We start from the raw sequence: 57,671 nt of genomic DNA, 5'->3' as shown, positions 1-57,671 counted from the left end.
TTGCCAGCAATCCCCTTTCCACCCAAGACGATGTGGCCGCCAGCCTGGTGGCGGACCATGGCATTTCGGTGTTTGCCCTCAAAGGAGAAGATGTGGCCACCTACCGCCGCCATGTCCAGATTGCCCTAGATCACCGCCCCAACCTGATTATCGACGATGGCGGAGATGTGACGGCGGAGCTGGTGCAGCACCGTCAGGAGCAACTGTCGGAGCTCATCGGCACCACGGAAGAGACCACCACTGGCCTGGTGCGCCTTAGGGCCATGCTCAAGGCGGGGGTGCTCAGCTTCCCGGTGATGACCGTCAACGACGCCGAGACCAAACACCTGTTCGACAACCGCTACGGCACCGGCCAATCCACCCTGGACGGGATCCTGCGCTGCACCAACATTCTTTTGGCCGGGAAGACGGTGGTGGTGGCTGGCTACGGCTGGTGCGCCAAGGGAGTGGCCATGCGGGCCCGCGGCATGGGATCCCAGGTGATTGTCACGGAAGTCAACCCGGTGCGGGCTCTGGAGGCGGTGATGGACGGCTTCCGGGTGATGCCGATGGAAGAAGCCGCTGCTCTGGGGGACATCTTCATCACCGTCACCGGCAACAAGCACGTGATTCGCGGCGAGCACTTCGACCGCATGAAGGATGGGGCGATGGTCTGCAACGCCGGCCACTTTGACATTGAAATCGACCTGGTGGCGCTGCAGGAGCGGTCGGTCTCCCGACAGACGGTGCGCCCCTTTGTGGAAGAATACCGTCTGCAGTCGGGCAAGTCAGTGGTGGTGCTGGGGGAAGGCCGCCTGATTAACTTGGCTGCTGCCGAAGGGCACCCCGCCAGCGTTATGGACATGAGCTTTGCCAACCAGGCCCTGGCCTGCGAATACCTGGTGAAAAACCGGGGCCGCTTGGCCCCAGGGCTTCACCCCATTCCTCTCGAGGTGGACGAGGCCATCGCCCGCCTCAAGCTCAAGGCCATGGGGATCCAAATCGACAGCCTCACTCCAGAGCAGATCGAGTACGGCAACACCTGGACTGCCGGGACTTGAGGGTGGGTGCTGGCGCTACGAACCTGAGATACATCCTAAAACCTGTCGCACCTGGGCCAACTCGTCAGCAGGGAGGCGAGCTTTCAACTCCTTCTCCCAGCGATCCAGCCAGTTGCACAGTACCTCCGGCAGACAAACCTTTTGGTTATAGAGCTCACACACTACCCAAAGGCTGCCGTGGACGACAACGCCGCTCTCCGCGCAAGCTCTGCGCAACCGGCCATCGTTGGAGAGGAGCGTAGAGCTGCTGGTACGGCAGTAGTGAAGACACAATGCGTCAGCTATCGACAACCCACTTTTCTTCAGAACCATTGCCTCTGGAAGCCACGTTTCCTGCACCTGGACAACCTGCACGCCCAAAGCAAGAACCTGGGACTTGCAAGGGTCATCGACTTCTGCCAGTACCACGTCAAGCACCTCCAGACTTGCCAACCTCGCTAAGGATTCCAGCCCCCCAACCTTGGCGAAGTCAATGAGGATGTTGGCGTCAGAAAGCAAGGTCATTAGGGGCTGCTAAAGAGCACTTGCGCCGTTCGACCACCAAAACGAAGCTCGCTTGCGGATATACTCCATTGAAACCCCCAGCACTTCTGCAGCTCGGGAAGCGCTCACAACCTCAAGGGAGAGAGCCTGAAACACCAGCCGCTCAAGGCGGGATTTGGGCAGTTGGCTCTGGTCGTTCTGCCAAGCCGGGTTGTAAAACTCGCGCCGTAGCTCAAGCGGCTCTTTGTCTTTTCCGTATTTCTTGTTCAGTACACCGATCTGTTGGCCACATTGCTTGCGAGAAATGATACCAATTTGAGCGGCTCGCACCAGGACAGTTCGCATGCTGACGCTATATCTGAGCTTGAGGTCAAGCAGCATGGCCTCAGGAACCCAGCGGTGGCGGAATGCCTGAAGTTCTCGCTCAAGGACGTCACGCGGCAGCAGCACTGCCCCGGCCAAATGGTTGGCGAGTTTCTCCCTAGTGCTCCGCACCGCTGTCACGAACAGCTTGCCATCCACAGCCTTTTCTGGGTGCGCGAAGTCCTGGCGATGGCAGATGAGGTGAGCCAACTCGTGTAGAGCGGTGAAAAACTGCCGTTCAACAGGGTGATTGTCGTTGACGACGATAACTGCTCCAAGCGACTCGGTGTAAGCTGAGAGCCCACTGACACGGGCTGGTAGGGGGGTCAGGAGGATCTTCAAACCGCGCTCCTCAAGTCGGGCAATGACATCTCCCAGAGGAGCATGTTCTACCCCTAGAAAGTCTCGCACGTCCCCAGCGTAGCGCTCCACTGCATGCGGATCATAGGTCTCCACCGGCATTTGGGGCGGTGACACAGCAACCTCACCAATCTCCTCCTCGATCTCGGCATAGGCTAGGGCTCGCTTAAGCACCAGAGCTTTGAGCGCGGGGGTGAGAACTTTTGGGTCATCTGCTCTAAATAACAGAGTCGGTTCCGTCTGCGCTGGCGGGATGGATCCCTTGGACTTGGCCTGACCATCACAGTCGGGCGGTGGGGGACAAGCGGCATTTTGTTCGAAGAAGACCTCAAGCGGCACCCCCAGCGCACGGGCAACAGCAGCCAACTGACCAATGGAGGGCATGCACTCCCCTTTCTCACAGGCCGCAATGGCCTGCAGGGGCAGCCCAACTTTGTTAGCCAGATCGGCCTGGCTTAAGCCCTTGTATTCGCGGAGTAACTGGATGTAACCAACGTTGATCATAGGCAGCACGATGTGCTCCACTGTAGTAACCCAAAGGCAGTCGGTGTTCATCGGCAGGCTTTCAGGGTGTTTATGGTCATTTCGACTCAAACTAGGCCGCTGTACCCACACCTAAAATGTTGACTGCACGGGGCCAGAAGGCTTTTCAAGGACTCCGTCCCGCTGGCGCGATCAATGGCCCAGGGGTCTCACCTTAACCTGAGAATCACTATGTTGATTTCGACTCCGACAGGCTAGCCAAAGGCCCACCAATCTGCTCAGGCAATCCGGAGAAGAGAGCCCATTGTTGCTCCATTGAGAACCTCAAAAGCCTCTAAACGACCACGCAGGAGTGCTTAATCACCACTGAGGCCAGGATGGGAGTCGTGGCCCCGGTGCACCTGGGCCCAGACACGGGTGGGCAGGCCCCAGATGTAGATAAAGCCTTCGGCGGCGCGGTGGTCGAATTGATCCCCTTCCCCGTAGGTGGCCAGCTCTGGGTTGTAAAGAGAGTAGGGAGAGCGACGGCCCACACAGACCGCCTGGCCCTTGTGCAACCGCATCCGCACGACACCGGTGACGCTTTTCTGGGTGGCGCGGATAAAGGCGTCCAGAGCCTCCCGCAGCGGCGAGTACCAAAGGCCGTTGTAGATCAACTGGCTGTAGGTGGTCTCGATGCCGTACTTGTAATGGATGACATCGCGGGTGAGGGTGAGGCTTTCCAGCTCGCGGTGGGCTTGGATCAAGACCATTAGAGCAGGGCACTCGTAGATCTCCCGCGACTTGATCCCCACCAGGCGGTTTTCAATCATGTCGATGCGGCCCACCCCATGCAGGCCAGCTAAGGAGTTGAGCTGCTCGAAGAGGGCTTTGGGACTGAGGCGCTGCCCATCCACCCCGACAGGGATCCCTTGCTCGAACTCAATCTCCACGTAGGCGGGCTCGTCGGGTGTCTGGGAAATAGGCCGGGTGAGGGCATACACTTCCTCCGGCGGCTCCCGGTCGGCATCTTCTAGGATGCCGGCTTCAGCGCTGCGGCCCAAAATGTTGAGGTCGATGCTGTAGGGGCTGGACTTCTGCACGGGCATGGGGATCCCGTAGCGCTCCCCATAGGCAATGGTCTCCTCGCGGGTCATCCCCCACTCGCGGGCAGGGGCCAACACTTTGAGCTGGGGATTTAAAGCAGCAATAGCCAGATCAAAGCGCACCTGGTCGTTGCCTTTGCCGGTGCAGCCGTGGGCCACCGCATCGGCGCCCACCTCTTCCGCCACTTCCACCAGCAGCTTGGCAATCAGGGGTCGGGCCAGGGCCGTGGAAAGGGGGTAGCGCTGCTCGTAGAGGGCATTGGCTTGAATGGCCGGGAAGGCATAGTCGGTAATGAGGGCCTGGACAGCCTCCCGCACCAGAGATTGCTCTGCCCCCGCCCTGAGGGCTTTGGCCTGAATGGCCTCCAGCTCCGCCCCCTGCCCCAAGTCGACTGCCAGGGCCACCACCGATTCCACCCCCCACTCGTGCTTGAGATAGGGAATGCAGACGGAAGTATCCACCCCGCCTGAATAGGCCAATACCACCTTCTTTGCCCGTCCCATGGGATCCCGCCGTTGCCGTTAAAAAGTTGCTAGCCCATTATGCCCTGTGGCAGGGATCCTGGCTGGCCTCAATGTCGGTTTCCTCAGCTATTCTCAAGGGGATTTCTCCTGCCGGGGAAAGGCCGGGGGTGTGAGTGAGCATGGCTGGCAAAAAGACGGCTGCGGCGTGCCGGGGATCTGAGCCCAAGCGAACTGTGGGGCTGGGAATCCTGTCGCTGCTGAGCTTTGTGGCCGGGATGGGGTTTGCCGCCCTCTCCCAGCCAGAGGTGGGATCCCCTGTTGCCGTCTCCGAGCCGGAGGTGCCCCGTTTTACCGCCCACGGTTGGCCCTTGTTGGATCCCTTGCCGCAGCCGGACGAGATTTGGGAGTGCGAGCTGGTGGTGGTGGGGGGATCCTTGGGGGGTGTGGCGGCAGCGGGCCACGCCATGCGAGGGGGGGTGCAGACCTGTCTCATCGAGCTCACCCCTTGGCTGGGGGGGCAGATCACCTCCCAGGGGGTATCGGCCATTGATGAATCGCTGCCAATGCGGCAACGGGGCAATTTTTCCCGCCACTGGCTACGGTTCAAAGCCCTCATTGAGAGCCAGCCGGTGGATCTTCCTGCTTGGACAGGGATCCCTCCGGGAACCCGCGTGGCCGAGATCAACAGTTGCTGGGTGGGAGGGCTGTGTTTTCCGCCTCAGGCGGGGCTGCAGGCGGTGGAAACCTGGCTGCAACAGGCAGCCCAAAATGCCCCCAACAGTCGCTGGGCTACCCAAACGGCTTTCAAGGGGGCCACCTTCAGCGCCGATGGATCCCGGATTGAAAGCATTTATGCTGTGCAGCGGCAGCCGCGGGATCCCAACTTTGTGCCGCCGGGACGGCTGTGGCGGGAGCTGGTGAGCTGGTATGGCTGGCAGGAGACGGAGGTGTTCGCCAAGCGAGTGCTGCGTCTACAAGCGCCGCCGGGCCGCCCATTCTTCGTGATCGATGCCACCGATACCGGCGAGCTGGTGGGCTGGGCCGGGATCCCCTATCGGCTGGGTTCGGAAGGGCACGATGTGACCGGCGAGCCCAATGCTGCCCCCGCCAGCAACCCGGAGTGTACTCAAGCCTTTACCTTTCCCTTCGTGCTGGCCATCCACGACGATGGCGGGCGCTCCCGCGCCGAGCTGGTCCAGCTGCAGCCGGGCTATTCCCGCGCCGAACACCGCCGCGAGTTCGACATGGAGGGTTTCCCCACCTTCAGCGGCCAGAGCTTTTTCAATTACCGCCGCATCGTCAGCAAGGGCCGCCGGGATCCCTTCTACAGCACGCCTGTTCCAGGCGACCTGACGCTGGTGAACTGGAACCGCGGCAACGACTGGGGGATCATGAACCCGCCCCTGATCCTGACGGAAGAGCGGCTAGTGGCCTCAGGGCAGCGCCACAACTGGCTGGGGGGCCTGGATGTCTCGGCCATCAAAGATGGAGAAAACCACGCCCTGCTGTTTGCCGAGTGGCTGATGGAAACTCAATCCCGCTCTGGCTATCCCCTCTCCTTGGTGTTTGCCGAAGAGTCCTTGCTGGGCACTCGCTCTGGCCTTAGCCTCTACCCCTACATCCGCGAAGGTCGGCGCATCCTGGGGCGAGCTGCCTACGGCCAAGCAGAGTTCCTGATGTTGGAGCAGGATATTCGCGTCGGCACCACTGGGGGACGGGACTTCAGCCCCACCGTGGTGGGAGTTACCCACTACGCCATCGATATCCACGGCTGTCGCTACCGCAACTGGGAGCCCTCTCTTTCGGCCAGCTCCGCGCCAGTCAACGAGTTTTCCGTCCGTCCCATTCTCATTCCCTTGGAAGCCCTGATCCCGCAGAAGGTGGATAACCTGCTCATCGGCGGCAAAGGGATCGCCGTCAGCCACATTGTCAACGCCGCCACCCGCGTGCATTACGGTGAATGGACCATCGGCTCGGCAGCAGGCCTGACCGTGGCTTGGCTGCGCAGTCAAGCTCCCGGCCTGATCCCAGCTCAGATCGTACCGCAAGGCAAAATAGCCGATTTACAGCGCTACCTGATCTCCCATGGGCAAAGACTGCAATGGTGAACCCAGAGGACACCGTCTCAGCGCGAACGACAGATCCCCACCCAATCGACCCAATTTTTCCGATATCGGGGCTCTAGCCCTCAGAGGGAAGTGAATCGGGATCCCTGCCTGCGCGGGCATCTTCGCTACTTTTGCCATAGCGCTGCTGCCGCCACCACACCAACAGGGGGCTGGCGATAAAAATGCTGGAATACACCCCCAAAGTAAAGCCAATGAGCAGGGCAATGGCAAACCCCTTCAAGGTAGCTCCCCCGAAAATGGCGATGGCAACTAGGGGCAGCATCGTCGTCAGGGTGGTGTTCAGGGAGCGGGCAAAGGTCTGGTTCAGAGATAGGTTTACCACCTCGGCCAGGCTGACCTTGCGGCTCACCAGACGCAGATTCTCGCGGATGCGGTCGTAGATGACCACGGTGTCGTTGACGGAAAAGCCGATGATGGTCAGCAGCGCCACCACAAACAGGCTGTCCGCCTCCATACCCACCGTCAGGCCCAAAAGGGCAAATAGCCCTATCGTCAACACTACATCGTGCAGCAGCGCCACAATGGCAAACACCGCGTAATCCCACTGAAAGCGCAGGGCCAGGTACAGCACGATGAGCCCGAAAGAGATGAGCACCGCCACGATGCCGGAACGCAAGAGCAAACGCCCCACCGTCGGGCCAACCGTCTCGACCAGATTGCGCTGGAAGGGGGCAACCTCCTGCCGCAGGGTGGCTTCCACGGCCAAGCGCTCCGTCTCCGACAAAGGGGGCATGCGGATCAGGGCTTCCTGGCCCGTTTGGGTGTCCAGCTGGATGATGCTGGTGCCCAGGTTGTGTTCCTGCAGCGCCCGTCGCAGCTCCTCGGTGGTGACAGGCCGCTCAAAGCTCAGATCCAGCAAGGTGCCGCCGGAAAAATCCAACCCCAGCCGCAGGGGAGTTCCCAGAGAAGCCAGGGAAAAGGCCATGCTGACCAGCCCCACCAGCAGCACCGCCAAGGACAAGCTGAACCACAGCTTGCTCCGTCCAACAATGTCGAAGCGATAGTCGAGCAACCGAGAGGCGGGATCTACGGGGGATAGCTCTTGAGCCGTCATGATTGAGCTGTCTCCATCCGAACGCCGTAAAACTCAGGTTTGCGCAAGCTGGGGATCCCCATTGCCGCCAAGAGCAGGCTACGGGTGCAGGTGATGGCCGTAAAGAAGCTCACCAGAATGCCAATGCCCAGGGTTACCGCAAACCCTTTCACCAGTCCCATCCCTAGCCAGAAAAGCACGCCACAGACCAAAAGGGTAGTCACATTGCTGTCCAGGATGCTGCTGAAGGCGCGGTTAAACCCTTCCGAAATGGACTTGTAGATGGATTTGCCGGCCCGCAACTCTTCTTTGATGCGCTCGAAGATCAGCACATTGGCATCCACCGCCATGCCGATGCTGAGGATAAAGCCGGCGATCCCCGGCAGAGTCATGGTTACCCCCAGCAGTTGGAACAGAGCAAAGGTGCAGAGGGCGTAGATAAGCAGAGCAATGTCCGCAATCAGCCCTGGCAGGCGATAGTAGGCCACCATAAAGAGGAAAACCAGCACCAGGCCCCCGATCCCGGCATAGAGGCTGCGGCGCACGCTCACTTCCCCCAAAGTGGCCCCGACAGTGCGATTTTCAATCACCTGAATGGGAACCGGCAGCGCTCCTGCCCTGAGCTTGACCGCCAAGTCAGTGGCGGTTTCCACCGTAAAATTGCCCGTGATCACCGCCGTCCCGCCGGTGATGCCGGTGCGGGCAAACTCCGGCCCCACGATCGGGGCACTGATCAACACGTCGTCCAGAAAAATGCCCAATGGACGTTCTGTTCCGGCCAGATCTCGGGTGAGCTGAGTAAATTTTTCTGCCCCCTCCGGCTTGAACTCCAGCAGCACCTCCCAACTCTGGGATCCGCGGCGAGGGGCTTGGGGATAGGCATTGCGCAGCAGATCCCCGGTGAGGCCGACCCGCTCAAACAGAGTATCCGGATCCTCCCCCGCTGTTATCTCTCCCCGCTCGTTGCGGGGCAGCGCGCCGACGGGAACCAAGCCCTTGCGAAACTCCAGTTGGGCTGTATCTCCAAGGAGAGCAATGGCCCGATCCGGATCCGCCACCCCCGGCAACTGCACGAACAGGCGGTCTTGGCCGCTGATCTGCACCAGAGGCTCAGCCACCCCCAGCCCGTTGATCCGCTGCTGGATGACGGCCTCTACCCCCTGCATCACTTCGGGGGTGATTTCAGGCACCTCCTCGGTGGGCACAGCTTGTAGCGTGAGCTGGGTTCCTCCCTTGAGGTCAAGGCCAAGGCGAACCTCCCGGCTGAAGCCCAAGTAAACGAGGGCAACCACCACGGCCAAGATGAAGATCAGCCCTCGCAAAAAGGAGAGCCGACTGAGCCACGACGCTGAGGATCTAGCCATACTGCTGAGAAGGTGAGGAACACGGTCGCACTCGATCTGAGGCTCTTAGGATTTTGGCACTTTCTGAACCTTCTGATCCTATCGCAGACGGGATCCCAGCGGAAAACGGCAGAGCCCGTGGCTCTGCCCCGACAAAATAGCCCCTGGGATCCACCGCCAAGGCAACCCCCAGCTTGATGAAGATAGGCACCGGGTTATTTTTGGGCAGAGCGGATGAGGTTCAAAGCCGTTAGCCTTGAAGTTGAAAAGATTACTCTGGTTAAAGACTGCCCTCGCTGGTTTGCGCCAGCCCTGGGTTAGGCTATTGCCATTCCGGGGGAGCAAGAAACACCGCTGCTCTGCCCCAAAGTCCGCGAGTTGAGTGAAGGAAGGTTGAGGTGAAGGGGAGACTGACCTGCCATTTCCCTGTGCTGCTACTGGCCCTGCCTCTGTGGGGATCCCCGACCTGGGCCGGAGAGTATTTCACCGAGGAAGTGACCAGCCCTAGCCTGGAGATCGTTCACGGCTGGCGGCAGGAGGTGTACGGCATTGGGGTTACCATCACCAACACCAGCCTCGGCTCCTTTCGGGTGCCCTTGGAAATTGATATGGAGGATCGGACTAGCTGTGAGCGGGCCGACTTGGTGCTGACCAACAATCGCATCATGCCGATGGGATCCTTCCAAGATTGCATTCTCAACATCTTTCCCTACCTGGATAAGTTCATCAACCAAGAAGTCGCCAGCATCCGAGTCACCCTAAAAGGGCCAGCTCCCCTCCTGGAAATTCCGGTAGAGGAGTCGGATCGACTGATTTTGGCCCAGGTGGCCAACCAATCGCGGGAAGCCTTTGTTTTCTTTCAGCAGGAGTTGGCCCGTGTTTTGGAGCTGCTGAGGCAGTCGGATCCCAAGCAAAGCGAGACGGCCCCACAGCCTGGCACCTCAGTTCCGACCGCCACCCCAGCCGAGTCTGCCGCTAGCCCAGGAGATTTTGTAATCGTGGGATCCATTCGGGAAGAACGAGTGGGGGCCGGTAGCCGCCTAAGCGTGGAAGCGATCAACCGCAGCACCCGCACGGTTCTCAACGCCCGTGCTCGTTTCACCTTCTATCGGGGAGAAGAAGTTGTCGATACGCGAGTGGCAGCATTTGAGCCCAGCGACGTGCCCCCCGGACAAAGGGCCTCCGCCAGTGTGCTGAAAACCGAGGCCAATTGGGATCGCGTCACGGTGACCTTCCAGTGGCAGTAGGGTTACTTCAGGGAGCCAAAGCGTTGCCGCGAATCAGGCTGCCCAGGGTTTTGACCGTGATCTTGAACTGCACCCAAGGGCTCATGGGCACTACCGTCTTGTAGAGGTAGCTGTCAAAGGTCATCCTCTGCACGTCCCGGTCGGCGCACATCTCCACAAAGGCTTCGCGGGTGGCATTGGAACGGTAGAACACCCGCTGCAGGATGTCCAAGACCTTGTAGGTCAGGCCGTACTGGCGATCCCAGCGCTTGAGATACAGTTTTAGATCCTCCTCTGTGGGAATGCGCTTGCCGCCGTTGGAGGTCTCGACAAGGGTCTCGGCACACATGCGGCCTGACTTGGCGGCAAAATAGATCCCTTCGCCGCTGGATTTGGTTACGTATCCCGCCGCATCTCCCACCAAAGCAGCACGGCCCACCACGCGGCGCGGGCGGGGATGCTCTGGGATCGGATGGGCTTCCACCTTGATCACCTGGCCGCCGCGGATACGCTCGGCAGCACGGGCGCGGATCCCAGCTTGCAACTTTTGGATGTGGGCTTGGTTCACCTTCATGGTGCCGGTGCCCACAGCCACATGGTTGGACTTGGGAAACACCCAGGCATAGAAGTCTGGAGAAACATCGTCCCCCACATACATCTCTGCCCGCTCTTCGTAGTAGGCCATTTTGTCGTCTGGGAGCCGGATGCGCTCCTGAAAGGCCAGCGCATAGTTGTAGTCGCCAGCACCAATGGCTTCTGCCACCTTGGAGTGGAACCCATCCGCCCCGATCACCACATCCACAGCCAAAGAACGCGGCACCCCTTGCCTCGATCCGTCAGAGAAATCGTTGTAGTGCAGGATGTAGGGATCCCGGCCATTCTGGGGGATTTCCAGATGCATTACCTTGCCGTTGATCAGCTCCGCCCCTTTTTGGTGGGCACGATTGCGCAAGAAGGCATCCAAGATCTCGCGGCGGCACATGCCGATGTACTCGTTTTCTTTTTCGAGGGCGATATCCACCTCATAGTTGGAAGGGGAGATCATCTTCATCTTGCGCACTTTGCGGTCGATGATCCCCTCGGGGAGGTCGAACTCGGAGACCATACAGAGGGGAATGGCGCCCCCGCAGGGCTTGGCGTTGTCCAGCTTCCGCTCAAACAAAAAGGTCTCGATTCCAGCTTGGGCCAGAACTTCGGCAGCAGAGGCTCCGGCTGGGCCGCCCCCCACAACAGCAACTCTCAGACTCAAGGTGCTCTCCTCGATGCAAGTGCAACTGGCTTATCAGACAGCAGGCATCCTACCACAGCTCCTCAGAAGCATTGCGGACCTTGACGAAGTGTTGCAGAGTGGAGGGCTCGCGCTCGCTGTGTTTCTACAAAAGGCCCCGCCGCATTTGATCCCAGAGGTTGAGATAGGACTCGGCTTCGGCTGAGCTCAAGGGGCGCCAGATTTCCGAGCGTTGCCAAGTGGAGATTTGCAAGTCGGCTCTGCGTTGCAGGCGGGGGGCAAGTTGAGCCAGATCCAGCGGCAAAACCGAAGGGATCCCGCTCAGATTGACCAAGCGGGGGGCAAATTCAGGATTCAAGACAAAATCAAGCCAGTCAGCCAACAGGGATCCGGAATCGGTCTGGGTTGATTCTGGGTGGGCATTGTCTTCGACGTGAGGTCGCACCCAGGCATCCCACCAGATGGCGGATCCGGAGGCCGGGATCACCACTGCCAGCTCAGGGTAGTTGGCTTGGGTGGCGTAGAGATCCTGCGACCAGCCCACGGCCACCCAGCTATCGGCCAAGCGCAAGATGGGCAGGTAGTCGGAAGAGGTGTAAGTTAAAACCTGGCGATGCAGGGATCCCAGCTCTTGACGTAATTCCACATCCTCAGGGTTGAGGGGATCGTTGTAGGAGCGGCCCATTTTCTTTAGGGTTAGCCCAATCACCTCCCGCGGATGATCCGGCAGAGTCAGTTTGCCGGCCAGCTCAGGCCGCCACAGATCCGCCCAGTCCCGGATGGGCTCCCTCACCCGATCCCGGCGGTAGGCAATGGCCGTTACCCCCCAGCGCCAGGGCACACCCCAAATCTGCCCCTCCCGGAGTGCCGCAGCTTGCCAACGGGGATCCAGATTCTGCCATCGTTCTCCCAACAGGCTTGCCGGCAGAGGAGCCAGCCAACCGGCAGCTATGGCCCGATCCAAAGCGTCGGCCCCCAACAAACTCAAAGCCGCCACCGGCAGCCGCCGCCGGAACCATCCCCCCGGATCCCACCAGGCTGCATCAGCCGGCTGGACGCTTTGCTGCAGATAGGCCAACAACTGATCCCGACTATCCAACAGTTGCAGCCGAAAGCGGGCCTGGGTGCGGCGGCGAAACTCGTTGAGCAAACTGGCGGGGATCCCTTGCTTAAGCGCCACGATAAGAGGCAAGTGCGCATCCGGACCCCCACATCCTGCTGCCACCAGCCCCAGCAGGATCCCCTGTAGAAGCTCACGTCGGCTCAGCCGTATCTCGCCCACGACAGTACCGCTCCACCAGAATGAGAGCCACCAGATCATCGTAAGCCTTGGCGGGCACCCGCATCCCCTTGGGCAACAGCCGCTGCCATCCCTGCGGTGGGTAAAAATCCCAGTAGCGCTGACGGGCTTCTTGGGAGCTGTGCCGCTCGTCCACCAGGACAATCTGCTGCGGGGGGAGAATGGATTCCAGTTGAGACTTCCAGGCTTGGGCCGTCGTCTGATTGCCCAGGATTACCTGCTCCGCCTGAAACTGTTGCCGGAGAGTTTGCAGTCTAGATAGCGCTGCCGAAGAAGGGATCACCTCCCGGTGTAAAACCTTCAGCTCCGTTTGCGTAAACACCTGCACCACAGCAATGCCGCATTTGTCGCGCCCTGGGTCGAAACCGATCAGCACTCGTTGGCCCTTCAGCCTTGCCGAATGGAGTGGATCCGTCATCCCTCAGGACGCCCCGCCTGCTGAGCCCCAGAAGAGCCGGGTTGACCAGAAGCTTCCGCCATCAGAAAACTCACCCGCAATGGCCCCGCTGTGTAGATGTCGGTGTCGGCAACTAGCTTCACATCCAGAGGGGTGGTGCTCTGGCGGAGATGCTGCACAACTTCCAGAAACTTGACCTGGGAGAACTCCCCCACAGTGCCGGTGATGGGATCCGAGAGAAGCCCCTCCTCTTGCGAGCGCTGATTGGCCTGGTTCAGCAGCCCCAGCAGTTGCTGTTGGATCTGATTTTCGCTCAAACCCGGTTGAATCACCCCGTGGGCCAGCACGGATCCCTTGGCGAAAATCCGCTGGTTGGGGTAAATCTGCACGAGCACAGGCACAGGCTCCCCCTTGAGCCGGTTGGTAACAGAGAGAATGCGCACCGCCCAGCTACCGGGCTCTTGCAACTTCTCCAAGGCTTGATCGGCATCCTCCCGGCGGATCAAGATCGCGTTTTCCAGAGGGGGCATGGGCTGGGATCCAAGGGCAAGGGCTCGCTGTTCCGCCTGAGCCAAAAGTTGCTCAAACTGCTGCCGAATCGCCTCTGGCTTTGCCCCCCTTGGAGCCTCCACAACCCCCGTTGCCAAGACTTCCCCCGCCAAGATGGCCAGTTCCCCCCGCCGCAGCCGCACCGCCAATTGGTTGAGCTGCTCGATCTCCTGCTCAAGCTGGTTTTTCTGGTTCTCCAGTTGGGTTAAGGCCGCCTGCACCACATCCAGGGAGCGCTCCAGCTGATCCCGATCCAGTTGCAGGGCTTGTTTTTGCGACTCCAGGGTGGCGATCACCTGGCGGGCCGACTCCACCTCTGCCTTCACCGCCTCCAACTCGGCATGGGCTCGATCCAGACTGGGCTGCACCTTGGCCAGTTGCTCGTTGGCTGCCGCCAGCTTGGCCTCCGCCTCCTGCCGCTCCTGCAGCGCCACCGCCAGCTGATCGCGCACTTCGCTCAGGCGGGTTTGGGCTGCCGACTGCTGGCTGCGAAATTGGTCGAGATCCATCTTGAGGTGATCCCGCTCAACCCTGAGAGCGGCATTTTCCGCTTCCAAGAGGGCTTTTTGGCGGTTGAGGGCCCGCAGCTCTTGCTCCGCCTGGGCAATTTGGTTGGTGTAGCTGAACAGAGCCTCCGACAGGGAGCGGTTGAGGAGCAGCAGTGTGCCCAAAGTCAGGGCGGAGATGCTCACGCCGGTCACCACGGCCACCAGAATGGCGGTATGGCGGGGGCGCAGGTTAAACCAGGTAAGGCGCTTTTTGCCAATGCGGTAGCCCACCCGATCCCCAACAACGGCAATCAGGCCACTGACAACCAACATGTAGAGGATCAGCAGTACGCCTTGCATATTCCCGGATCCCTGCCATGGAAATCTTAGCAAGGTTGCCCTGAGGATTTTGGGAGTTGTTGGGGAGGTGGGAAATAGGAATTCAGCTTACTCGCGCAGGAGCCCCGCGCTGTACCCGCAGGGTCAGCGTCGGGAGGAATGCGTCTTGATGAAGTATGGTAGAGCTATGACCCAAGTCCTGACCCTTTCCTGCAAGCTCAGGGTAGCAGAAGCTCAAGCGGCAAAACTCTCTGCTACCCTTTCTGCTTTCACAGAAGCCTTGAACTGGGTCAATGCCAACACCCCAGCAAAGGTAGTCAATGCCATCAAGCTCCAATCCCTTTGCTACTACGAACTTAGGTCGCGATTTGGCTTGTCCAGTAACTTGGCTCAGCAGGTATGCCGCAGAGTCGCAGGTAGTCGCAAAGGAGCACAACGGAAAAATAGACCCGTCAAGGAGTTCAAGAAACCGTTTGTTACTTACGATGCCCGCATCTTTTCCTTCAGAGAGAAAGATTGGACAGTGTCCATCACTACCGTTGATGGCAGGGAACGGTTTGAGTTAGCCATCGGCAACTATCAACGCAGGAAGTTAGCAGGGACAAAACCCAAAGCAGCGACTCTGGTTCAGCGTCGTGGTGGTGGGTTCTATCTGCAAATTTGCCTAGAGACAGAAACACCTGTTACCAAACCGCAAGAGCGAGTAATAGGCGTGGATTTGGGGAGAACAGACATTGCCCATACATCGGAGGGAGAGAACTGGCATGGACAGCAGTTGAGCAAAATACGAGAGCATTATTCCAAGCTGAGAGCGGTACTCCAGCAAAAAGCCAGTAAGGGCAGCCGCAGTTCCCGGCGCAGGTGCAGAGAGCTGCTGCAACGGCTGTCTGGCAAGGAGAGGCGCTTTCAAACGTGGGTCAATCATCGCATCTCCAAAGCTATTGTGGCTAGGGCAAAAGCAACGAACAGCGCTATTGCTTTAGAGGACTTGACAGGGATTCGGGAAAGGGTCAATCAACAGCCGCGCAGTCAGACAGAGCGTAGGCGTGCAAATAGTTGGGCGTTCTACCAACTGCGCACCTTTATTGGCTACAAAGCTCTGCAAGCAGGAGTTAGGGTGGTGTTGGTGAATCCCCGCTACAGTAGTCAAACTTGCCACCGGTGTTTGCGCATTCATCCCGACCCTGAACAGTCCTACCGCAGTGGGAAGCAGTTTAAGTGTGGGCACTGTGGATGGGAAGGGGATGCGGACTTGAATGGTGCGAATGTGATTGCGCTTTTGGGGGCTGCTGTAAACCAGCCTAGAGGTTAAGCCTACGGCTCGCTTCGCGAACGGGTTTGTTTTGTTCTCTGGCAGAGCATAACAGGCTCAGGGCTACTGAAAGCCCGCACTCTTTCGCTTTAGCGGCGCCGAGCGCTTTGCGTCAGCATGAGTGGTGCGGGTAGTTTACACTTGCTCGGCGAGGAGCATCGAGAGCAGGCAAGGCATCAACTCCAAACCTGGGCAAACCGCCCCGGCGATAGAGCAGGGATCCATTCATCCGCCTGTCCATAGGCTTGTTGGGCGAAGCGACGGGCCAAAGCGGGCACGATGGGCAGGGGGTTGCTGAAGCCGGAAAACAGTTGCAAGCCTTCCCAACCGGGCAGGGATCCGACCAGAGGCTGGTGATCGGCGCTAAAGGCCACCAAGCAGTGATACCACCGTCCGGGCAGGTGGGCCAACTTGGGCAGGTAGCGACCAGCCTGTTCCCGGATCTGGGCTTCGCTGGCGGCTGCATCCACCTCGGCATGGGGATCTGTCAATACCCGGCTGATCTGGCCCATGCGAATGCTGCCATCCACAAATTGCAGGATCCCGGCATCCAAAATCGGCGGGCCAAGCTCGTGCCCCGGCTCGTCCCAGAGGGGATCCCGATCGGGATGGGCGGCTTGCCGCTCCAGTTCCAAGCGTTGCACAGGCGCGCTCATCACCAGCGCTCTCAATTGCAAATCCGAGGGCTCCAGCTCCAGGGATTCGGCATGGGTGAAGTAGATGGGCACCCGGATCCCCGCTTGGCGCAACAAAGCCCGCGTCCAGCCGCCGGCACACACCACCACCTGGCCTGCTCCATAGCAGTTGGCTCCAGCCTCTACGCCCGTGATACGCGCTTCCTGCCGCCGCAGGGCCGTTGCTGTTGTGATCAAGAGGGATCCCCCCAATCGTTGAAAGGCTGTTTGAAAGGCCAGCGCCGTCAACAAGGGGTTGATGTGGCCATGCCGAGCCCAGAGGACTACTTCCAGAGCGGCCGGATCCAGCAGCGGCTCCAGCTCGCAGGCTGCCGCCACCGAAATCCGCCGGGGTGGGATGCGACAGTCGGCCAGATCCGCCTCGACAGCCTCCACATCACAGCCGGGGGCAATGGGCATGAGCAGATCCAGCTCGCGAAATTGAATATCTGCCTCCAGCTCTTCTGACAGGGTGCGGTAGCGTTGGATCCCTTCTTCCCCCAAAGCTTTGAGCATCGGCGTTTTGCCCGCCCAATGGGCCAAGCCCCCGTAGCTGTAGCGGGTTGCCCCCTTCAGCACCGCTTCCTTCTCCACGAGGAGAACGGATCCCCCCTGGCGGGCCAGCTCATAGCTCAGAGCTGCCCCGGTAATCCCGCCACCGATCACGATCCAGTCGTAGTTGGCCATCGCTTCCCTCGTTGCCCTGAACCTCATCTTGCGGCAAAGTGGCTCCGTTCAGGGTAGCAAGCGCAGCAGAACCTAAGCCTGCACCGGTGGCCGATACTGGCTGAAGAGGAACTCGCAAAGGGCTTCTTTGAGTCCAGATTGAGAGTCTCCTCGGGTTCAGAGTCTGCCAAAGTCCATTTGTGTTCATCGTAGCCAATTGCATAGCAAGGATGAGGGTATGAACGAACTACTTCAAACCATCAACCGCAGTCTCCTGGAGATGGTGGGGCGAGGCATTGAGCTGTTGCCGGGCTTTTTGATCGCCGCAGTCATCCTCTGGGCTACCCGCTATGGCGTTCGAGCCGTGCGGCGTCTGGTAGGATCCGCAGCCAATCGGTGGATCCCCAGCCCTTCCCTGCAAATGCTGCTGGTGCAGATCGGCCAAGTGGGCGCCTGGGTGGTCGGGATCCTCGCGGCCAGCGTGGTGGCTTTCCCGGATCTGCGCTTGGGTGACCTCATCGGGCTACTGGGGTTAGGGTCGGTAGCCATTGGTTTTGCTTTTCAAGACATTTTCAAGAACTTCTTGGCGGGTGTGCTGCTGCTTTTGAACGAGCCTTTTCAACTCAACGACCAAATTATCGTCGGAGAATTCGAAGGCACCGTTGAAGAAATCAGCATTCGCTCCACCCAGATTCGCACCTATCAGGGGGAGCGCGTGGTCATTCCCAATGCTATTGTGTTTACCAGCCCGATCACGGTCTTGACCGATCGCCCCTTCCGCCGTACCGATCTGGAAATTGGCCTCGACTACAATACACCTCTGCCCAAAGCTCTGGAGGTGCTGCGGGAAGCCATGCAGGGGGTCGAGGGGGTGCTGGCGGATCCCCCCTTTGAGTTGGACATTGTGGGGTTCGGAGACAGTTCCATTGATTTTGTGGTGCGCTACTGGACTCGGCCCCGCAAGCCGGAGGTGCGGCGCGTCCGCACTCAGGTGATGATGGCTCTCAAACAGGCCTGCGACCGAGCCGGATTGGTCATCCCCTACCCGATTCGCACCGTTTACGTGTTCGACCAGCACGATTTTCAGGATCACATCCCTAATCCCAAGGTCGCCTAGGGATCCCTACCAGCGGGCCAGCAGCATCTGAAATCGGCTCTCCCCCAGCAGAATTGCCTTGGGATCGGGATAAGTCTCGCCAAACCAAGCTCGCAAGCGGGCAATGGCCGCCTGGAAGATCTCCTCTGGGATCGGCCAGGAGCTGCTGTAGCAGCGCTGAGCGTACAGATCAAACAAAGCTTGGGCAGCGATGGCCGTCTGCCACTCTGCCGCTGTCCTCTGTTCCACATGAGCCCCTTGAGACTGCAACAACGCTTCCACCTGCTCGGCATCGGCTCCAACCTGTTGGGATTCAAATCCCAGCTCTGCCAGAATGCCTGTCCACCGGGCCTCGAACGAGTGGCGGGCGCTCATCACCCGCTCTCCATAGCCGTAGAGGTAGACCCCACCTGGCTTGAGCACGCGACGGATCTCGCCAATCGCCTGCTGCCACTCGCGGATCAAGTGCAACACATGCACCGTGATCACCGCATCAAAACACTGCTCCCTAAAAGGCAGGTTGGTGGCATCGGCCATCTGCAAATGAACCTGTGGCGGCATTTGGCCCAGACTTTGTTGAATTTTGTGCCGCAAGACGGCCAGCATGCGCTCGGAAATGTCGATGCCGGAATAGGAATAGCCGCGACGGATCAGCGGCAAGGCAATGCGTCCTGTCCCAATGCCCACCTCGAGAAAGTGGGTCTCAGGGGTGGCTTCCACCGCGGCCAAGATTGCATCGGCGATCGCTTCATCTACGCCGGGAGGAAAGCTGCGGGTGGCATCGTAAAAATCGGCGGCCCGATCAAAACAGACGCCGTGGGATCCCACCATCGCTGCACACTTCCCCAACGGGCAAACCCAGACAGACATAGTATCAACAGAAATAGGCAGGGATCGCCGGGATCTCTGCCCATCTCAAGCCCGAAATTGGATCTCTTCTCGGCTTTCCTCAAGCCTCTTCAAGACTCCTGCGCCAGGCGAGCGTAAAACAAGCCTTGAACGCGAACAGTGTGGGGTTCCATCGCCCCTTGCTCGGTGCTGGAAGGCTGAATGCTAACAAAGGATCCCGCCATTTCGCCAGTGCTGGGATCCACGCGAGCAATCCGCAGGGACATTTTCCCCTGGGAAACCTCGTCCACCTTGCGGTTGGTGGCAAAATCATCTTTGGCAGCCTGTAGACCTACCGCAGTGTCGTAGCCGGTGTTGGATCCCCGCCCGCGCGGGTCGAGGAAGGTGCTGCTGTGATAGCCGGGCACCAAGAACTCCCCTTCAAAATCCGTCGAAGGGTCAATGGCAGATCCCCGCGCAGTGGCGACCAAGTCCTTCACGCTAAACAGAAACGGCACCAGCTCGCGGCGAGGCATTTGGCCGGTGGTCGGCTGAAAGGTGATCCCATCCACCACTTTGAGCTCCAGCACGCCGTCTTTGGGAGTCACCTCAGCTTTAATCGGCCCCAGAGTGGCCGCTGAGATCATGATGTTTTTGGCCTTGATGAACTCTTTCTCGCCGTTCCGCTTTTCCTCTTCCACCTCAATTTGCACTGGCTGGAAGCAGACATCCGTCAGCTTCAGGGATCCCCCCCTAGGCACTTCGATACGGCCCCGGGCGTTGTCCGAGACCGAAGGGCAAATGGCGGCCTTGCCGGTGTTGCGGATCTGGTCATAGGTCAGCGGCGCCTTGGCAGCCTTAGCCGGAACAGCAAAGACGCTCAAACAAAGCGCCAACAGGGTGGCGAGTAGTGGACGGTACCGCATAATCAACCTCGAAAAACCTTTTTTGAATCTGAACGCTGCTGGGGGAAATAAGCCCGAATGCCCCCATTGTACGCAATCGTGATCCCCCTCAGAGGAAGTGCCTCAAAATTAGCCACCCACCAACAGGGATCCCAGCCAGCGTTCCCGAATCTGGGTGACCAGCTCGCGGATAGGCTGTTGGTTGACACGGTAGCTGATGGGATGGGCAATCAGGCGAGCTGTACTCTCGAATAGGCAGTCTCGCTCGACCAGGCCGTTTTCCCTCAGGGTGCGCCCTGTGGCTACCAAGTCGACGATGGCATCGGCCATGCCGGTGAGGGGGGCCAACTCCACCGAACCATAGAGAGAGATAAGCTCCACCGGCAAATCCAGGCGGTCAAAATACTCCCGGGCGCAGCCGACAAACTTAGAAGCCACGCGGGCATGAGCAGGCAACTGAGCTGCCGAGTGGTAGGGGCTATCTTGGGGAAGGGCCACCGACATGCGACAGTGGCCAAATTGGAGATCCAACAGGTGGGCCACCCGCGCTTCGGTGCCGGCATAGCGCTCCCGCAAGACGTCGTAGCCGACAATGCCCAACTGCGCCTGCCCGTACTCCACGTACACCGGCACATCGTGAGTGCGCACCAGCAGCGCTTCGTAGCGTTGTCCGTTCAGCCGGGTGGGGGATTCAATCCGCAGCAGGCGATTGCCGGGATCCAAAAAACGACTAAAATCGATCCCCACCTGCTGCAGACATTGAATGGCCTCAGGCAGCAGGGCCCCCTTGGCCAGAGCAATCGTGATGGGTGGGCTGTCGGGACGGCCATCCAGCATTTTTTCAGCATCTACATCTACATCTGACCTTGATCTGATCTTGGGCCGGAAGTAATTGGTATGAACAAACACAAGAATCTCGGGATCCCCGCCTGCCGAGTGGACTCCTGGTAGAGACGGGTTAGAACGAGGGGCCTAGGGGGAAACATCAGCGAGAATGCCCAGAGACAGGCCGGCAGCAAGCGGGCTCTCCCAGAAAAGCAAGCCCCCTTGATTGTAAGGGATCGGAATCCCGGCAGCGATTCCCCAGCCTCTTGAAAGCCCCACCGGTTCTCCAGAATGCCTGGGATGTTGACATACTCCCCTGCCTAAAGGCAGGGGATCCTTGACGCTTCACAGACCGATGCCAGCAAGCTGGTCTTACTAGGACTCCGTCCCGCTGGCGCGAACAGTCTCCACCTCCGTTTTAGAGTCGGGCGCTCGCCTTGGCGGCGCGGAGCGCTTTGCCCCATCCCGACTTGCTCGATATTTTCAGAAGCCACCTCATCCCGGTCATGGACTGCTCCACAACCATCGCAGACCACCACCCGAGTGGCAAAGACCGCAACAGCGTTTCCAGCTTGCAAGCGCACTTGGTGTTTGTCACCCAATACAAACGCAGGATACTAAGGTTTGGACTTAATTGCGGCAGCATTTAAGAGCGTTGCCCAATCGATGGATTTTGGGATTTTAGAGTTTAACGGTGGAGCAGACCATGTTCATCTTTTGATTTTCTACCCACCTAAGTGGTCTTTTTCCAGATGGTTAACGCCCTCAAGGGAGTCTCCAGCCGCAGGTACGGGCAGGCTAAGTTTCCCAAGCCCTACGGCAAAACCGCCTTGTGGAGTCCTAGCTACTTTGCATCAGGTGTGGGTGGTGCTCCCCTGCAAGTCTTAGTTGCCTACATTCAGAACCAAGAAGAGCCGCCCTGTCGCGTCAGCGGGCCCTAGGCCTTAAGGGCGGGGTTTTAGACCCAGTTTTCTGATAAAAGACTGTTAACACAAACGCTCTCAGTGCAGGGCCATTGTCAGCAGCCCCTGCTGCCCCAGCAACACCTCCCGCAACAGGGTAACCAGGCCCACCCAAACCACAGGGGCCATGTCCACACCTCCCAGAGGCGGGATCAGGCGGCGGGTCGGGCGTAACAGAAACTCCGTCAGGCCGACCACCAGCGAGTAGGGCAACCGAGAAGTATCCAGTTGCGGATACCACGACAGAAAGATGCGCAGCACAAACAGGAGGGTGTAGAGCGCCAACAGCGGGCCAAGCACCCAAGAGGTGAGAATTGGCAGCATAGGTTACTCAAAGAACAGGTTTACTGGTGGCAGTTCTCTCCATTCTGCTCTAATTGGGAGGGTCTGCTGGAGTCCAGAGATACCTCGGGGAATGCAGGCGCTCGGCCCAAGTCAAACCCCAACTTTTTTAAACTTTAACCCTCTTCCCGAAAATGGCCTTACCGGCGGGGCAGCAACAGTTAAAGACTAGCGTCATAATGGACGTATCTTGCTGGACTGCAGGCAGGGATCCCATGCAAGGAAAACTACAAGAGATCGATATCCGCAGCATCCTTCAGCTCATCGAGCTGGGCCAGCGCACCGGTGAGCTTTTTGTAGAGGCCAGCCCCTCTGTCTACTGGTTTGTCTTCTTCCTGAATGGGCGGATTATCTACGCCTCTGAAACGGAAGGGAACATTGCCCGCCTCAGAGACTATCTGCACCGCTTCAAGCTGGAAGCCGCCCTGGAGGAAATTCAAATTCCCCACAAAGCCGCGGTCAACGCCCCCGAATACAACCGCCTCTGGTCTTTGCTGGAAAGCCACAAGCTCAACCCCAACCAGGGCAAGCAAATCCTGCTGGGCATGGTGCGGGAAGTCCTCTTCGACCTGCTCAGCCTCCACCAGGGTTCCTTCATTTTTGAGGCCGGATCCCCCCTGGCCCCCCAGTTGACCACCTTCCCCGTCACCCCCCTGCTCACCGAGATCGTAGCCCAAGTGCAGGAGTGGAAAAAACTGCACCCCTACATCCAAGCTCCCAACCAAGCTCCCACCATCGTCAACCCCCTGCCGCTCCAGCAAAACCTGCCCGCCCCCGTCTTCAAAGCCCTGAGCGAGTGGTCAGACGGCAAAACCAGCATTCGCCAGATGGGTCGCTACCTGGGTCGAGACACCCTGGCGGTGGCCAAGGCCATCTATCCCTACGTCCGCCAAGGGGCCATTCAACTGTCCGAGCCCGTCTTGATCGCGGAGCCCAAGCCCAGCCGTCCCCTCAAACCCAGCGATAAGCCCATCCACATCCTTTGCATCGACGACTCCATGGCCATCCAAAAAACCGTAGAGTTCATCCTGCAAAACGAGGGCTACCAGGTCACCACTATCGGCAATCCTCTCAAAGCCTTGGGACAGGTGTTTCTCCTCAACCCAGATATGATCCTCTGTGATGTGGCCATGCCCAAATTGGATGGGTATGAGCTGTGCGCCATGTTGCGCAAATCCAGCCAGTTCCGCGAAACCCCCATGATTATGCTGACCGGCAAGGATGGTTTTACCGACCGGATTAAGGCCCGCATGGCCGGAGCGAACGAATTTTTGAGCAAACCCTTTGCGGAAAAGGAGTTGTTGACCATTGTCGAATCCTACGTGGGCCCTCCCCCCAAACGGGGCGGTGGCGAATAGGCGTTGGGGTAGCCAAAATGTTGGCACAGAAGACTATAGGCGAAGTACTGGACAGAAGAGTGGCCTCACCGAAACAATAGGGGTAGCATGGCCGGCCCGGAGCCAGGGAGCCAGGTGAGGTTACAAGAGCAAACCTCAGTCAAAGCAGCCCGACGGTTGCGCGGGAGTGCAAAAGGAGCAAGACGGCGATGAGCAAAGTGCTGGTGGTGGATGACAACCGTACCTACCTGGAGACCATTTCCAGCTTGCTTTCCGAGAACGGTTTGGAAGTCTCCACAGCAACAGACGGCGTAGAGGCAATGGAGTGCATTCGCCAGCAGAAGCCTGATGTGGTGGTGCTGGATATTGTCATGCCGCGCATGAACGGCTACGAGGTATGCCGGGAAGTGAAGGGGGATGAAAGTACCAAACACATTCGCATCGTCATGTGTTCCACCAAAGACCAGACCTTTGATATCGAGTGGGCCAGGCGCAACCAGGCGGATGCCTATGTAACCAAGCCCTTTAAGCCCCAAGAGCTCCTGGCGACCATCAAACATCAATTGCGGGAGATGAATCGGAAATGAGTCGCGTTTTGGTGGTGGAAGATAGCCAATCCCAGCGGGAGATGATCAGCAAGCTGCTGCAGGAAAACGGCTTCGAGGTGATGACTGTGGAAGACGGGGTGGAGGCCGTAGAGGCGGTGAAGCAAAACAAACCCGACCTGATCGTGCTGGACATCGTCATGCCGCGCATGAACGGCTATGAGGTGTGCCGTCTTCTCAAGGCCGACCCTCTCACCCAAAAAACGCCCATCGTCATGTGTTCTTCCAAGGGCGAAGAATTTGACCGCTACTGGGGGATCCGCCAGGGAGCGGATGCCTACATTGCCAAGCCTTTCCAGCCCCAGGAACTGGTGGGTACGATTAAGCAATTACTGAGAGGCTGAGAGCTGCCCCTTCTGCTTCCACGCCTTTCGGTAGGTCCTGAGAACGACTCTGCGTTTTAAGCAGGGAGGGGGGCGGGATCAACAGTCCACAAGACTATCCATGCGGGGGAGCATCATGCTGGGGGATCTGGATTTATTGATGGGGGATGAGACCCAAGAGTTGCGGGAGATGGAGGCTCCCGAAGGTGAGCTATTCCTAAAGTTCAAGATTGCCACCGGGGAGGAATTTGCGCTGCCAGCGGTATCGGTTGTGGAGGTGATGAGCATTGGCCCAGAGAAAATCACCCCCATGCCCAATGTGGCCCCAGTTTTGCTGGGCACGCTGAATTTGCGGGGCGAGATCATCTGGGTTGCAGACCTGGGGCAATTTTTGGGGATCAGCCCGCCCCTGAACATCGACCGAGCCGAGATTCCTGTGGTGGCCGTGATGGATCAACAGGATTTGCTCATGGGCTTGGCTGTGGATTTAATTGTAGGCATGGAGTGGCTGAAGACTGAATTGGTGCGGCCTGCCCTCACGGCTCCTGAGTCCATGGCTCCTTTTTTGCGAGGGGAATGGGTGGTGCCCGGAACGGGATCGCGCTTGCCCTTGCTGGATCAGTCGGCCATTCTGAGATCCCATCGTTGGGGTTGACAAGCGGCCCCCTGTGAGTTCGGCGAGAGGAAAGTGTATAGTTCCTATCAAAGATCCAAGCTGACTCCATTCACAATGGGGAAAGCTGGACTGATGCTATCCCCTGCTGATGCGTAAGGGTGAGATTGCATAGTGGCCAAACCTTGAGAGGGCGGCAGAAAAGTGCATTCTTGACCGAATGGGGGCAGAAGGAGAGATAGCCTGCATCTATTATTCTAAGAGGTTCTGAGGTGTTGGGGGCGTTCCGTTTGCATCTGTGTTGAAGCGTGAACAGAGGTAGCCAAGCAGTGAAGGGAGGATCCATGGTTCCGAGCGCGAACAGTCAGAGAGACTACACCGATGCGGTGGCCGCCTTTTGGCAGGGAGACTACGTCCAGGCGGTGCGGTTGTTCAACCAAGTGGCTGCTGCTCAACCGCAAGATACTGCTGTCAAGCTGCTGCTGGCTTCAGCACAAAAACAAGCTGGGCAGTTGTTGGAAGCTCGCCAAACCTACAACACCATTTTACAAACAGCCAGTGATCCCGATGAGCTGGAGTCGGCCCGGAAGGGTCTAGAAGAGCTGTTGCAAATGGCACCGGAGCTGGCGGACATTTCCGATTCCCCAAGAGCGGACGAGTTTCGCCCTCAAGATGAGTTTGCACCTGGGTCGGATGCCTTTTCGGAAGAGGCTTTCCCTGCTGCCGATCCCTTCTTGCAGTTCGAGGGGATGGGGGAAGAGGAGGCGGATCCCTTCGCTCAAGATCCGTTTCCGCTGGAGGCGGACAGCCTTAGCGGCGATGGCGAAGTCTTCATGGGAGAAGAGAGATTTGGGGATCCCTTTGAGACCGGCCTGCAAATGCCGGGAGCTGATCCATTGTGTTCATCTTACCAGATGCCAACCCATTCTCGGGTAACACCACCGGCCACCTCGCGACGGGTAGGCTCGGAAGAGGGCGGGCCTCAAACCGATCCGGTGGTCGAAGATGACTTTGCCTTCCTCAACGAGTTCGATCGAGAGCATCTGGAAACCCTAGAAGGCGACTCCGACTCCATTACGCAGTTGGCCGGCGATGCCGATTTTCCCGATGAGATGGGCTTCTCCCTGCCCGGTCTTGAGGAAGAGGAAGGGGGATCCCTGGAAGAAAGCCTGCCGACCGAATTGGCTGCCCCCATGAGTGAGCCGATCCCTGCCCCCGATGAAGATACTGCCAGTCCCGGCTCTGCCCTCTTCGAGCTTGACGAGCTAGACAGCCTGGATCGCGAACTTGCCGGCATGGATGGCGGTGAGCCGGTGGGTGCCTTCCGCCCAGATGAGGGGGCGACCGGGGGGATGAGCCCAATGGCGGAGACCGGCAGCGGAGCGGCCCAAGTTCTGCAGCCTCAACGTCTGCCCACGGCCTCACTCCCCATCCCCAGTGCAGGCGAACAAGGGGCAAGAACCTCTGCCGGGATCGCCAACCGACCGATTGCGGATCGGCAATTGGCCATAGCGCTTATCCAAGGAGCTGTGAGTTTGGCTGCCGGCTTGGCGATTGGCCTTGGGATCCCGGCCAATGGGGGAGCTCGCTTGATTGCCGGGGTGATTGGAGGTGGGGTGATCGGCACAGGAGCAGGGGTTATCCTTGGAGCCGGCAGTGCCAAACAAGTTCGCTCCACCGCCCAAGAGCTGGCCAGTCATTTTGCCGCCTTGGCTCAGGGGAATTATTCAGTACGAGCCACAGTCAACACCCACGATGAGCTGGGGCGCTTGGCCGACAGCTTTAACCAGATGGCGGCTGCCATCGAAGCCAACTTCACCGAACTGAACCAGCGGGCTGCCGAGCAAGGGCAAGCTAAGGAAGACCTACAGCGCCAGGTGATTCGCCTGCTGGACGACGTGGAAGGAGCTGCCCGTGGAGACCTGACGGTGCGGGCAGAGGTGACTGCCGACGTGCTAGGGGCTGTGGCCGACTCCTTTAACCTGACCATTCGCAGTCTGCGAGACATTGTCAGCCAGGTGAAGCGGGCTGCTGCCGCCGTGAACGATGCCGCCTTGCAGAACGAGGACTTTGCCCGCAGCCTCTCTGCCGATGCTTTGCGCCAGGCGGAGGAGATCTCCAACTCCCTCAACTCCATTCAGGAGATGACGGACTCCATTCAACAGGTGGCCAGCAACGCCCGCGAAGCGGCCAACGTGACCGCCCAGGCCACAGAAGCAGCCGCTCGAGGCGGAGAAGCTGTGGATCGCACGGTGAGTGGCATCCTGGAGATCCGCGAAACCGTGGCAGAAACCACCCGCAAAGTGAAGCGATTGGCGGAATCCTCGCAGGAAATTTCCAAAATCGTGGCTTTGATCTCTCAAATTGCCTCTCGCACCAACCTGCTTGCCCTGAACGCCAGTATCGAGGCGGCCCGAGCCGGGGAATCGGGACGGGGTTTTGCCATTGTGGCCGACGAAGTGCGACAACTGGCCGACCGAGCCGCCAAAGCCTCGAAGGAGATCGAGCAGATCGTGTTGCAGATTCAATCGGAAACCGGCAACGTGATGACGGCTATGGAAGAAGGCACCCAACTGGTGATCGAGGGGACGCGGCGGGCCGAGCAGGCCAAGAACAGCCTGGACGAGATTATCGAGGTCAGTCGCCGGATCGACGAGTTGGTGCGGGCGATCTCTCAGGCCACCGTGCAACAAACGGAAACCTCTCGCTCTGTGGCGCAGGTGATGCAATCGGTGGAGTTGACCGCCAACGAGACTTCTAAAGAGGCGCAGAAGGTGGCAACTTCGCTACAACAGTTGGTGAGCATTGCCCGTGAGCTGCAAACTTCTGTCGGTCGGTTCCGGGTTGGGGATGAATGAGCAAATTTGCTGTTTTGAGGGCATTCTAGGGGCAAGGATCCCCATGAAGGAGAAGTCCCCGCTCTTCAATGGCAGTGGGATCCCCCTGTTGCAACTGTTGGCCGGACTTTTCGCCCAGGCGAGCCTCACCCTGTCCGGTCTGTTATTACTGAATGAAAACTTGTGGGCTGTAGGAAGGGCCTCCTGCCATGAATGAAGAAGCACAGAAGCGGATCCTCAGTTATTTCATCGAAGAAGCCCGCGACCACTTGGCAACGATTGAACAAGTGCTCCTCAGCCTGCGGGACAGCATGAGCGATCCCGAGCTGATCAACGAGCTGTTCCGAGCTGCTCACTCCATCAAGGGGGGAGCTGCCATGCTGGGCCTCACCAGCATCCAACGGACGGCCCACCGCATGGAAGATTTTTTCAACATCTTTCGCTCTCGCCCAGGCGGAGTGCCCGTCGATCAGCACCTGGAAACCCTGCTGCTGCGGGCCTTTGATGGGCTTTCGATGTTGTTGGAGGAGCTGCAGAGCCCCCGCGGCCTCACCCAGGAAGTCAGCAACACCACCCTGGCGGAACTGGAGCCGGTTTTTCAAGAGACCGAAAGGCACATTCAAAATCTTCTTGGCGAGGGCACTGTCTCAGCTCCCGTCTCGCCGCCGGCGGTTCGCACCCTGCAGCAGGACATGGCGGAGGTGGTGCCGCAGCAGTTGCGCCAGATGCTGGAGCTGTTTAAACAACGGGATCAGGCAGATGTCCGAAAGCGTTTGGTGGCGGCGAACGCCGTTCTCAAGGAGATCGGGCAAGTCCATCATCTGGCGGGCTGGCAACAGTTGACGGAAACCTTCGAGCAAGCCCTGGGCAACCCCGATGCCGACCTGCGAACTTTGGCTTTGGTTGCCTTGCGGGATTTGAAGCAAGGGCAGCAGCTTATCTTGGCCGGCAAGCCTGAGCAGGTTGCCCCTTCTTCAGAATTGCAACAATTGGCTCGCCCTGCCGCCCCTCCTGCCCCGCCGGATCCCCTTGAGGTGGTGGTGCATCAGCAGATCCCGGCCTTGTTGCGCCAGATGTTGGAACTCTTCAAACGTCCCGACGACCCAGCCACTCGACCGGCCCTGCAAGCGTTGGCGCAATCTTTGCAGGATTTGGGGCAATCCTCGGCTCTGGAACTGGGGGGCTGGACAGATTTGACCCGCTTGATCGGCGAGATTTTGGCGGATCCCGGCCAGGATTTGCGACAACTGGCCCTGCCGGTGCTGCGAGATCTGAAGCAAGCGCACCAAGCTCTGGCCGGCGGAGCGGCAAACACCATCCGACCCTCGGCTGAGTTGCTGGCTTTCCGCCCTGTTCCGGCAGCCCCTGAAGAGCCAGAAGTCCCTGAGCCCTTCGAGCTTGGTCTGGCTTGGGGGTCTGAGGCAGAGCCGTCATTCCCAGAACCTGGGGGTGCCCCAGAGGATTGGGCTGCGGCTGCTGGGATCCCTGCGGAGGAAAGCGCTGCCCCCGATCTGAGCTGGGAAGCGGTAACCCTCGCTGAGACATCCTTTCAAGAGGATGAGCCCGGAGCTGCCCTGTCGCCGGAGCAGGAGAGCGCAGAGGCAAGCGGAGATCTGGCGGCGGAACAGCCCTCATCCCTTTGGGAAGTGGGCACTGCTGAGGACTCCGTCCCGCTGGCGGGAACAGATTCAGAGCACCGATCTGCTCCCGCGGAAGAGGGGGATCTGGATCTGAGTTGGCCAGGGATCCGAGCCGAAGCGGCTTGGGAGGAAGACTGGAGGACAGCTGCCGTGCCGGCAGAAAGCCCAGAAGAGGACGGGCAGGGAGCTGACTTGGCCTCTGTTGCGGACGACTTCGGTCGCGTTAGCGGAGCGGAGCTCTATGCCACCCCCTTGGATCTGGAGGAAGAAGCCACCTCGGCCTTTGACGAGCTGTTCGCCAACGCAGAAGCGCTATCCGATATTGAAGAATTCCCAACGGAGCTGATCCCCTCCTCTCCTGAGCCCCTCTTGCAGACCTTTGAGGATCTGAGCCCAAGGTTGGACGAGGAGAGAGCCGAGGCAGATCTAGCGGAGCTGTTTGCCGAAGTGGTGAGTGAAGAGACAGAGGGGTTTGTCTCTGCTGAGCTCGCCTGGGATGCTGGACAGGAGCCGACTGACCGGAGCGCTGCTGCGGACATGAGCGAGGGATCCGGCTTTGTCCCAGACGAAGCCGCAAGTGCCGGGGTAGAGGCCCTATTTGAGCTGGAGGAACTTCCCGTAGAGAGTGCTTTCCGGCAGGAAGGGTCTCAGCTTCCGGACTTGGAGGCCGTTCCCGCTGGTGAGCCGGAGGCCGATCCTTGGGCGGCTGAACCGTCCCCACCCCTTCAGGAAGCCCTTGAGGACGGGGAAATCGCAGCAGACCTTTGGGCTGAATTTTCCGCGGATATCCAGCCGGAGGATTTTTCCATCCCAGCAGATTATCTGGCAGAGTCGGGATCCGACGAGGTGGGATCCTTAGAGTCCGCTGACTCTGCTGCCTTCGATACTGCCGAAGACAGCCTGGAGAGCTTTTTTTCCACCCCTGCGGCAGAAGCCGATCCGGCTTGGTCGATGCCGGAAGCAAGTGAACCTTCCGTATTTTTGGATCCCTCTTTTGGCCCATCCCTGGACATCGCTGAGGCTGATGCTGCCGAAGCTGAGCAACTGGGGGATCTCTTTATCGGCGAACCCTTCCCCACGTCGCCCGACATGGCCAATGAGCCGAGGGAATCGCCAATTCCAGACTTCGGAGCCGAGCTGAGCCTAGGGGATCTCTTCGCCGGCGAGACCCTCGAGGAGGCGTCCGATGGGGACTCCATCCCCCTGACCCAATCAGCAGCTGGGGACACAGCAGAAGCCCAAGAGTGGGCGCTTCTGGAGAATCTGTTCCCGGTGCAGGAGGAGTCTTTCGCGGAGCTGCAACCCACGGCTGAGGAGACAGCCACCCCTTCCCCGGAGATCTCCTTCGACCGCCTCGATGCCCTATTCACCCAGGAATCCGACCCAGAAGAACTGAGCCTGGGGGCCAGGGGATCCCTCTCGGCCATGGATAGCGACAGCCAGGTGGATCTGGATGAGTTGAGCCAGTTCTTTGCAGAAGGGGAAGCGCCCCAAGAAGAACCCCCCTTGGATCTTGCCACCTTCCTGGAGGACACAGAAGCTTTGCAAGCGAGCAGCCTGGCGGAAGTGCCCGTGTCTGAGCCAGAGCCGCCGGTTGCCGCACTGGAGGAAGAAAATGCCCTCCAGCCTGCGGAGGACGATCTGGAAAGCCAGTTGGCCAGCCTGTTTGCAGAGGATGAATCCTTAGCCGTTCCTGTTGGCGAGGCCGAGACCCCAGAGGAAGAGGCGCTGGAAGCTGCTCGGGCTCCCCGTTTGGACGATTTGGCCGCCCTCTTCGACGCTGCCGAGCCGGCGGTAACCCCTGAGCTAGAAAAGGCTATCGCCCCCCTTGTGGGATCCCCTGCAGCCGCGAGCGGCGAGGCTGCTGACGACTTTGCAGCCCAGCTGGAATCGCTCCTGGGCGATCTCGAGGTTCCTGCCCAAGCACCTGCTGCGGAGCCAGCACCTTCGCCGCCAGTTGCCGCTGCTGCTCCAGCAACCCCCACCCCAGCAGCAGCTGCCCCGGCGGCAACTGGGCCGACTTCACGGCGAACTGCTGCCCTCAGCAACCCCGTGATGCGGGTGGAGGTGCGCCACCTCGACTCCATCAACAACCTGGTGGGAGAGTTGGTGGTCATCCGCAACAGCATGGAGCAAAACCAAACCCGTCTGCGCCAGTTTCTGGATGGCCTGTTGGGCCGTGTGCAACAGCTAGGGGATCTGGGCCAGCGCATGCGGGATCAGTATGACCGCTCCTTGCTGGAATCGGCTTTGTTCTCCAGCCGCAGCGGCTCAGCCTATGGCGGCACGGTGACGGTGGGCTTCGGTCGAAATGGCGAGGGATCCACCCGAGGCAGGCGCGGCCATTCCTCCGGCCAAGAGTTCGACAAGCTGGAGATGGACCAGTTTACGGCCTTCCACGCTCTGGCCCAGGAGATCATTGAGCTCATCGTGCGGGTGCGCGAGTCCTCCTCCGACATCGAGTTTGCCGTGGATGAGGCAGAGCAGATTACCCGCCAATTTCGCCAGGTGACCACCCAACTGCAAGAGGGCCTGAACCGGGCGCGCATGGTGCCCTTCTCGCAAGTTGCCGACCGCTTGCCCCGCGCCATTCGGGATCTCTCCATCAAAACGGGCAAGCAGGCCAGCCTGGTGGTGGAGGGACGCGACACCCTTATCGACAAGGCCATCCTGGAGGAGCTCTATGACCCGATGACCCATCTGGTGAACAACGCTCTGGTTCACGGGATCGAGCCCCCTGAGGAGCGTCGCCGGGCGGGCAAACCCCCTGAGGGCAAGATCGTCGTCAAAGCCTTCTATCAGGGCAACCAGACGATCATCATCGTCTCGGACGACGGCGCCGGGATCCCGGTGGAGAAAGTCAAGGCCAAAGCTCAAAGGTTGGGGCTGCTGGCGGAACAAGCCGACGAGGACGAAGTGTTCAACGTTCTCTTCCACCCCGGCTTCAGTGTTCGCGAGGCCAGCGAAGTGGACGATCTGGCCGGTCGGGGGGTTGGCTTGGATGTGGTGCGCCGCAACATCACCGATCTGCGCGGCAGTATCCAAGTGGATTCTGTGCGGGGCAAAGGAACCACCTTCACCATCCGTCTCCCCCTCACCCTGAGCATCTCCAAGGCCATGGTGTGTGTCAGCGACAAAGCCCTGATCGCCTTCCCCCTGGATGGCGTGGAGGAGATGCTGGATGTTCCTGCCGACGAAGTTCAGCCGGATGAGCAGGGGCGGCCCTCAATTCTCTGGCGGGATCAGCGCCTTCCCTTCCAGCCCCTCTCGAATCTGCTGGCCTACAGCCGCAGCCACAGCCGCAGCCGTTCTGAGGTGTACAGCATCACTCAGGATGAGGGCATCATTCCCATTGTCATCCTGCAAAGTGCCGGTCAGTATGTTGCTCTGCAGGTGGACAGCTTTGTGGAAGAGCAGGAAATCGTGATCAAGCAACTGCGCGGGCCTGTGCCCAAGCCGCCGGGCATTTCTGGGGCAACGGTGTTGGGGAACGGGCGGGTGCTGCCGATTGCCGACATCATCGAGCTGGTGGACATAGCCCACGGTCGCCGTCGGGATCTCAACCGCTTCTGGCTGGATCACCGGGATGAGGAGCCGACCCCGGAAGAGGTGCGTCAGACCACGGTGCTGATCGTGGACGACTCGATTACCGTTCGGGAGCTGCTCTCAATGTCTTTCCAGAAGGTGGGCTACCGGGTGGAACAGGCGCGGGATGGCCAGGATGCCTGGGAAAAGCTGCGCGGCGGCCTGCCCTGCGACCTTATCTTCTGCGACATTGAGATGCCGCGCATGGACGGCCTAGAGCTGCTCACCCGCCTGCGAGAAGACAGCAACTTCAAGCATCTTCCGGTTGCCATGCTCACCTCGCGGGGGGCAGAACGGCACCGGCAAACAGCACGGGAACTGGGAGCAACTGCCTACTTCACCAAGCCCTATCTGGAAGAGGAGCTGCTCAGCGCTGCTGCCCGCATGCTGCGAGGAGAACAGTTGTTGGCGCCTAACCCAACTTCCCAATCACAACAGTAGTGCAGTTCTGGACGGGGTGCTGTAGGCATGGCACTCTTGTATCAGCGGGTGCCGAACAGGCGATCCCCTGCATCTCCCAGGCCGGGGATGATGTACCCGTGCTCGTCTAGGCCATCGTCTACAGCAGCGGTATAAATCGGCACATCCGGGTTCTGTTTGTGGAAATATCGGATCCCTTCTGGGGCGGCCACCAGGCAAATGAAGCGGATCGACTTGGGTCGAGTTTGGCGTAGGCGTGCCACAGCCGCTGCTGCCGAATGGCCGGTGGCCAACATCGGATCCACCACCAGCACCTCACGATCCTCGATATCGGTGGGCACCTTGAAGTAGTACTCGATGGGGATCAGGGTATGGGGATCCCGATACAAGCCAATATGCCCCACCCGTGCTGATGGGATCAGCTCCAGCATGCCGTCGAGGAGCCCTTGGCCGGCCCGCAGGATCGAGACCAGCACCAGCTTTTTCTCTGCCGCCAACATCGGCGCCAACATTGGGGCCATCGGGGTTTGAATGGGCTGCAGCTTGAGGGGCAAATCGCGGGTCACCTCGTAGGCCATCAAGAGGCTGATCTCCCGCATCAGCGCCCGGAAGTCGGCGGTTGTGGTTTCAACACGGCGCATGAGGCTGAGCTTGTGCTGTACCAGAGGGTGATCGATGGTAATCACCTGGGCCGCCATGCTGTGCTCCTGAGATAAAGGGATCCCGTGATGGATGCCAGAATAGCAGAAGCGCTTGTCCCCCCGGTGGGCCGAAGGCTCTATCTGCTTGCTGTTGTCAAGGGGAGTAATCCGTGCAGATCCGCTTTGCTGTGGTGAGCGATCCCCACGTCGCCCTCCCTTCCACCCTTTGGGATCACCCCAGCCGATTTCACCTGGTAGAGGTGAGCATCCCGGCTCTGGAACAGGTTTTGCAGCATCTGGTGCAGTTGCCTCTGGATTTTCTGCTGTTGCCGGGGGATCTGACCCAGCATGGGGAGCCGGAAAACCATGCATGGCTGGCAGAGCGGCTGGCTCGACTGCCCTTTCCGGCTTTTGTGGTGCCCGGCAACCACGATGTGCCCCAGCCCGAGGCCAGCGGGCGCTCTATTGGTTTGGCGGATTTTCCCCGCTACTACCGAGCTTTTGGCTACGAGGATGGGCAGTCTTTGGATTACAGCCGGGTTCTGCGGCCAGGGATCCGTTTGATCGGCCTCAATTCCAACCATTTTGATGCTCAGGGTCAATTGGTAGGGTGTCTAACCCCAGAACAACTGACCTGGCTGGAGAAAGAATTGGCGGCAGCCGAGGAAGAGCTGGTGCTGCTGATGGTGCACCATAATGTGGTCGAGCATCTGCGCGGCCAGTCTCTCCATCCCTGGGGGCGTCGCTACATGCTGGAGAATGCCTCTCAGTTGCGGCGGCTGCTGCAAGCTTATGGGGTGCAACTGGTGTTCACCGGACATCTGCACATCCAGCACATCGCCCGACGAGGGGGGGTTTACGACATTACCACCGGCTCTTTGGTCAGCTTTCCCCACCCCTACCGCCTTGTCGAGATCCGGTCGGATCGAGAGACCGGAATCCAAGTCCATATCCAGAGCTACCGGGTGGGATCCCTGCCCGATTGGCCCGATTTGCAAGCGTTCTCCCGGGAGTGGATGGCCCAGCGCAGCGAACCAGCGGTGGTTAAGTTTTTAACCTCCGCACCGCTGAATTTGCCTTTGGAACAGGCACAAGCCTTGGCCCCACAATTGCGCTACTTTTGGGCAGCGGTGGCTGCCGGGGATCCAGACCTCACTTTCCCAGACTTTCCCCAGCCAGCAGGCCGATTTCTGGAGCGTTTCAGCCGTTGTTTTCGCTGCCCGCCTGATAACCAGGCCCAGTTTCAGTTCGCTTCCAATTTCTTTTCCAATTCTTTTCCAATTTCTAGGGATCCCCCCGAAGGGGGAACAAAAAAGTCTTCCTGGAAGGGAAGATCCTAATCCCCAAGTTTCCAATTTCTAGGGATCCCCCCGAAGGGGGAACACAAACATTAATATACCAGGTCCGGCATACAAAATATTAATGTTTCCAATTTCTAGGGATCCCCCCGAAGGGGGAACTACATGCAAAGTGTACTTGAGGGTATAGCGAAGTTTCCAATTTCTAGGGATCCCCCCGAAGGGGGAACAGTATCAAGATAGCGATCTGTTGGTCCTCGGTGTTGTTTCCAATTTCTAGGGATCCCCCCGAAGGGGGAACGTTCTTTACCCTCTGTTAAGGGAGGTCTACTATGTATTATGTTTCCAATTTCTAGGGATCCCCCCGAAGGGGGAACTTTTGGGCCAATGTTTGATTGGCTCACCGACCTCGAAACGTGTTTCCAATTTCTAGGGATCCCCCCGAAGGGGGAACAAGCGGTAAAAGCCCTGCGTAAGCAGGCTAAAGCCGCACGTTTCCAATTTCTAGGGATCCCCCCGAAGGGGGAACATGGGAGCAAGCGCTTGTATATGCGCCACTGCTCTTTCCGTTGTTTCCAATTTCTAGGGATCCCCCCGAAGGGGGAACCAAGGGCAAGTATTTCACATTGTTGAAGTCCGTGTAAAGTTTCCAATTTCTAGGGATCCCCCCGAAGGGGGAACAAACCGTCCTCTGCTATGGAGACATGGCGGTTTCTGGTTTCCAATTTCTAGGGATCCCCCCGAAGGGGGAACTACTTATACCCGCCTTTGATAGAGACTTCTACAACATGCAAGTTTCCAATTTCTAGGGATCCCCCCGAAGGGGGAACTTTGTGGGTACAGAATATCTCTGCCCATTGATGAATACGGTTTCCAATTTCTAGGGATCCCCCCGAAGGGGGAACTCTCATTCCATCAGGAGACTCACCGTAAGTTTCAGTGGTAAGTTTCCAATTTCTAGGGATCCCCCCGAAGGGGGAACATCAACTAGTTGAGGTTGCATCCCAATTCGGTTCAGTTGTTTCCAATTTCTAGGGATCCCCCCGAAGGGGGAACAAAACTATCTCTCTCTCTTTGGAGGTCAATATGTCTATTGTTTCCAATTTCTAGGGATCCCCCCGAAGGGGGAACTTCGCCGTGTTAAGTTGATATGCCGCACGTACTGCACGGCGTTTCCAATTTCTAGGGATCCCCCCGAAGGGGGAACCTGCACAAGTTGTTTCGTAAGAGCAGCTTTGCAGTCCGAAAGGTTTCCAATTTCTAGGGATCCCCCCGAAGGGGGAACGAAGAAGTTGTGCGGGAAGCACTCAGAATGGTTGAAGTTTCCAATTTCTAGGGATCCCCCCGAAGGGGGAACACCCCGAGGCTCATTCTAACAATACTACAAAAATTCCTAAAGTTTCCAATTTCTAGGGATCCCCCCGAAGGGGGAACTCGAACAAACGGGGGTTCTTAACGGAGGTTTAAGAAGTTTCCAATTTCTAGGGATCCCCCCGAAGGGGGAACAAATTTAACAGTGAAGTTAAACGAAGCCTCCGTAAGAAGGTTTCCAATTTCTAGGGATCCCCCCGAAGGGGGAACGCTCAGAGCAGCATTGCAGTACCAAGCCGCCAAGCTTGGTAGTTTCCAATTTCTAGGGATCCCCCCGAAGGGGGAACCCCTAGTACTCTGGAAGCATCCCAGAGACCTTCCCGGGCGTTTCCAATTTCTAGGGATCCCCCCGAAGGGGGAACATAGCGGCTTTTGCCTCACACATTTCTCTAATTTGTCTCCGTTTCCAATTTCTAGGGATCCCCCCGAAGGGGGAACTAAAAAAAGGCTGCCAATAAGGCAGCCTTCGAGAGTTTCCAATTTCTAGGGATCCCCCCGAAGGGGGAACTTTTGTCACGATCTTCATCGAAGTAAACCCTGGTAGTGTCGGTTTCCAATTTCTAGGGATCCCCCCGAAGGGGGAACAGGGTGTTCCCTTCACCAATAACCAGGCTGAACGAGAGTTTCCAATTTCTAGGGATCCCCCCGAAGGGGGAACTTACACAGATAGGGTTGTCCGGGAACGCATGCCCGGATGTTTCCAATTTCTAGGGATCCCCCCGAAGGGGGAACCTCAGGTGGGCACTGACCTTCATTGATCTTGACCCCATTGGTTTCCAATTTCTAGGGATCCCCCCGAAGGGGGAACTCGTTCATTTCTACATCCCGGTAACCCGCCATAACTAGTTTCCAATTTCTAGGGATCCCCCCGAAGGGGGAACCAAAAGATCTTTGGTCGCTGCTACACAGCAGATCTTTGGCGAGTTTCCAATTTCTAGGGATCCCCCCGAAGGGGGAACACAAAGCAACTGTACTCTCATTAGATACAGAGCTTAGTTTCCAATTTCTAGGGATCCCCCCGAAGGGGGAACTTACTGATGGGCCCCTGGCCCTGATGGCGTTTGCCTACGTCTTCCCGTTTCCAATTTCTAGGGATCCCCCCGAAGGGGGAACTCCTGCGTATGTAGTACAGCAAGTACAGGACGCTTATTGTTTCCAATTTCTAGGGATCCCCCCGAAGGGGGAACGCCGCCAGGGGAGCTACCGATTAGGCACATTTCTCGTTTCCAATTTCTAGGGATCCCCCCGAAGGGGGAACTGCCGTTAGCTTATTATAAGCCTCTTCCACGTCCCTTTGGAGTTTCCAATTTCTAGGGATCCCCCCGAAGGGGGAACTGAAACTATAAAAGCACCTCAAATGCAATATGCATTGTGGGTTTCCAATTTCTAGGGATCCCCCCGAAGGGGGAACGGAATACCTGGGTGCTTTAGGGGGAGGTTTAGTTATTGTTTCCAATTTCTAGGGATCCCCCCGAAGGGGGAACAAGTGCTACCTGGCCCCACCCGATTTCCTCGCTCGGTTGTTTCCAATTTCTAGGGATCCCCCCGAAGGGGGAACCTCTACTGCTGCCGAGTAGCTTAGCTCTGGTGGGAATGTTTCCAATTTCTAGGGATCCCCCCGAAGGGGGAACACCCACCCAACACAAAATAGTGCGGGTGGCACATAGAGGTTTCCAATTTCTAGGGATCCCCCCGAAGGGGGAACTCGAGATGGCCAAGGCGGCCTATGAGTGCAAATTCGGCGAGTTTCCAATTTCTAGGGATCCCCCCGAAGGGGGAACCATAAGCCAGGAAGTAAGGTCTTCCGTTAAACAATCGGCGAGTTTCCAATTTCTAGGGATCCCCCCGAAGGGGGAACAGGGAGGTAGTTATGCCAAAGTACACGAAGGAGCAGATGTTTCCAATTTCTAGGGATCCCCCCGAAGGGGGAACCGAACTCGTAGACAATGTTCCTAGCCCTTCCTGGGCAGTGTTTCCAATTTCTAGGGATCCCCCCGAAGGGGGAACCCCGTGGGATCCGCAGCTCTGCTGCGGATGCCTTGGCTCTGCCAAGGATGTTTCCAATTTCTAGGGATCCCCCCGAAGGGGGAACTTAGCCAACAGAAGGTTGACGGGGTCCCCGTCGAAGTGTTTCCAATTTCTAGGGATCCCCCCGAAGGGGGAACCAACCTTCATGGAGCACTACCCAGTGTCCCATGAAGTAGAAGGTTTCCAATTTCTAGGGATCCCCCCGAAGGGGGAACGTTTAAGATTAACGGGTTCTCCCTCAAGGAGGCGCCTGTTGGTTTCCAATTTCTAGGGATCCCCCCGAAGGGGGAACGTTGCACTACTTGGTTTGTGAGCGCTTCTGCGATCGCTGGTTTCCAATTTCTAGGGATCCCCCCGAAGGGGGAACATCGTGCGGGCCTGCTCCGCAAGGTGCACAACAAGCAGGGTTTCCAATTTCTAGGGATCCCCCCGAAGGGGGAACATCCCCAACTTGGCTTTAAGTTCTGCTAGTTCCTCATCCTCGTTTCCAATTTCTAGGGATCCCCCCGAAGGGGGAACAAGATCTGCCTTGCCCTACTTGGGCAATTGCCTGTGGTTTCCAATTTCTAGGGATCCCCCCGAAGGGGGAACTCGAAGAAGGCATTCCACAGCCCGATTGGGCAACAGGGTTTCCAATTTCTAGGGATCCCCCCGAAGGGGGAACTGGTATTGGCAAACCTGGAACAACGGGTTGCCAATCAAGTTTCCAATTTCTAGGGATCCCCCCGAAGGGGGAACTCGAGCAAATCTACCGCTACCGCGTATTCGTCCCTCGTTTCCAATTTCTAGGGATCCCCCCGAAGGGGGAACAGGGTATAGTGGTAGAGCATGTGTTCTTACCACATGCACCCGTTTCCAATTTCTAGGGATCCCCCCGAAGGGGGAACGTCTTTTTCATAACCCAGCTCGAGGGAGATGATACGCGGAAGTTTCCAATTTCTAGGGATCCCCCCGAAGGGGGAACTCGCCATTTGACCATTTGATTTTCATAACCACCTCTCCCTTGTTTCCAATTTCTAGGGATCCCCCCGAAGGGGGAACTACTGCCAACTCTGGCAATCGCGGTGTTGAATGCAATTAAACTTGTTTCCAATTTCTAGGGATCCCCCCGAAGGGGGAACTGCACCGTCCTTTGATATCTACGAGGGGTTTCAATGTTTCCAATTTCTAGGGATCCCCCCGAAGGGGGAACTGGTCGTAGAACTGGACACCGAACGTCTCCGACTCTCGCTCAAGTTTCCAATTTCTAGGGATCCCCCCGAAGGGGGAACACCCTAAATGAAGATCGGTAGGGGCGCAGGGGCACTAGTTTCCAATTTCTAGGGATCCCCCCGAAGGGGGAACGCGGCCATTGTTGTTGAAACGGAAGGACAACACCTGTTTCCAATTTCTAGGGATCCCCCCGAAGGGGGAACTGCATGAGGACGCTATCGTCGACGGTATTCCCACTGTTTCCAATTTCTAGGGATCCCCCCGAAGGGGGAACGTTCTGCGTAGCCATCAGCTTCAACCCAGGGTCCGAACAGTTTCCAATTTCTAGGGATCCCCCCGAAGGGGGAACAATGGGGGTACTCTAGAGCCGTACCAGCTCTATGAGTGGGCGTTTCCAATTTCTAGGGATCCCCCCGAAGGGGGAACTACAAGGGAGGAGTACATATGAAAGTCCCTGCTACCCTTATTCGTGTTTCCAATTTCTAGGGATCCCCCCGAAGGGGGAACCCGAACTAGTTCTAGGTGACGACGTGCTTCACGTCGTGGAGTTTCCAATTTCTAGGGATCCCCCCGAAGGGGGAACTACCAGAGCCGTACCAACCTGCAGCGGAAGCCTTTTTTCACGTTTCCAATTTCTAGGGATCCCCCCGAAGGGGGAACACTCAATTGGATCGGGGATTCCTATGACCCCGATTGTGATAGTTTCCAATTTCTAGGGATCCCCCCGAAGGGGGAACCCTCCCCCAACCAACACACCCAGGTATTTCACCTGGGTGTGTTTCCAATTTCTAGGGATCCCCCCGAAGGGGGAACACTAGTTTTATGTATTTATACAGGTTATTTAGATAAGATTTGTTTCCAATTTCTAGGGATCCCCCCGAAGGGGGAACTAGAGCAGGTTAATGTGACTCCCTGCCTTGATTGGAGGTTTCCAATTTCTAGGGATCCCCCCGAAGGGGGAACTTGAAGCTGCGCAGGACGACTGGGAGGCTGTCCGTAGTTTCCAATTTCTAGGGATCCCCCCGAAGGGGGAACTTACTTTCATTATTCGCTCCTTTTGAGTTGTGTCTGAATCGGCTAGTTTCCAATTTCTAGGGATCCCCCCGAAGGGGGAACCCCCGTTCTACCGGGGTTGGACTCTGAAGGTCGGAGCGTTTCCAATTTCTAGGGATCCCCCCGAAGGGGGAACTCCCCTTTTAAGGGAGGGAGTGCAAAATGCTAATTGGTTTCCAATTTCTAGGGATCCCCCCGAAGGGGGAACAAACAGCTACTGAACTTTGATAATTTATTACAACACTATCTCGTTTCCAATTTCTAGGGATCCCCCCGAAGGGGGAACTTGAGCAATTCGATCCAGATAAGCTTCGAGCTTATTGTTTCCAATTTCTAGGGATCCCCCCGAAGGGGGAACCTGGCCCGTGGCGAGCGTTGAGCTACGAGCGCGCGCAGAAGTTTCCAATTTCTAGGGATCCCCCCGAAGGGGGAACATCGTAGTCCAGTTTTTTATCCCAGTAACCAAGAATAACTAACTGTTTCCAATTTCTAGGGATCCCCCCGAAGGGGGAACTTGAGCGTTATTACGCAGTATTTCGTTACAATGGCAACCACGACGTTTCCAATTTCTAGGGATCCCCCCGAAGGGGGAACAGTAACGTTAGATCACCATGAAGAGGTAGTGCTAGTCCAAGTTTCCAATTTCTAGGGATCCCCCCGAAGGGGGAACGACGGCTCTACACTGCTACCGAGTTGGGTGGCTCGGTACTGTTTCCAATTTCTAGGGATCCCCCCGAAGGGGGAACAACTACGAACGAGACGGATGGCTGCCAAGTAATGTTTCCAATTTCTAGGGATCCCCCCGAAGGGGGAACAGGCATACTTAGGTCCTCCTCGGGAGGTAACTTCCAGTTTCCAATTTCTAGGGATCCCCCCGAAGGGGGAACCACCGACGACAGTGAACTTCCCGACGCTTGGACTACGTCCCTGGTTTCCAATTTCTAGGGATCCCCCCGAAGGGGGAACACGAAGACTAATTGCACTTTGCACTACAAAACCCTAAAGTTTCCAATTTCTAGGGATCCCCCCGAAGGGGGAACAGTTTTGGAGCCATGTCCATGATGGACTGGCTCACCGACCGTTTCCAATTTCTAGGGATCCCCCCGAAGGGGGAACACTCCCTTATACAAACTCTTAGGTTACTCAAGCGAGGGGGGTTTCCAATTTCTAGGGATCCCCCCGAAGGGGGAACATTATCACTCCAGAAAAACTCAAGCCCATTCAAAGGTTTCCAATTTCTAGGGATCCCCCCGAAGGGGGAACATTTTAACCTCCCTTTACTAAGGAGAAACAACACCCAGTTTCCAATTTCTAGGGATCCCCCCGAAGGGGGAACTACCTTCGAGGGTCACCCAGAAGCCTTCCACCCCAATGTTTCCAATTTCTAGGGATCCCCCCGAAGGGGGAACGATTATTCAGTTAACTCCTCTTGTTCAGGAGGGAGAGGGAGGGTTTCCAATTTCTAGGGATCCCCCCGAAGGGGGAACTTGAATCCGGCATCGTTCTAGAGAGTTTACGCATTGTTTCCAATTTCTAGGGATCCCCCCGAAGGGGGAACAGTTAGAAGCGTCCACTTTTGCTGGGTAAAGTTCCAGGTTTCCAATTTCTAGGGATCCCCCCGAAGGGGGAACTCGTACATAGCTGCTCCTCCCTGTATTGGGGTAAATGTTTCCAATTTCTAGGGATCCCCCCGAAGGGGGAACCGCCGGTCGTTTCACAGTTGTGGGGATTACCCAAGGTAACGACAGTTTCCAATTTCTAGGGATCCCCCCGAAGGGGGAACAAGGCACAGCGTGCCGAACGCAAGCGGCAGAAATTCAACAAAGTTTCCAATTTCTAGGGATCCCCCCGAAGGGGGAACTTATGGCTCAATTGACACACCGTGCACAACGCCGCGCGTTTCCAATTTCTAGGGATCCCCCCGAAGGGGGAACACGACAACATCTTTGCGTGAGACACGCGCAACGTCGTGTTTCCAATTTCTAGGGATCCCCCCGAAGGGGGAACTTTTCTACGCGCTTAAGGGAGCTTATCCCACTGAGCTGTTTCCAATTTCTAGGGATCCCCCCGAAGGGGGAACGGCCTAAAACAATTGGCACAAGTTGCATGGCCCAGCACGTTTCCAATTTCTAGGGATCCCCCCGAAGGGGGAACGTGGAAGCCCGAGGGCTTCAGACACCGTCATGCGAATATTCTTGTTTCCAATTTCTAGGGATCCCCCCGAAGGGGGAACTTCATACCGAGAGCTTAAAGAGCCGGATCTTAGCTGCGTTGTTTCCAATTTCTAGGGATCCCCCCGAAGGGGGAACAGGGGACAATCGGTTCAAAGACCTGGTCCCAGTGACATCGAGTTTCCAATTTCTAGGGATCCCCCCGAAGGGGGAACAATGCCCTAGAAGCCTCAGGAAGACCTCAGAAACATGTTTCCAATTTCTAGGGATCCCCCCGAAGGGGGAACCTGAAGCCGGGCGAGGTGGTTTTACCTAAACAGGTCCTTGATCGTTTCCAATTTCTAGGGATCCCCCCGAAGGGGGAACTACTTAACTTCATTATTTATCGTCTTGAAGGTGTATTACGTTTCCAATTTCTAGGGATCCCCCCGAAGGGGGAACTCACTTTGTTGGTGAGCTAAGTAGAATCGCTAGAGTTTGTTTCCAATTTCTAGGGATCCCCCCGAAGGGGGAACGTTAATTTGCGCACTTCCTTAGCTAAGGAGATCGCCCACTGTTTCCAATTTCTAGGGATCCCCCCGAAGGGGGAACGGCTTACGTGAGCCCGGTAGATGTTCAGTTCTGTCTGCAAGTTTCCAATTTCTAGGGATCCCCCCGAAGGGGGAACACCACCCCTATTAAAGCCAAGCAGGGCAAGGGATGCAAGACCCGTTTGCGAGGGATCCGGAAAAAAGGGGGCAAAAAGAGTTTCGGCGAGGGGGTTTTGGGGCCGGAAAGCCTTGTGGCACAAGGCGTCGAGGGATCCGACGAAAGAATGGGCTTTTCCGAGATTTTGAGGGACGCTCGCAGAGGCGTTGATACCGTTTTGGTGTTCTTTTGGAAACATCAGGATCCCTGAGGTTTGGCTAGGCTATCTGTTGGCAGGTGGCGAGCTCCTGCTAGGGTTGCTCGATATGGGAGCGGGGCTCCAGGTGGATGAGGATCCGCGCCGGCCCGTAGCGCCCTTGCAGGAGGTGTTCGACTTCCTCAGTGAGGCGGTGGGCGGACTCGATATCCTGCGGCTCCACCACCAGGTGCATCTCGATAAAGACTATCTCCCCGGGGATGCCGCGGGAAGTGATGTCATGGCAGTCGAGCACGCCTGGCACGCTCAGGATCAGATCCCGCAGGGCCTCAGAGGGGATCGCCACCCGGTCGGTGAGGTAGGGAAGATTCTCCTGCAGCACTTCCCAGCCGCTTCGGAGCACCAGCAGCGCCACCGGCAAAGCCAGGGCTTGATCCAACCAAGGGATCCCCCAATAATGCATGCCGGCCAACCCCAGCAACACCGTCAGCGTCACCCCAACGTCGCTGAGGGTATGGCGCGCATCGGCCAACAGCAGCGAGCTGGACAGAGCTTTGCCCCAGCGGTGCTCGTAGAGGGTAACAAAGACATTAATGCCCAGCACGCCCACCATCACCCCCAAGGTTAGCTCGTCAATCTGCAGGTGGGGCTGGGGCTCCCAAAACCGCTCCACGGCTGTGCGCAAGATTTCCAGGCTGGCCATCCCCAAAAAGGCAGCGATCCCCAGCGCTCCAATGGCTTCAAACTTGCGATGGCCGTAGGGATGGTCGTCATCGGGCTCTGGCGAAGAAAAGCGCACGGCCACCAAGCCCAAAATGTTGCTGGCGCTGTCGGTGGAGCTGTGCAGGGCATCGGCAATGAGGCTCAGGGATCCCGTCGTCAGCCCCAGGATTAACTTGATCAGAAACACCAGGACATTTAGCCCTAGCGTGACGTACAGCACCCTCTGCACTTGGCGCTGACGGCGGCTGGCTATGGCAGCAGAATCCAGAAAGCTCACTGCAGCTCGGGCGGGGATCCACAGATATCCTGCTTTGTTCTGTCACCGACCTCAATAGGGGTAAGGGAGGGTACCCTAAAAGCAAGCTGCTAAGGCTTAGTCAAGTGGCCGCCGATTGGGGAGCGAACTCTGAGTATGCACGTTGCTGTGGTAGGCGCTGGCTATGTGGGCCTGGTAACAGGGGCTTGCCTGGCTCACCTAGGAAATAGCGTTATCTGTGTGGACAACAACTCCGCCAAGATTGAAGGGCTGCAGCGGGGTCGCCTGCCCATCTACGAGCCCGGCCTGGAAGAGCTGGTGCGGGAGGGAACTGCGGCGGGTCGGCTGCACTTTAGCACCGATCTGGGCTCTGGGATCCAGGCCAGCGAGGTGGTGTTTATTGCCGTGGGCACCCCGGCCCTGCCCAGCGGGGATCCCGATCTGCGCTACGTGGAAGCAGTGGCGCGGGAAATTGGCCAGCATCTGGACGAGCACTATCGAGTCATTGTCAACAAATCCACTGTGCCCATTGGCTCCGGCGACTGGGTGCGCATGCTCATTTTGGACGGGGCCGCCGAAGCCGCCAAGCAGCGGCTGAGCAGCCGAGAAGTGGGGAGAGATCCAGAGGCCAGATCCCTGACCTTGGAGCTCTCGCCTTGGACGCCGCAGTTTGACGTGGTGAGCAACCCCGAGTTCCTACGGGAGGGCAGTGCCATCCAAGATACCTTCTACCCGGATCGCATTGTGATTGGCTCCAACAGCCCCCGCGCCATTGAAATCATGCGGCAGCTTTACAAACCCATCCTCAGTCGCCAGCAGGGTCTGGGCGGGGATCCCGTGCCTTTGCTGGTGACCGACCTGGCTTCTGCCGAAATGATCAAGTATGCCGCCAACGCCTTCCTGGCCACCAAGATTAGCTTCATCAACGAAATGGCCAACATCTGCGAGCGCACCGGCGCCGACATCACCCAGGTGGCGGAAGGGATCGGCCTAGATAGGCGCATTGGCCGCGCCTTTCTCAACGCTGGCATAGGGTGGGGCGGAAGCTGCTTCCCCAAAGATCTGGCGGCTCTCATTCAAACCGCTGCTGACTATGGCTATGAGGCCAAGCTGTTGCAGGCCACGGTGGAGGTTAACCGAGAACAGCGGCAGCGCCTGGTGGAAAAGCTGCAGCAGGCCCTCAAGGTGCTCAAGGGTAAAACCGTTGGCCTTTTGGGCCTCACGTTTAAACCCCACACCGACGACCTGCGGGATGCCCCTTCCCTGACTTTGATCGAACAACTCCACCGTCTGGGGGCCAAGGTCAAGGCATATGATCCGATTGTATCCGCCTCGGGGATGCGGGAGGGGCTAGCCCATGTGGTGGTGGAAACGGATGTGTTCCGGCTGGCCCAGGACTGCGATGCCCTGGTGTTGGTGACGGAGTGGCCGGAGTTTTTGTCGCTGGATTACCGACGGATTGCAGAGCTGATGCGGCGGCCCTTGCTCATCGATGGCCGTAACTGTCTGGATCGGGAGGCGGTGCGGCAGGCGGGCATAACCCTCATTGGAGTGGGCTGGTAGGTGCTGGGGAAATCAGGGGAAATCATGAAGATCCTGGTTACGGGTGGCCTCGGATTTATCGGATCCCACTTGGTAACCCGCCTTCTGCAAGAAGGCCACTGGGTCATTTGTCTGGATAACGGCTACACGGGCCGGCAGCTCAATGTCCAAGCTCATCTAGACAACCCAGCCTTTCAGTTCATTTGGCACGACGTGGCGGATCCCTTGCCGCCCGCTTTGGAAGAGGCCGGGATCCAGCAGATCTACCACCTGGCCTGCCCCGCTTCTCCCCCCCACTACCAAGCGGATCCCATCCGCACCATCCGCACCGGCGTCTGGGGCACCTATCACCTGCTGCAACTGGCCCAGAAAACGGGAGCGAGGTTCCTGCTGGCCTCGACTTCAGAAGTGTACGGGGATCCCCAAGTGCATCCCCAACCGGAAGACTACTGGGGCCACGTCAACCCCATTGGCCCGCGGGCCTGCTACGACGAATCCAAGCGCTTGGCGGAAACCCTCACCTTCGACTGGCAGCGGCAATACCAGACGGAGATCCGGGTGGCCCGCATCTTCAACACCTACGGCCCCGCCATGCGGGAGGACGATGGCCGCGTGGTGAGCAACTTTATCGTCCAGGCCCTGCGCGGGGATCCCCTGACGGTCTATGGGGATGGATCCCAGACCCGCAGCTTTTGCTACATCTCCGACCTGGTGGAAGGCTTGATCCGGCTGATGAACAGCCCCTACCCCGGACCCTTTAACTTGGGCAACCCCGAGGAGTTCACGATCCTGGAGCTGGCCCAGCAGGTGCTCGCCCTCACCGGCAGCCCTTCTCCCATCGTTTACCGGCCTCTGCCGACGGACGATCCCAGACAACGGCAGCCGGATATTGGCAAAGCCCGCGCCCTCTTGGGTTGGGAGCCTCGGATCCCGCTGCAAGTTGGGCTGCAACAGACCATCCCTTACTTTCGTCGGCGGCTGGGGCTGGAATAACCTTCGGGTGCTCGCGAAATCCCAACCCGTTTGAGAACCCTTTCCGCCTCAGCTCGATTGACCTGGGTGAATGGCTGCCAGCGGCTCCAGTTGGCGGGCTTGCTGTTGCAGCCGACTCACCAACTGCCGACATACCATTTCACACAGCTCAAAGCACATGGGATCCGCAATTTGGTAATAAACACTCACCCCCTTGGGCTGACGGCTGACGATCCCTGCCTGGGTCAGGATCTTGAGGTGCTTGGAAACATTGGCCTGGCCCATACCCGTAGCTTCCAAGATTTGGGTGACGTTCTTGGGCCCCGAGCGCAACTGACACAGGATCTGCAGGCGGTTGGGTTCCGCCAAAACCTTGAAGTACTCTGCCACGCTGTCGAGAACCTGCGGCGTCAGGATCGTGCGACACTCATTCACATCCGCTCTGCTCACCGACTTTTCCCCAATCAACAAACCTGCTTGCGCCGTCCATGCAACTTGATTTTAACACTAGATAGTTATATAGTGTTCCTAGAAAGTCCAAGTTCACGTCGGACTTTCGATACCAGACAGGAGGGCACTATGCTATTTCGCCAACTGTTCGACGCAGAAACAAGCACCTACACCTATTTAATCGTGGATCCGGCAACTCGCGAGGCCGCCCTGGTGGATCCAGTGCTGGAGCAGGTGGAGCGGGATTTGAAGCTGATTCGGGAATTGGGTCTAACCTTGAAGTACTGCCTGGAAACCCACGTTCACGCCGATCACATTACGGGAACCGGGAAGCTGCGGGAACTGACCGGTTGCCAAGGGGTGGTGCCAGTACAGGCCAAGGCTCAATGTGCAGATCGTTTCATCGGTCATGGGGAAACGCTGCAAGTGGGATCCGTCGTCATTGAAGCCATCGCTACCCTGGGCCACACCGACAGCCACATGACCTACCGCGTGAATGGGGATCGCGTCCTTACCGGAGATGCCCTGCTGATCCGCGGCTGTGGGCGCACGGATTTCCAAAGCGGGGATCCCGGCCTGATGTACGACCATGTTACCCAGCACTTGTTTACGCTGCCCGACGAGACTTTGGTCTACCCCGGCCACGACTATCGCGGGCACACCGTCTCCACCATTGGCGAGGAGAAGCGCTGGAACCCGCGCTTTGTGGATCCGGAAACGGGCAACCTGCGTTCCCGTGAGAGCTTCATTGCCCTGATGAACAGCCTCAACCTGCCCCAGCCGAAGAAGATCCAGGAAGCGGTGCCGGCCAACGAGCAGTGCGGCCAAGTGGCAGCAGCGGTTTAATTCCTTCTGAGCAGCGAGGTGCAGGGTAAGCCCCCGCCAGCTGGGGAGCCCATGTGAAACTCCGATGGTGAGGGCCCGCTGCTCTGGGTAACCTTCTCTCAATTGGCTTGCCAGAAATGGAGAGTTTGAGCGTGGATCGAGAAAGTCTCTATGAGAGCGATTTCTACGCTTGGATCCAGCAACAAGCTCAATTTCTGCGGGATCGGGCCTGGGAGAAGCTGGATCTGCCCAATTTAGTCGAGGAGATTGAATCGTTGGGCAGGCAACAGCGGCAGGAACTGCGAAACCGACTTGCAGTTTTGGTTGGGCATCTCCTCAAGTGGGAGTACCAGCCAGAGGGGAGATCCGCAAGCTGGCTCCTCACCCTCCAGCTGCAGCGGCAGGAAGTTCTGGAGCTTCTTGAAGAAAGCCCAAGTCTCAAGCCCTATTTGCCAGAGGCCATCTCCAAGTCTTACTTGGGGGCGCTGAAGCTGGCCCTGGAGGAGACCAAGCTGCCCAGAAAGATTTTCCCCAAAACCTGCCCTTATTCCTCAGAGCAAATCCTGGATAGCCGGTTTTACCCCGGTGAGCCCAGTCATTTGCTTGAGGAGGGGGATTAATCCCAAAAATCGCTGCATTTTGCATTTTAGACAACGCTAGAAGCAAGGAGACAACCATGACCGTAACCCAACAAAACCCTATCCCTTCCGCTTCGCAAGAACGGGATCCCCGTCTCAAGGAGCATGACTCTAGTCAATGATACGCTGGACTATAATGAAAATAATGTACAGTATGTTCAGTATGGCTGCTTGGTATGGCTAGGTATGTGAAACCGAGAGAGGCGGCGGATTATTTTGGGGTGTGTCTCCACACCTTGAGGCGATGGGAAAAGAAGGGCTGGATCAAAGCAATACGTACACCATCCGGTAGGGCGAGAAGGTATGACCTCGACAGCTACATCAAAACGCCAAAAAAAATCAAACGAGTCGTTTTGTACGCCCGAGTCAGTAGTCGAGGGCAGAAACCAGACTTGGAGCGACAGATTGCAAGACTGGTTAACCTCTATCCTGGAGCCGAAGTGGTCGGAGAGGTTGGCGGCGGTCTCGACTTCAAAAGACCAAAGTTCCTTGCCTTATTGGAACGAGTTCGTGCGGGAGATGTCGGAACAATTGTGGTCGCTCACAGGGATCGACTCTGCCGGTTTGGATTTGAGTTCGTTGAGTGGTACTGCCGTCAATACGGGTGCGAAATCTTGGTTCTCGATGACGATCACCTTTCTCCCCAACAGGAACTGGTTGAGGATATCCTCACCATCCTGCACTGCTTCAGCAGTCGGCTCCACGGACTCAGGAAATATCGGGCTGCAATCGAGAAAGATACGGATTTATCCGGAACCAGCGCTGGCTAAAGTCTGGAAGCGGTGGCAAGCGGCGTGCCGGTACTGCTACAACCAAGCGATTGCCTATCAGCGTCAGCATGGTGCTCCAAGAACGGCCAGAAAGCTGCGGGATATCATCCTGCACTCCGACCTGCCCCAGTGGGTAAAGGACGCCCCCTGCCACATCAAACAGAACGCGGTCGTCGAGGCGTGGTTGGCGTTTCGTCGAAGCAAAGACGCGAGGTTTCGCAGTGTGCGGGACAGGTCGCATACGCTGCAATTCAACGCCGGCAACTTTCGCAATGGGACGTGGTATCCGAAACTCACCCGAGGTTTGGCGTTTCGTGCATCCGAGGAGGTACCCAGAGAATGGGCACGTGGGACTGAACTAATGCGGGTGAAAGACAGATGGTATGCCATCTTCCCTGAGCCTGTGAACGAGCAGTGTTCGTTAGCAAAGGGGGTGATTGCGCTTGACCCTGGAGTAAGAAGCTTCTTCACAGGGTTTGATGGGGCAGGTTTTGTAGATATCGCCAAGGGGGACTTTGGTAGAATCACTCGGCTGTGCTACCACCTAGACGATCTGCAGTCCAGGCTGAGCAAAGCGCCGAGGCCCAAGCGTAGGCGAATGCGGCAAGCGGCGTTTCGTCTGCGGGAGAGAATCAGGAACTTGGTGGACGAGTGCCATCGCAAGGTAGCGGCGTTCCTAACGGATAACTACCGATTGATATTCCTCCCCACTTTCGAGTCAGCCAAGATGGTTGCCAAGGCAGGGAGGAAGTTTGGTAGCAAGACAGCAAGGGCGATGCTCACCTGGGCGCACTATCGGTTCAAGCAGTTCCTGAAATTTCAAGCCCAAAAGAAAAACGTGGTCGTCGTGGAAGTATCGGAAGCGTACACCAGCAAAACCTGTACCAAGTGCGGGCACATCCACACCAAGTTGGGTGGCGCAAAGGTGTTCACATGCCCCAAGTGCAGCCATAGGCTACCACGAGATTGGCAAGGCGCTCTGGGCGTCATGCTCAGGGCTTTGCGGGATACCGCCTTTCTGTTCGGCCTCCGGCCCGCTAACGCGGTCGCGTTAGCGTCGCGTAGCGACAACGGAAACGGACAGAATGCTATCGCTTCACCGTTGAGCAGTAATGGTCAGCAGTGTTCAGCGTAAATGTATCAGATCGATGCCCTGACCTTAAAACAGTGGCTGGATCAGGGGCGAGTCCAGCTCATTGATGTGCGGGAGCCGGGAGAATATGCCGATGAGCGGATCCCGGGGGCCATCAACATGCCCCTATCTACCTTTGACCCGGCCAAAGCGCCTGCTTCCACGCCAGAGAAGCCGGTGGTGTTGCACTGCCGCATGGGCAGCCGCTCCATCCGCGCCGGTTGTCAGTTGCTAGACCGCGGCTGACCGGAGGTGATTAGCCTCAAGGGCGGGATCGAGGCTTGGAAAGCGGCCAAGCTGCCCGTTACTCGCACCCAAAATGCTCCCATCTCCATCATGCGGCAGGTGCAGATTGCAGCGGGATCCCTGGTGCTCACCGGAACCCTTCTGGGGGCCTTTGTCAACCCCTGGTGGCTGCTGCTGAGTGGCTTTGTGGGCGCTGGGCTGGTGTTTGCGGGTGTAACCAACACCTGTGGCATGGCTCTGCTCTTGGCTCGCATGCCCTGGAACCGAGGTCAGGCGCTATGAGTGGGATCCCTTCTACTTCCTCTGGGGGGCAAGGGATCCTGGCGCGGTACCTGCCCTTTGCTAAGGAGTCCCTTTGGGTCTTCCACTATCAGCGATCAGATTTGCCGGGAGATCTGATCGCCGGCCTTGTGGTGGCTATTCTGCTGGTGCCCCAGAGCATGGCCTATGCCCTGTTGGCCGGGTTGCCCCCCCAAGTGGGCCTGTACGCCAGTATTTTGCCGGTGATCGTCTATGGACTACTGGGATCCAGCCGCGCCTTGGCGGTAGGGCCAGTGGCCATCATCTCCCTCTTGGTGGCGGCAGGGTTAGAGCCGCTGGCCGGTCGCGTCAGCGGGACGGAGTCCTTGCCGGGCAGCCCGGAGTACGGGCAGTTGGCTTTGGGGCTGGCCTTGGAAGTGGGTTTGATTCAAGGGGCGATGGGGTTGTTGCGGCTGGGATTTTTGGCCAATTTCTTAAGCCACACGGTGGTGACTGCCTTTGGCAGCGCGGCAGCCTTGATCATCGGCTTCAGCCAGCTCCGGCACCTCTTGGGGGTCAAGATCGCCAACACGGAGTCCTTCTTGCTGTTGGTGCAGCGGCTGTGGCAGAGCCTGGATAAGGTAAACTGGGTAACCTTTGGCTTGGGGCTGCTGGCCATATCCCTGCTGGTGTACGCCCAGCACAAGCTGCCCCACCAACTGCGGCGCTGGGGCGTGCCTCCAGGTTGGGCCCTGCCTTTGACTAAGGGGGCACCGCTGGCGGCTGTGCTCGTGACCAGCCTGTTGGTGGGGGGCCTAAACCTATCCGAGAGGGCAGGGGTACCTGTCGTCGGCTCCATTCCTTCCGGGTTGCCCCCCTTGGGCTTTCCCTCGTTGAGCTGGGGACAGTGGACAGCGCTTCTGCCCACAGCCTTGGCCATCAGCTTGGTGGGCTTCACGGAAAGCTATGCTGTGGGGCAATCGCTGGCCAGCCAGCGGCGGCAGAAGGTGGCTCCCAACCAGGATCTGGTGGCTTTGGGGGCAGCCAACTTGGCAGCAGCCTGCAGTGGCGGCTATCCGGTAACGGGAGGCATCAGCCGGTCGGTGGTGAACTTTCAAGCAGGCGCCAACAGTGGCCTGGCCTCCCTAATCACCGGCCTGTTGGTGGCTTTGACGGTCATCTGGCTGATGCCACTGTTCACCTTCTTGCCCCAGACCACCCTGGCGGCCATCGTTCTGGTGGCGGTGCTGGCCCTGGTGGATTTTCACCCCCTGCTGCAAAGCTGGCGCTACGACCGCGGCGATGCCCTGGTTTGGTTGGTAACCTTTGCCAGTGTGCTGGGGATCGGGGTGGAGCAGGGGATCGGAATAGGGGTGTTAGTCTGATACATTTACGCTGAACACTGCTGAACATCACTGTTCAACTATGCAGCGATAGCATTCTGTTTGTTTCCAACCAGAATGGCGGTATCCCGCAAAGCTTTGAGTAGAATACCCAAAGCGCAGTTTCCGTGTCGTCTTACTACCAATTTTCTGCTTTGCTTTGGCTACCATGTTGGCAGACTCGAAAGTAAACAGAAAGATCAACTGGTAGTAATCCGTACTGAACATATTATACATTATTTTCAGTATAGTTGAGCTTATTATTGACTAGAGTCATGCTCCATCCTGCTCTTTCTTTGGCGGGCTAGCCGTCCTCACATTGCCATCGTGGGTCAGGTGCCCGGTACGGAGCACTACCGCAACGTGCAGCGCCATGAGGTGATTACCGATCCCCACATTCTGGCGGTGCGGGTGGACGAGAGCCTGTTTTTTGCCAACGCAGCCTACTTGCAGGAGTATCTGCTGCGAGAGGTGGCGGCGCGACCCACAGTGGAGCAGGTGCTGCTCGTTGCCAGCGCCATCAACTTCATCGACGGCAGCGCTTTGGAAGTGCTGACCCAGTTGGTGGAACGTTTGCAGCAGGCAGGGGTGGGCTTTGCCATGGCCGAGGTGAAGGGGCCGGTGATGGATCGCCTCAAGATGGCCGGTTTTGTGGAGAAAATCGGCAGCGAGCGCATCTTCTTCTCCACCCACGAGGCTATGCAGGCTCTGAGATCCCAAGCCACCTCTAGTCAGATGGCCTCTGCCTGATCAGCACAAGGGGGGTCTGTTCGGCGGCATTGCCGGCGGGGTTTTTGCGCAGCGCCTGCTTCACCAGGGATCCCTGCACCCCGGAGGTGGCGGCCAGGAGCTTCACCTCTCCCAGGTCGTTGGCATCCACGATGGCCACTTCGTAGCCCGTCTGCCGATGCAGATCCCCCACCAACTTGGCCGGATCCCGCGGCCCCAGCACAATGAACTGGTCGTAGGGAGGCAAAGTGCCAGTAACGTCGTCGATGAGGTCGGCCTGCTCCCCCGCCAGGGCATAAAAGACCCCCGGGATCCCCAGCAGTTTGGCCAGGGATCCCACCACAAAAGCCCACACCACCCGCCAGGTCCCGGAGCAGTCGATCAAAGTCTGCATCCCGTAGCAGCTTGAAAGACTGGTCTTGGAGGGGAAGAAGTAGCACAGGGTGCGGGCCAGCCAGCCGGGCTGCACCTGCAGGGGATGGCGGAAGTTGCCCTGGACAATAGCCACGGCGCTTTCCGAGATGGCCACCATATCGCCGGGCTGGATGTGAGGGCCTACATACCGCCGTAGCACCTCGGCCAAGTCATCGCTGGGGGTCAGCAGATGGGTGGGAACGGCGGCCCAAAGGAGGGATCCCTGCTGCTGCCAGTTCAGCTCTGGCAAGGGCTCCACCTCTTGCAACGGCAGGATGAGGTGGCTGGTCTTGAGGGTGCGCCGCTGCCGCCCGTACTGAATGTAGTCCAGCTGGAGCCAGGCCGAGCGCAGATCCGCTAGCCCTTTCCCCTTCAGCTCGATCTCAACCTCTAGGCCAGTCTGGTTCTGGGGGGTGATGATGTAGGCCTGCCAGTAGTTGTCTTGCCGGGGGGGAAGATCCGGATGGCGAGAGCGCAGGCGTAGGCGGGTGTCAATGCCTTCTAGGGATCCGGCGCTGAGCAAATGCAGTCGCGGCTGCACCTGGGCCAAGGTGACCTCAAAGAGGGGGTTGAGGTTGCGGGCCACGAACTCCGCCTGGATAACCCAGTGCTCCAAGGTGTTGCGGCCTATGCCCCAGCCCTTGGGTTCCACCACCAGCTGGTCAGCGGGGCGGGTTTTCAGCCAGTACAGCAACGTTCCCAAGCTGAGCAGCAGCCCGGCCACCACCTGGCTCCAAGCCGAGGGATCCCAAAGCCAACGCCAAGCCCCCCATAGGCTGAGTCCTACCCCGGCCAGCACTGCAGCCAACACGCCACGATTCACCATGCTGCTACTTGTTGCCATCGGGATCCCACTCCTCAAAAAAAGACAAGTGCTTAAGCCCTGCTAAAGTCTGCCCCTTTGTCCACCACAACACCCTAGACTACGGGTACGCTCTAGCTCTTCTCCTGAACCCTAGCCATCCTACCGGGAAACCGAAGCAGGCTGCGGCGAGATCTCCACACCAATTTTTAATCTCAAACAGTTAGCTTACAAATAGATTTCATCTCAGGCTTTTCAGAACACCCTTGGAGTTTCCTATGGCGCACAAACAGCAATTCAAAAGCTTTGACGACATGATTCAGGGATCCAAAACCCCGATCCTGGTGGATTTTTATGCTTCCTGGTGCGGCCCTTGTCAGGTTATGGCGCAAGTGTTGGAGCAGGTAAAACCTCAGGTGGGGGATGCGGTTACTTTTGTGAAGGTTGACACCGAAAAGTACCCAACCATCGCTGCTCGCTGGGGCATTCAAGCGGTGCCAACGCTGATCCTCTTCAAAGATGGGAAGCCGATTGACCGCATTGAGGGGCTGTTGCAGCCTCGCGCCTTGTTGGAGCGGTTGCGGGCGCAGGTCAACCTGCCGGTAGGCTAGGTGGACGTTGCTGGGATGGGGTCTTTTGGTCATCTTCTGGTGGCACAGCGAGCTCTCCAGCAAAACCGTCTTTGAGATGTCCTCGCAGGTGTTTGAGCGCTCTTTGGGATCTCCGCCTCTGGAGGTTCACCTGGCGGGAGAGGTGCCCTATCGCACCGCTTGGGCTTGGCAGCAAGCCAGGGTGGCTCGCCTGATCTGCAATCCGCAGCTGCCAGATGGGCTCCTACTGCTCACCCACCCGCCGGTCTACACCCTGGGGGCAGGGGCGGATCCCAAGTTCCTCAAGAGCTTGGCTGGACAGATAGGATCCCCAGCTGCCCGCCCAGAATTCCTCTCTGGACAAGGGCCAGAAATCCTGCGGGTAGAGCGCGGCGGCGAAGTCACTTACCACGGGCCAGGCCAGTGGGTTGGTTATGCGATCCTCAACCTCAGGCGCCACCGTCTGGATCTCCACTGGTACCTGCGCCAACTGGAGCAGGTGCTTATTGAAACTGTGGCCCACTTTGGCCTGCGGGGGGAGCGGATCCCTGGCCTCACAGGGGTTTGGGTGGAGGGGCGCAAAGTGGCGGCCATCGGCATCAAGGTCTCCCGCTGGGTGACCTACCACGGCTTTGCCCTCAACGTCTGCCCGGATCTAGCTGCCTTCAAGGCCATCGTGCCTTGTGGGATCCCTGATCGCCCGGTGGGATCCCTGGTTCAGTTTTGTCCCCGAGTAACGATGGCGGCAGTGGCCCCGGTGGTGGTGAAGTCCTTTTGTCAGGTCTTTGGGCTGCAAGCTCAGGAAGTTTCCTTATCAGAGTGGTTGGGAGAACGCAAGTCTCTAAAGACTCAAGGCTAATCCACCCCCAACTGGCGCAGCAGTTGTTGCATGATGGTTCGGTCGGCAAAGTTGCCACTCTTGGAAAAGAGAGCCAACGCCTGGCGAAAGTCGGCCATCGCCGCTTCTCGATCCCCCAACTGAAGATAGGCCACCCCGCGGCTAAAGTAGGCTTCTGGGATCCCTGCATTCAACTGAATGGCCCGCTCCGCATCGGCCAGAGCTTCTTCCGGCTGGCGCAACTGGTTGTAGACGTAGCTGCGGTTCACATAGGCCGGCGCATAGGTGGGATCCAACTGCACCGCCCGATCCAGATCCGACAGGGCAGCCACGGGATCCCCCCGCAGCAACTTGAGGGATCCCTGCCAGTTGAACTCGGAAGCAGTGTTTGGGGCCGAGGTCTTCTCAGGAGGAGGTGGGAAGGCAGGCAAAGAGATGGCAGGGGCAGGAGCGAGGAATGCTGCCAAGAAACCTATCAGAGCTATCCTTCCCCATCGACACTTGATTGTGCTCCGCACCGCTAATGACGTCCTCTTCGGATCCCGAACTAGTTCAATATAGACCGTCGGCGAGAGGGGCAACCCCCTGCACTTAACTTGCAAGGGGTGCGGGGAGCTACAAGTTCCGCGCTCTGGCGGGAAAGTCAGGGTCGAGATACCGACTCCTCTGCCAAGTCGTTCTGTGACGCGGGGCAGGAATGCCCAATGGCAAGGTTGGGAGGCCCAAGCTCTATTGGCTAGAGTGAGGGCGGGGGGATGTTACAAGGAAAGCTTCTGGAATAGATGAGCCACCGGCAGGGCAAATCCTGGAATAACCTCTTCACCTTCTAGAAGATCAACCGATTTCAGGAGGCGGTCAGGCTCTTGAGAGCTGCGATACACCAGGACGTAGTGCTCGCTGGGGTGAACCAGCCAAACCAGGCGGCTGCCATTTTCAAAGTACTCCACCAGCTTGTCATGAATTTCTTCAACCGTATTGCGGGGGGAAAGCACTTCAACAGCCAGATCTGGAGCGCCTTCCAAAAATCCTGTGGGCAGTTCAGCCATGCCCTGCAAGCGTTCTTTAGCAAAAAAAGAGATGTCAGGGGAGCGCCAATTTCCACTCTTCATCTTAAAAGCAGTGCTGGAATGTGACATACTCCCGCACTCATGCTAACGCAAAGCGCTCCGCGCCGCTAAAGCGAAAGAGTGCGGGCTTCAAGGACTCCGTCCCGCTGACGCGAA

The 57,671-nt window shown here is 58.1% G+C and carries 39 protein-coding genes, 6 pseudogenes and 1 CRISPR repeat array (1 of these 46 running past the window's edge); of the genes and pseudogenes, 24 read left to right on the top strand and 21 right to left on the bottom strand.

Annotated elements, in window-relative coordinates:
• A protein-coding gene (gene ahcY / locus ACVWZ1_RS07050) for an adenosylhomocysteinase (protein WP_414351063.1) crosses the window boundary here: on the top strand, positions 1-1,040 show its 3' portion. 241 nt of this gene lie to the left of the window's left edge; 1,040 of the gene's 1,281 nt are visible here — the last part of the coding sequence; the start codon falls outside the window, past its left edge; the stop codon is at positions 1,038-1,040.
• Between the two features lie 15 nt (positions 1,041-1,055).
• Here the strand turns inward: ahcY and ACVWZ1_RS07045 are convergent, their stop codons facing one another.
• From ACVWZ1_RS07045 to ACVWZ1_RS07035, 3 genes are all read right to left on the bottom strand, one after another.
• Positions 1,056-1,544: a hypothetical protein gene (locus ACVWZ1_RS07045; protein WP_414421600.1), complete on the bottom strand. Its 489-nt coding sequence runs from the start codon at positions 1,542-1,544 to the stop codon at positions 1,056-1,058.
• A gap of 9 nt (positions 1,545-1,553) precedes the next feature.
• Entirely contained in the window at positions 1,554-2,750 is a 1,197-nt protein-coding gene (locus ACVWZ1_RS07040) for an ImmA/IrrE family metallo-endopeptidase (protein ID WP_457502947.1), read from the bottom strand.
• 335 nt (positions 2,751-3,085) lie between these two features.
• Positions 3,086-4,318: an argininosuccinate synthase gene (locus tag ACVWZ1_RS07035; protein ID WP_414424592.1), complete on the bottom strand. Its 1,233-nt coding sequence runs from the start codon at positions 4,316-4,318 to the stop codon at positions 3,086-3,088.
• Positions 4,319-4,554: 236 nt separating this feature from the next.
• Between ACVWZ1_RS07035 and ACVWZ1_RS07030 the strand changes: the two genes are divergently transcribed.
• A complete protein-coding gene (locus tag ACVWZ1_RS07030) occupies positions 4,555-6,387 on the top strand; it encodes an FAD-dependent oxidoreductase (RefSeq protein ID WP_457387800.1) in 1,833 nt (610 codons plus the stop codon).
• A gap of 73 nt (positions 6,388-6,460) precedes the next feature.
• Here the strand turns inward: ACVWZ1_RS07030 and secF are convergent, their stop codons facing one another.
• Both secF and secD read right to left on the bottom strand, forming a co-directional pair.
• Positions 6,461-7,462: a protein translocase subunit SecF gene (gene secF / locus ACVWZ1_RS07025; protein ID WP_414357750.1), complete on the bottom strand. Its 1,002-nt coding sequence runs from the start codon at positions 7,460-7,462 to the stop codon at positions 6,461-6,463.
• A complete protein-coding gene (gene secD / locus ACVWZ1_RS07020; protein ID WP_011433357.1) occupies positions 7,459-8,805 on the bottom strand; it encodes a protein translocase subunit SecD in 1,347 nt (448 codons plus the stop codon). The genes secF and secD overlap by 4 nt, the downstream gene beginning before the upstream one ends.
• Before the next feature lie 377 nt (positions 8,806-9,182).
• Here secD and ACVWZ1_RS07015 point away from each other — a divergent pair, with 377 nt between their 5' ends.
• Positions 9,183-10,031: a hypothetical protein gene (locus ACVWZ1_RS07015; protein WP_457502946.1), complete on the top strand. Its 849-nt coding sequence runs from the start codon at positions 9,183-9,185 to the stop codon at positions 10,029-10,031.
• A gap of 7 nt (positions 10,032-10,038) precedes the next feature.
• Here the strand turns inward: ACVWZ1_RS07015 and chlP are convergent, their stop codons facing one another.
• The 4 genes from chlP to ACVWZ1_RS06995 all read right to left on the bottom strand — a co-directional run bounded on the left by chlP (position 10,039) and on the right by ACVWZ1_RS06995 (position 14,332).
• Entirely contained in the window at positions 10,039-11,259 is a 1,221-nt protein-coding gene (gene chlP / locus ACVWZ1_RS07010; RefSeq protein ID WP_457467064.1) for a geranylgeranyl reductase, read from the bottom strand.
• Positions 11,260-11,383: 124 nt separating this feature from the next.
• Positions 11,384-12,520, bottom strand: coding sequence for an extracellular solute-binding protein (locus ACVWZ1_RS07005; RefSeq protein WP_457467063.1), 1,137 nt, complete (start codon positions 12,518-12,520; stop codon positions 11,384-11,386).
• Positions 12,492-12,956, bottom strand: coding sequence for a Holliday junction resolvase RuvX (ruvX, locus tag ACVWZ1_RS07000; protein WP_457467062.1), 465 nt, complete (start codon positions 12,954-12,956; stop codon positions 12,492-12,494). The genes ACVWZ1_RS07005 and ruvX overlap by 29 nt, the downstream gene beginning before the upstream one ends.
• Positions 12,953-14,332, bottom strand: a complete 1,380-nt coding sequence (locus ACVWZ1_RS06995; protein WP_457502945.1) for a DUF3084 domain-containing protein — start codon at positions 14,330-14,332, stop codon at positions 12,953-12,955. The genes ruvX and ACVWZ1_RS06995 overlap by 4 nt, the downstream gene beginning before the upstream one ends.
• Before the next feature lie 166 nt (positions 14,333-14,498).
• Between ACVWZ1_RS06995 and ACVWZ1_RS06990 the strand changes: the two are divergent.
• A pseudogene (locus ACVWZ1_RS06990) lies at positions 14,499-15,757 on the top strand (RNA-guided endonuclease InsQ/TnpB family protein).
• Positions 15,758-15,799: 42 nt separating this feature from the next.
• On the opposite strand, the gene ACVWZ1_RS06985 reads toward ACVWZ1_RS06990, so the two are convergent.
• Positions 15,800-16,984 (bottom strand): NAD(P)/FAD-dependent oxidoreductase, encoded by a 1,185-nt coding sequence (locus tag ACVWZ1_RS06985; RefSeq protein WP_457467061.1) that lies wholly within the window; start codon positions 16,982-16,984, stop codon positions 15,800-15,802.
• A gap of 217 nt (positions 16,985-17,201) precedes the next feature.
• Here ACVWZ1_RS06985 and ACVWZ1_RS06980 point away from each other — a divergent pair, with 217 nt between their 5' ends.
• Positions 17,202-18,080, top strand: a complete 879-nt coding sequence (locus ACVWZ1_RS06980) for a mechanosensitive ion channel family protein (protein ID WP_414409253.1) — start codon at positions 17,202-17,204, stop codon at positions 18,078-18,080.
• Positions 18,081-18,086: 6 nt separating this feature from the next.
• Here the strand turns inward: ACVWZ1_RS06980 and ACVWZ1_RS06975 are convergent, their stop codons facing one another.
• The 3 genes from ACVWZ1_RS06975 to hisG all read right to left on the bottom strand — a co-directional run bounded on the left by ACVWZ1_RS06975 (position 18,087) and on the right by hisG (position 20,629).
• Entirely contained in the window at positions 18,087-18,929 is an 843-nt protein-coding gene (locus ACVWZ1_RS06975) for a class I SAM-dependent methyltransferase (RefSeq protein WP_457502944.1), read from the bottom strand.
• Between the two features lie 89 nt (positions 18,930-19,018).
• Positions 19,019-19,813 carry a photosystem II manganese-stabilizing polypeptide gene (locus ACVWZ1_RS06970; RefSeq protein WP_457502943.1) on the bottom strand — a complete coding sequence of 265 codons (795 nt, stop codon included), beginning with the start codon at positions 19,811-19,813 and terminating at the stop codon, positions 19,019-19,021.
• A 108-nt stretch (positions 19,814-19,921) separates the two neighbouring features.
• On the bottom strand, positions 19,922-20,629 hold the full coding sequence (hisG, locus tag ACVWZ1_RS06965) for an ATP phosphoribosyltransferase (protein WP_457467059.1): 708 nt from the start codon (positions 20,627-20,629) through the stop codon (positions 19,922-19,924).
• Between the two features lie 494 nt (positions 20,630-21,123).
• Here hisG and tnpA point away from each other — a divergent pair.
• Positions 21,124-21,558: pseudogene (gene tnpA / locus ACVWZ1_RS06960) on the top strand (IS200/IS605 family transposase).
• A gap of 60 nt (positions 21,559-21,618) precedes the next feature.
• Here the strand turns inward: tnpA and ACVWZ1_RS06955 are convergent.
• Positions 21,619-21,903: a YggT family protein gene (locus ACVWZ1_RS06955; RefSeq protein WP_011433534.1), complete on the bottom strand. Its 285-nt coding sequence runs from the start codon at positions 21,901-21,903 to the stop codon at positions 21,619-21,621.
• Positions 21,904-22,136: 233 nt separating this feature from the next.
• Between ACVWZ1_RS06955 and ACVWZ1_RS06950 the strand changes: the two genes are divergently transcribed.
• The 6 genes from ACVWZ1_RS06950 (at position 22,137) to ACVWZ1_RS06925 (ending at position 33,302) form a co-directional block, all read left to right on the top strand.
• On the top strand, positions 22,137-23,279 hold the full coding sequence (locus ACVWZ1_RS06950; protein WP_457467058.1) for a response regulator: 1,143 nt from the start codon (positions 22,137-22,139) through the stop codon (positions 23,277-23,279).
• Positions 23,280-23,467: 188 nt separating this feature from the next.
• Positions 23,468-23,845: a response regulator gene (locus tag ACVWZ1_RS06945; protein ID WP_414328794.1), complete on the top strand. Its 378-nt coding sequence runs from the start codon at positions 23,468-23,470 to the stop codon at positions 23,843-23,845.
• Positions 23,842-24,207, top strand: a complete 366-nt coding sequence (locus tag ACVWZ1_RS06940; RefSeq protein WP_011433531.1) for a response regulator transcription factor — start codon at positions 23,842-23,844, stop codon at positions 24,205-24,207. The genes ACVWZ1_RS06945 and ACVWZ1_RS06940 overlap by 4 nt, the downstream gene beginning before the upstream one ends.
• 115 nt (positions 24,208-24,322) lie before the next feature.
• Complete coding sequence (locus ACVWZ1_RS06935; protein WP_457467057.1) at positions 24,323-24,841, top strand: CheW domain-containing protein; 519 nt, start codon at positions 24,323-24,325, stop codon at positions 24,839-24,841.
• Positions 24,842-25,143: 302 nt separating this feature from the next.
• On the top strand, positions 25,144-27,657 hold the full coding sequence (locus tag ACVWZ1_RS06930; RefSeq protein ID WP_457502942.1) for a methyl-accepting chemotaxis protein: 2,514 nt from the start codon (positions 25,144-25,146) through the stop codon (positions 27,655-27,657).
• Positions 27,658-27,845: 188 nt separating this feature from the next.
• Positions 27,846-33,302 carry a response regulator gene (locus tag ACVWZ1_RS06925; protein ID WP_457502940.1) on the top strand — a complete coding sequence of 1,819 codons (5,457 nt, stop codon included), beginning with the start codon at positions 27,846-27,848 and terminating at the stop codon, positions 33,300-33,302.
• A 41-nt stretch (positions 33,303-33,343) separates the two neighbouring features.
• On the opposite strand, the gene upp is transcribed toward ACVWZ1_RS06925, so the two are convergent.
• Positions 33,344-33,979 (bottom strand): uracil phosphoribosyltransferase, encoded by a 636-nt coding sequence (upp, locus tag ACVWZ1_RS06920; protein WP_414355913.1) that lies wholly within the window; start codon positions 33,977-33,979, stop codon positions 33,344-33,346.
• A 113-nt stretch (positions 33,980-34,092) separates the two neighbouring features.
• Here upp and ACVWZ1_RS06915 point away from each other — a divergent pair.
• Positions 34,093-34,746: pseudogene (locus tag ACVWZ1_RS06915) on the top strand (metallophosphoesterase family protein); the annotation flags it as partial.
• Positions 34,747-35,195: 449 nt separating this feature from the next.
• Positions 35,196-43,722: direct repeats of the CRISPR family, unit length 36 nt; unit sequence GTTTCCAATTTCTAGGGATCCCCCCGAAGGGGGAAC.
• Positions 43,723-43,993: 271 nt separating this feature from the next.
• Here ACVWZ1_RS06915 and ACVWZ1_RS06910 read toward each other — a convergent pair.
• Positions 43,994-44,899 carry a cation diffusion facilitator family transporter gene (locus ACVWZ1_RS06910; protein ID WP_457502939.1) on the bottom strand — a complete coding sequence of 302 codons (906 nt, stop codon included), beginning with the start codon at positions 44,897-44,899 and terminating at the stop codon, positions 43,994-43,996.
• Between the two features lie 135 nt (positions 44,900-45,034).
• On the opposite strand from ACVWZ1_RS06910, the gene ACVWZ1_RS06905 reads away from it, so the two are divergent.
• On the top strand, positions 45,035-46,441 hold the full coding sequence (locus ACVWZ1_RS06905; RefSeq protein WP_457502938.1) for a UDP-glucose dehydrogenase family protein: 1,407 nt from the start codon (positions 45,035-45,037) through the stop codon (positions 46,439-46,441).
• Positions 46,442-46,465: 24 nt separating this feature from the next.
• On the top strand, positions 46,466-47,413 hold the full coding sequence (locus ACVWZ1_RS06900; protein WP_457502937.1) for a UDP-glucuronic acid decarboxylase family protein: 948 nt from the start codon (positions 46,466-46,468) through the stop codon (positions 47,411-47,413).
• A gap of 48 nt (positions 47,414-47,461) precedes the next feature.
• On the opposite strand, the gene ACVWZ1_RS06895 is transcribed toward ACVWZ1_RS06900, so the two are convergent.
• A complete protein-coding gene (locus ACVWZ1_RS06895) occupies positions 47,462-47,842 on the bottom strand; it encodes an ArsR/SmtB family transcription factor (protein ID WP_457406482.1) in 381 nt (126 codons plus the stop codon).
• A gap of 129 nt (positions 47,843-47,971) precedes the next feature.
• Between ACVWZ1_RS06895 and ACVWZ1_RS06890 the strand changes: the two genes are divergently transcribed.
• The 6 genes and pseudogenes from ACVWZ1_RS06890 (at position 47,972) to ACVWZ1_RS06865 (ending at position 53,078) form a co-directional block, all read left to right on the top strand.
• Positions 47,972-48,688, top strand: a complete 717-nt coding sequence (locus tag ACVWZ1_RS06890; protein ID WP_457502936.1) for an MBL fold metallo-hydrolase — start codon at positions 47,972-47,974, stop codon at positions 48,686-48,688.
• 116 nt (positions 48,689-48,804) lie between these two features.
• Positions 48,805-49,287: a DUF29 domain-containing protein gene (locus tag ACVWZ1_RS06885; protein WP_414352140.1), complete on the top strand. Its 483-nt coding sequence runs from the start codon at positions 48,805-48,807 to the stop codon at positions 49,285-49,287.
• 194 nt (positions 49,288-49,481) lie between these two features.
• Positions 49,482-50,075: an IS607 family transposase gene (locus ACVWZ1_RS06880; protein ID WP_457502935.1), complete on the top strand. Its 594-nt coding sequence runs from the start codon at positions 49,482-49,484 to the stop codon at positions 50,073-50,075.
• On the top strand, positions 49,963-51,210 hold the full coding sequence (locus ACVWZ1_RS06875; protein WP_457502952.1) for an RNA-guided endonuclease InsQ/TnpB family protein: 1,248 nt from the start codon (positions 49,963-49,965) through the stop codon (positions 51,208-51,210). Before ACVWZ1_RS06880 ends, ACVWZ1_RS06875 begins: the two co-directional genes overlap by 113 nt.
• Positions 51,211-51,735, top strand: a pseudogene (locus ACVWZ1_RS06870) (rhodanese-like domain-containing protein).
• On the top strand, positions 51,732-53,078 hold the full coding sequence (locus tag ACVWZ1_RS06865; protein WP_457502934.1) for a SulP family inorganic anion transporter: 1,347 nt from the start codon (positions 51,732-51,734) through the stop codon (positions 53,076-53,078). The pseudogene ACVWZ1_RS06870 and the gene ACVWZ1_RS06865 overlap by 4 nt, the downstream one beginning before the upstream one ends.
• A 38-nt stretch (positions 53,079-53,116) precedes the next feature.
• Here the strand turns inward: ACVWZ1_RS06865 and ACVWZ1_RS06860 are convergent.
• A pseudogene (locus tag ACVWZ1_RS06860) lies at positions 53,117-53,300 on the bottom strand (hypothetical protein); the annotation flags it as partial.
• Between the two features lie 111 nt (positions 53,301-53,411).
• Here ACVWZ1_RS06860 and ACVWZ1_RS06855 point away from each other — a divergent pair.
• Positions 53,412-53,825: an STAS domain-containing protein gene (locus ACVWZ1_RS06855; RefSeq protein ID WP_457502933.1), complete on the top strand. Its 414-nt coding sequence runs from the start codon at positions 53,412-53,414 to the stop codon at positions 53,823-53,825.
• Here ACVWZ1_RS06855 and ACVWZ1_RS06850 read toward each other — a convergent pair.
• Positions 53,803-55,062: a hypothetical protein gene (locus tag ACVWZ1_RS06850; protein ID WP_457502931.1), complete on the bottom strand. Its 1,260-nt coding sequence runs from the start codon at positions 55,060-55,062 to the stop codon at positions 53,803-53,805. The genes ACVWZ1_RS06855 and ACVWZ1_RS06850 overlap by 23 nt on opposite strands.
• Positions 55,063-55,298: 236 nt before the next feature.
• On the opposite strand from ACVWZ1_RS06850, the gene trxA reads away from it, so the two are divergent.
• Both trxA and lipB read left to right on the top strand, forming a co-directional pair.
• Entirely contained in the window at positions 55,299-55,631 is a 333-nt protein-coding gene (trxA, locus tag ACVWZ1_RS06845) for a thioredoxin (RefSeq protein ID WP_414417012.1), read from the top strand.
• Positions 55,632-55,707: 76 nt separating this feature from the next.
• Positions 55,708-56,469, top strand: a complete 762-nt coding sequence (gene lipB, locus ACVWZ1_RS06840) for a lipoyl(octanoyl) transferase LipB (protein ID WP_457502951.1) — start codon at positions 55,708-55,710, stop codon at positions 56,467-56,469.
• Here lipB and ACVWZ1_RS06835 read toward each other — a convergent pair.
• Positions 56,466-56,915, bottom strand: a complete 450-nt coding sequence (locus tag ACVWZ1_RS06835) for a tetratricopeptide repeat protein (protein WP_457444799.1) — start codon at positions 56,913-56,915, stop codon at positions 56,466-56,468. The genes lipB and ACVWZ1_RS06835 overlap by 4 nt on opposite strands.
• Positions 56,916-57,206: 291 nt before the next feature.
• Positions 57,207-57,590: pseudogene (locus ACVWZ1_RS06830) on the bottom strand (Uma2 family endonuclease); the annotation flags it as partial.
• Positions 57,591-57,671: the final 81 nt, after the last annotated feature.

This window comes from Thermostichus sp. MS-CIW-25 (assembly GCF_054060015.1).
The sequence above is the reverse complement of the archived record's forward strand: the minus strand, read 5'-3'. Positions and strand labels throughout refer to the sequence as shown.

What these genes read in the sequence shown, in the direction of transcription:
- ACVWZ1_RS07045 (WP_414421600.1), bottom strand. Translation starts at nt 1,544, where the DNA reads ATGACCTTGCTTTCTGACGCCAACATCCTCATTGACTTCGCCAAGGTT.
- ACVWZ1_RS07040 (WP_457502947.1), bottom strand. Translation starts at nt 2,750, where the DNA reads ATGATCAACGTTGGTTACATCCAGTTACTCCGCGAATACAAGGGCTTA.
- ACVWZ1_RS07035 (WP_414424592.1), bottom strand. Translation starts at nt 4,318, where the DNA reads ATGGGACGGGCAAAGAAGGTGGTATTGGCCTATTCAGGCGGGGTGGAT.
- ACVWZ1_RS07030 (WP_457387800.1), top strand. Translation starts at nt 4,555, where the DNA reads ATGGGGTTTGCCGCCCTCTCCCAGCCAGAGGTGGGATCCCCTGTTGCC.
- secF (WP_414357750.1), bottom strand. Translation starts at nt 7,462, where the DNA reads ATGACGGCTCAAGAGCTATCCCCCGTAGATCCCGCCTCTCGGTTGCTC.
- secD (WP_011433357.1), bottom strand. Translation starts at nt 8,805, where the DNA reads ATGGCTAGATCCTCAGCGTCGTGGCTCAGTCGGCTCTCCTTTTTGCGA.
- ruvX (WP_457467062.1), bottom strand. Translation starts at nt 12,956, where the DNA reads ATGACGGATCCACTCCATTCGGCAAGGCTGAAGGGCCAACGAGTGCTG.
- ACVWZ1_RS06995 (WP_457502945.1), bottom strand. Translation starts at nt 14,332, where the DNA reads ATGCAAGGCGTACTGCTGATCCTCTACATGTTGGTTGTCAGTGGCCTG.
- ACVWZ1_RS06985 (WP_457467061.1), bottom strand. Translation starts at nt 16,984, where the DNA reads ATGGCCAACTACGACTGGATCGTGATCGGTGGCGGGATTACCGGGGCA.
- ACVWZ1_RS06980 (WP_414409253.1), top strand. Translation starts at nt 17,202, where the DNA reads ATGAACGAACTACTTCAAACCATCAACCGCAGTCTCCTGGAGATGGTG.
- ACVWZ1_RS06975 (WP_457502944.1), bottom strand. Translation starts at nt 18,929, where the DNA reads ATGTCTGTCTGGGTTTGCCCGTTGGGGAAGTGTGCAGCGATGGTGGGA.
- ACVWZ1_RS06970 (WP_457502943.1), bottom strand. Translation starts at nt 19,813, where the DNA reads ATGCGGTACCGTCCACTACTCGCCACCCTGTTGGCGCTTTGTTTGAGC.
- hisG (WP_457467059.1), bottom strand. Translation starts at nt 20,629, where the DNA reads ATGCTGGATGGCCGTCCCGACAGCCCACCCATCACGATTGCTCTGGCC.
- ACVWZ1_RS06955 (WP_011433534.1), bottom strand. Translation starts at nt 21,903, where the DNA reads ATGCTGCCAATTCTCACCTCTTGGGTGCTTGGCCCGCTGTTGGCGCTC.
- ACVWZ1_RS06950 (WP_457467058.1), top strand. Translation starts at nt 22,137, where the DNA reads ATGCAAGGAAAACTACAAGAGATCGATATCCGCAGCATCCTTCAGCTC.
- ACVWZ1_RS06945 (WP_414328794.1), top strand. Translation starts at nt 23,468, where the DNA reads ATGAGCAAAGTGCTGGTGGTGGATGACAACCGTACCTACCTGGAGACC.
- ACVWZ1_RS06940 (WP_011433531.1), top strand. Translation starts at nt 23,842, where the DNA reads ATGAGTCGCGTTTTGGTGGTGGAAGATAGCCAATCCCAGCGGGAGATG.
- ACVWZ1_RS06935 (WP_457467057.1), top strand. Translation starts at nt 24,323, where the DNA reads ATGCTGGGGGATCTGGATTTATTGATGGGGGATGAGACCCAAGAGTTG.
- ACVWZ1_RS06930 (WP_457502942.1), top strand. Translation starts at nt 25,144, where the DNA reads ATGGTTCCGAGCGCGAACAGTCAGAGAGACTACACCGATGCGGTGGCC.
- ACVWZ1_RS06925 (WP_457502940.1), top strand. Translation starts at nt 27,846, where the DNA reads ATGAATGAAGAAGCACAGAAGCGGATCCTCAGTTATTTCATCGAAGAA.
- upp (WP_414355913.1), bottom strand. Translation starts at nt 33,979, where the DNA reads ATGGCGGCCCAGGTGATTACCATCGATCACCCTCTGGTACAGCACAAG.
- ACVWZ1_RS06905 (WP_457502938.1), top strand. Translation starts at nt 45,035, where the DNA reads ATGCACGTTGCTGTGGTAGGCGCTGGCTATGTGGGCCTGGTAACAGGG.
- ACVWZ1_RS06900 (WP_457502937.1), top strand. Translation starts at nt 46,466, where the DNA reads ATGAAGATCCTGGTTACGGGTGGCCTCGGATTTATCGGATCCCACTTG.
- ACVWZ1_RS06890 (WP_457502936.1), top strand. Translation starts at nt 47,972, where the DNA reads ATGCTATTTCGCCAACTGTTCGACGCAGAAACAAGCACCTACACCTAT.
- ACVWZ1_RS06885 (WP_414352140.1), top strand. Translation starts at nt 48,805, where the DNA reads ATGGAGAGTTTGAGCGTGGATCGAGAAAGTCTCTATGAGAGCGATTTC.
- ACVWZ1_RS06880 (WP_457502935.1), top strand. Translation starts at nt 49,482, where the DNA reads ATGGCTAGGTATGTGAAACCGAGAGAGGCGGCGGATTATTTTGGGGTG.
- ACVWZ1_RS06865 (WP_457502934.1), top strand. Translation starts at nt 51,732, where the DNA reads ATGAGTGGGATCCCTTCTACTTCCTCTGGGGGGCAAGGGATCCTGGCG.
- ACVWZ1_RS06850 (WP_457502931.1), bottom strand. Translation starts at nt 55,062, where the DNA reads ATGGCAACAAGTAGCAGCATGGTGAATCGTGGCGTGTTGGCTGCAGTG.
- trxA (WP_414417012.1), top strand. Translation starts at nt 55,299, where the DNA reads ATGGCGCACAAACAGCAATTCAAAAGCTTTGACGACATGATTCAGGGA.
- lipB (WP_457502951.1), top strand. Translation starts at nt 55,708, where the DNA reads ATGTCCTCGCAGGTGTTTGAGCGCTCTTTGGGATCTCCGCCTCTGGAG.